At 52.9% G+C, this 57671-nt stretch carries 43 protein-coding genes, 3 tRNA genes and 1 riboswitch (2 of these 47 running past the window's edge); of the genes, 24 read left to right on the plus strand and 22 right to left on the minus strand.

The genetic code is table 11. The features are described from left to right. Positions 1–4096, plus strand: partial view of an alpha-2-macroglobulin family protein gene (locus IEV97_RS08895; RefSeq protein WP_188501170.1) — the 3' portion only. Its footprint begins 1340 nt before the window's first position; the window shows 4096 of its 5436 coding nt (coding positions 1341–5436); its start codon lies beyond the left edge, outside the window; it ends in the stop codon at positions 4094–4096. Between the two features lie 120 nt (positions 4097–4216). On the opposite strand, the gene IEV97_RS08900 is transcribed toward IEV97_RS08895, so the two are convergent. Beyond that, positions 4217–4543 (minus strand): GIY-YIG nuclease family protein, encoded by a 327-nt coding sequence (locus IEV97_RS08900; RefSeq protein ID WP_373283828.1) that lies wholly within the window; start codon positions 4541–4543, stop codon positions 4217–4219. Between the two features lie 37 nt (positions 4544–4580). On the opposite strand from IEV97_RS08900, the gene pbpC reads away from it, so the two are divergent. After that, positions 4581–6929 carry a penicillin-binding protein 1C gene (pbpC, locus tag IEV97_RS08905; protein ID WP_188501171.1) on the plus strand — a complete coding sequence of 783 codons (2349 nt, stop codon included), beginning with the start codon at positions 4581–4583 and terminating at the stop codon, positions 6927–6929. 98 nt (positions 6930–7027) lie between these two features. Here pbpC and IEV97_RS08910 read toward each other — a convergent pair whose 3' ends face one another. From IEV97_RS08910 to IEV97_RS08955, 10 genes are all read right to left on the minus strand, one after another. Further along, the gene (locus IEV97_RS08910) at positions 7028–7483 is read right to left on the minus strand and encodes a hypothetical protein (protein WP_188501172.1); all 456 of its coding nucleotides are present in this window, start codon (positions 7481–7483) and stop codon (positions 7028–7030) included. Positions 7484–7612: 129 nt separating this feature from the next. After that, the gene (uraH, locus tag IEV97_RS08915) at positions 7613–8020 is read right to left on the minus strand and encodes a hydroxyisourate hydrolase (RefSeq protein WP_188501173.1); all 408 of its coding nucleotides are present in this window, start codon (positions 8018–8020) and stop codon (positions 7613–7615) included. A 16-nt stretch (positions 8021–8036) separates the two neighbouring features. Continuing rightward, positions 8037–8582 carry a heme-binding protein gene (locus IEV97_RS08920; protein ID WP_188501174.1) on the minus strand — a complete coding sequence of 182 codons (546 nt, stop codon included), beginning with the start codon at positions 8580–8582 and terminating at the stop codon, positions 8037–8039. Between the two features lie 62 nt (positions 8583–8644). Further along, positions 8645–9214 (minus strand): Crp/Fnr family transcriptional regulator, encoded by a 570-nt coding sequence (locus IEV97_RS08925; protein WP_188501175.1) that lies wholly within the window; start codon positions 9212–9214, stop codon positions 8645–8647. Between the two features lie 55 nt (positions 9215–9269). Next, positions 9270–9878 carry an ankyrin repeat domain-containing protein gene (locus IEV97_RS08930; protein WP_229733873.1) on the minus strand — a complete coding sequence of 203 codons (609 nt, stop codon included), beginning with the start codon at positions 9876–9878 and terminating at the stop codon, positions 9270–9272. Between the two features lie 75 nt (positions 9879–9953). After that, a complete protein-coding gene (locus IEV97_RS08935) occupies positions 9954–11297 on the minus strand; it encodes an amidohydrolase (RefSeq protein ID WP_188501177.1) in 1344 nt (447 codons plus the stop codon). Between the two features lie 79 nt (positions 11298–11376). Further along, complete coding sequence (locus IEV97_RS08940; RefSeq protein WP_188501178.1) at positions 11377–12225, minus strand: helix-turn-helix domain-containing protein; 849 nt, start codon at positions 12223–12225, stop codon at positions 11377–11379. 593 nt (positions 12226–12818) lie between these two features. Further along, positions 12819–12892, minus strand: a tRNA-Arg gene (locus IEV97_RS08945). Between the two features lie 70 nt (positions 12893–12962). Then, positions 12963–13036, minus strand: a tRNA-Pro gene (locus tag IEV97_RS08950). A 114-nt stretch (positions 13037–13150) separates the two neighbouring features. After that, positions 13151–13237 (minus strand) — tRNA-Ser (locus IEV97_RS08955). 320 nt (positions 13238–13557) lie between these two features. Here IEV97_RS08955 and IEV97_RS08960 point away from each other — a divergent pair. Genes IEV97_RS08960 through IEV97_RS08975 form a run of 4 tightly spaced genes read left to right on the plus strand, consistent with a single transcriptional unit; the run spans position 13558 to position 16716 of the window. Beyond that, positions 13558–14529: a vWA domain-containing protein gene (locus tag IEV97_RS08960; protein WP_188501179.1), complete on the plus strand. Its 972-nt coding sequence runs from the start codon at positions 13558–13560 to the stop codon at positions 14527–14529. Further along, on the plus strand, positions 14526–15497 hold the full coding sequence (locus IEV97_RS08965; protein ID WP_188501180.1) for a tetratricopeptide repeat protein: 972 nt from the start codon (positions 14526–14528) through the stop codon (positions 15495–15497). Before IEV97_RS08960 ends, IEV97_RS08965 begins: the two co-directional genes overlap by 4 nt. Positions 15498–15552: 55 nt before the next feature. Beyond that, positions 15553–16158: a TetR/AcrR family transcriptional regulator gene (locus tag IEV97_RS08970; RefSeq protein WP_188501181.1), complete on the plus strand. Its 606-nt coding sequence runs from the start codon at positions 15553–15555 to the stop codon at positions 16156–16158. Positions 16159–16209: 51 nt separating this feature from the next. Continuing rightward, positions 16210–16716, plus strand: a complete 507-nt coding sequence (locus tag IEV97_RS08975; RefSeq protein WP_188501182.1) for an acyl-CoA thioesterase — start codon at positions 16210–16212, stop codon at positions 16714–16716. Positions 16717–16886: 170 nt separating this feature from the next. Here IEV97_RS08975 and IEV97_RS08980 read toward each other — a convergent pair whose 3' ends face one another. Then, entirely contained in the window at positions 16887–17276 is a 390-nt protein-coding gene (locus IEV97_RS08980; protein ID WP_188501183.1) for a VOC family protein, read from the minus strand. A gap of 48 nt (positions 17277–17324) precedes the next feature. Beyond that, positions 17325–17666, minus strand: a complete 342-nt coding sequence (locus IEV97_RS08985; protein WP_188501184.1) for a zinc ribbon domain-containing protein YjdM — start codon at positions 17664–17666, stop codon at positions 17325–17327. 207 nt (positions 17667–17873) lie between these two features. Here IEV97_RS08985 and IEV97_RS08990 point away from each other — a divergent pair, with 207 nt between their 5' ends. Beyond that, complete coding sequence (locus IEV97_RS08990) at positions 17874–18332, plus strand: PaaI family thioesterase (protein WP_188501185.1); 459 nt, start codon at positions 17874–17876, stop codon at positions 18330–18332. Between the two features lie 107 nt (positions 18333–18439). Here IEV97_RS08990 and IEV97_RS08995 read toward each other — a convergent pair whose 3' ends face one another. The 3 genes from IEV97_RS08995 to IEV97_RS09005 form a co-directional block, all read right to left on the minus strand. Beyond that, positions 18440–19771 (minus strand): TldD/PmbA family protein, encoded by a 1332-nt coding sequence (locus IEV97_RS08995; RefSeq protein ID WP_188501186.1) that lies wholly within the window; start codon positions 19769–19771, stop codon positions 18440–18442. A gap of 154 nt (positions 19772–19925) precedes the next feature. After that, positions 19926–21557: a TldD/PmbA family protein gene (locus tag IEV97_RS09000; RefSeq protein WP_188501187.1), complete on the minus strand. Its 1632-nt coding sequence runs from the start codon at positions 21555–21557 to the stop codon at positions 19926–19928. A 189-nt stretch (positions 21558–21746) separates the two neighbouring features. After that, the gene (locus tag IEV97_RS09005; protein WP_188501188.1) at positions 21747–24653 is read right to left on the minus strand and encodes an alpha/beta hydrolase family protein; all 2907 of its coding nucleotides are present in this window, start codon (positions 24651–24653) and stop codon (positions 21747–21749) included. Positions 24654–24934: 281 nt separating this feature from the next. Here IEV97_RS09005 and IEV97_RS09010 point away from each other — a divergent pair, with 281 nt between their 5' ends. The 5 genes from IEV97_RS09010 to IEV97_RS09030 all read left to right on the plus strand — a co-directional run bounded on the left by IEV97_RS09010 (position 24935) and on the right by IEV97_RS09030 (position 30444). After that, a complete protein-coding gene (locus IEV97_RS09010) occupies positions 24935–26119 on the plus strand; it encodes an acetyl-CoA C-acyltransferase (protein WP_188501189.1) in 1185 nt (394 codons plus the stop codon). Positions 26120–26242: 123 nt separating this feature from the next. Next, the gene (locus IEV97_RS09015) at positions 26243–26773 is read left to right on the plus strand and encodes a HEAT repeat domain-containing protein (RefSeq protein WP_188501190.1); all 531 of its coding nucleotides are present in this window, start codon (positions 26243–26245) and stop codon (positions 26771–26773) included. 104 nt (positions 26774–26877) lie between these two features. Further along, positions 26878–28206: a toxin-antitoxin system YwqK family antitoxin gene (locus IEV97_RS09020; RefSeq protein WP_188501191.1), complete on the plus strand. Its 1329-nt coding sequence runs from the start codon at positions 26878–26880 to the stop codon at positions 28204–28206. Next, complete coding sequence (locus IEV97_RS09025; RefSeq protein WP_188501192.1) at positions 28206–28649, plus strand: GNAT family N-acetyltransferase; 444 nt, start codon at positions 28206–28208, stop codon at positions 28647–28649. Before IEV97_RS09020 ends, IEV97_RS09025 begins: the two co-directional genes overlap by 1 nt. Before the next feature lie 127 nt (positions 28650–28776). Next, entirely contained in the window at positions 28777–30444 is a 1668-nt protein-coding gene (locus IEV97_RS09030) for an alpha-amylase family protein (RefSeq protein ID WP_188501193.1), read from the plus strand. A 47-nt stretch (positions 30445–30491) separates the two neighbouring features. Here the strand turns inward: IEV97_RS09030 and IEV97_RS09035 are convergent, their stop codons facing one another. Both IEV97_RS09035 and IEV97_RS09040 read right to left on the minus strand, forming a co-directional pair. Continuing rightward, on the minus strand, positions 30492–31634 hold the full coding sequence (locus tag IEV97_RS09035) for a DEAD/DEAH box helicase (RefSeq protein WP_188501194.1): 1143 nt from the start codon (positions 31632–31634) through the stop codon (positions 30492–30494). Between the two features lie 54 nt (positions 31635–31688). After that, positions 31689–32435, minus strand: a complete 747-nt coding sequence (locus IEV97_RS09040) for a DUF8692 domain-containing protein (protein WP_229733874.1) — start codon at positions 32433–32435, stop codon at positions 31689–31691. A gap of 313 nt (positions 32436–32748) precedes the next feature. Here IEV97_RS09040 and bioB point away from each other — a divergent pair, with 313 nt between their 5' ends. The 10 genes from bioB to lysA all read left to right on the plus strand — a co-directional run bounded on the left by bioB (position 32749) and on the right by lysA (position 50627). Beyond that, positions 32749–33747, plus strand: coding sequence for a biotin synthase BioB (gene bioB / locus IEV97_RS09045; protein ID WP_188501195.1), 999 nt, complete (start codon positions 32749–32751; stop codon positions 33745–33747). Between the two features lie 88 nt (positions 33748–33835). Further along, positions 33836–34957 (plus strand): aminotransferase class I/II-fold pyridoxal phosphate-dependent enzyme, encoded by a 1122-nt coding sequence (locus tag IEV97_RS09050; RefSeq protein WP_229733875.1) that lies wholly within the window; start codon positions 33836–33838, stop codon positions 34955–34957. Beyond that, positions 34954–35568: a dethiobiotin synthase gene (gene bioD / locus IEV97_RS09055; protein WP_188501196.1), complete on the plus strand. Its 615-nt coding sequence runs from the start codon at positions 34954–34956 to the stop codon at positions 35566–35568. Before IEV97_RS09050 ends, bioD begins: the two co-directional genes overlap by 4 nt. A gap of 165 nt (positions 35569–35733) precedes the next feature. Then, positions 35734–36306, plus strand: coding sequence for a HEAT-like fold family protein (locus IEV97_RS09060; protein WP_188501197.1), 573 nt, complete (start codon positions 35734–35736; stop codon positions 36304–36306). A 47-nt stretch (positions 36307–36353) separates the two neighbouring features. Continuing rightward, entirely contained in the window at positions 36354–37682 is a 1329-nt protein-coding gene (bioA, locus tag IEV97_RS09065; protein WP_188501198.1) for an adenosylmethionine--8-amino-7-oxononanoate transaminase, read from the plus strand. Between the two features lie 546 nt (positions 37683–38228). After that, on the plus strand, positions 38229–41990 hold the full coding sequence (locus IEV97_RS09070; RefSeq protein WP_188501199.1) for a T9SS type A sorting domain-containing protein: 3762 nt from the start codon (positions 38229–38231) through the stop codon (positions 41988–41990). Between the two features lie 101 nt (positions 41991–42091). Next, positions 42092–43267 (plus strand): beta-ketoacyl synthase N-terminal-like domain-containing protein, encoded by a 1176-nt coding sequence (locus IEV97_RS09075; protein WP_229733893.1) that lies wholly within the window; start codon positions 42092–42094, stop codon positions 43265–43267. Between the two features lie 456 nt (positions 43268–43723). After that, on the plus strand, positions 43724–47977 hold the full coding sequence (locus tag IEV97_RS20025; RefSeq protein WP_229733876.1) for a T9SS type A sorting domain-containing protein: 4254 nt from the start codon (positions 43724–43726) through the stop codon (positions 47975–47977). Positions 47978–48157: 180 nt separating this feature from the next. Next, entirely contained in the window at positions 48158–49489 is a 1332-nt protein-coding gene (locus IEV97_RS09085; RefSeq protein WP_188501201.1) for an aspartate kinase, read from the plus strand. Next, positions 49482–50627: a diaminopimelate decarboxylase gene (gene lysA, locus IEV97_RS09090; RefSeq protein ID WP_188501202.1), complete on the plus strand. Its 1146-nt coding sequence runs from the start codon at positions 49482–49484 to the stop codon at positions 50625–50627. Before IEV97_RS09085 ends, lysA begins: the two co-directional genes overlap by 8 nt. A gap of 99 nt (positions 50628–50726) precedes the next feature. On the opposite strand, the gene IEV97_RS09095 is transcribed toward lysA, so the two are convergent. The 4 genes from IEV97_RS09095 to IEV97_RS09110 all read right to left on the minus strand — a co-directional run bounded on the left by IEV97_RS09095 (position 50727) and on the right by IEV97_RS09110 (position 55318). Next, a complete protein-coding gene (locus IEV97_RS09095) occupies positions 50727–51326 on the minus strand; it encodes a hypothetical protein (RefSeq protein ID WP_188501203.1) in 600 nt (199 codons plus the stop codon). Positions 51327–51682: 356 nt separating this feature from the next. Then, entirely contained in the window at positions 51683–52945 is a 1263-nt protein-coding gene (locus tag IEV97_RS09100) for a homoserine dehydrogenase (protein WP_188501204.1), read from the minus strand. Continuing rightward, positions 52926–53984 (minus strand): homoserine O-acetyltransferase family protein, encoded by a 1059-nt coding sequence (locus tag IEV97_RS09105; protein WP_188501205.1) that lies wholly within the window; start codon positions 53982–53984, stop codon positions 52926–52928. Before IEV97_RS09105 ends, IEV97_RS09100 begins: the two co-directional genes overlap by 20 nt. Then, positions 53984–55318, minus strand: a complete 1335-nt coding sequence (locus tag IEV97_RS09110; RefSeq protein WP_188501206.1) for an O-acetylhomoserine aminocarboxypropyltransferase/cysteine synthase family protein — start codon at positions 55316–55318, stop codon at positions 53984–53986. The genes IEV97_RS09105 and IEV97_RS09110 overlap by 1 nt, the downstream gene beginning before the upstream one ends. Before the next feature lie 288 nt (positions 55319–55606). Continuing rightward, positions 55607–55709: riboswitch (SAM riboswitch) on the minus strand. Between the two features lie 257 nt (positions 55710–55966). Here IEV97_RS09110 and IEV97_RS09115 point away from each other — a divergent pair. Both IEV97_RS09115 and IEV97_RS09120 read left to right on the plus strand, forming a co-directional pair. Beyond that, positions 55967–57451, plus strand: coding sequence for an SDR family oxidoreductase (locus IEV97_RS09115; protein WP_188501207.1), 1485 nt, complete (start codon positions 55967–55969; stop codon positions 57449–57451). 176 nt (positions 57452–57627) lie between these two features. Further along, on the plus strand, positions 57628–57671 hold the beginning of the coding sequence (locus tag IEV97_RS09120; protein ID WP_188501208.1) for a phosphoribosylaminoimidazolesuccinocarboxamide synthase. It continues 904 nt past the right edge of the window; only the first 44 of its 948 coding nucleotides appear in the window; it begins with the start codon at positions 57628–57630; its stop codon lies beyond the right edge, outside the window.

Consider the following 57671-nt stretch of genomic DNA (forward strand, 5'->3'; position numbering starts at 1 on the left):
CCTGGATTTTGACAGCCAGTTCAAAGGCTTGTACGTCATCACTGTGGCCAGCACCGACAAAAACTGGCTGAAGGATTCCCGGATTGTGTCGGTTTCGGATATTGGTCTGATTGCCAAACAGGGCAAAGACGAAGTGTTGGTGTTTGCCAATTCCATCCGGGAGGCAACCACCATGGAAGGTGTGGAGATTCGCTTCATCAGCACGAACAACCAGGTGGTGCACCAGGCCACAACGGATAAGGACGGCGTAGCCCGGTTCAGCAACATGGGCAAAGCTGCGCCGGACTTCAAGATAGGTATGATTACGGCCCGCAAAGGGGATGACTTTAACTACATGCCTTACAGCCAGACGCAGGTCAATACTTCCCGCTTTGAGGTGGGTGGCAAACGCCTGAATGACCTGAACTACGACGCCTTCATCTACGGCGACCGCGACCTCTACCGCCCCGGCGACACCATTCATGTTAACACTGTGGTGCGTACGCCGGATTGGAATACGGTGGCCGGATTGCCTATTAAGGTGAAACTGCTTTTACCAAACGGAAAGGAATACCGCAGCACCAAAGGCAAATTGAACAAGCAGGGCGCCAACGAAACCAGTTTTATACTAAACACGGCTGCTGTGACAGGCACCTATACCTTGGAAGTATACTCGGGCAACGATGTGCTGCTGAGCGCCAAAAAAATTGGCGTGGAAGAGTTTATGCCCGACCGCCTGAAAGTGACGGCAGTGCTGAACAAAAACACCTACAACGCCGGCGAGAAACTGGTACTGAACCTGACCGCGCAAAACCTGTTCGGCCCGCCTGCTGCCAACCGCAACTACGAAGCCCAACTCAGCCTCAAAAAGAAAACATTCGAAGCCAAACGCTACCCCGACTATACTTTCGACATCCATACCTCCGGCTCCATCAACATCCAGACCAGCACCCGCCAGGGAGAAACCGACGCGCAGGGCAAAGGACAAGAGGTGTTTGAGCTGGAGAATTTCCAGGATATCGGTCTGCTGGACGGCTCGCTCTACACCACCGTTTTCGATGAAAGCGGTCGGCCTGTTAATCGCCTCAACAAGTTCGATGTGAGCACGCAGCAGGCCTTCTTTGGCATCAAAAATTTCGATGACTATGTGAGCACCCGCCGGGCTATGAACATTCCGCTTATCGCCCTGGACCGCAGTGGCTCGCCTGTTTCCGCCACCGCCAGAGTGAAGCTGGTGCGCTATACCTACGAGTCGGTGATAGAGCGCTACAGCGACGAGTATAACTATAAATCGCAGCGCAAAGAGAACGTTCTTATCAGCCAGAACATAGCCATACCTGCAACCGGAGCCACGTTCAATTTCACGCCTGTTTCATCGGGTGAATACGAAATCCGCGTGATGCGGCCGGGTGCTTATAACTATGTAGCGCAGGAGTTCTACGCCTACGGTTGGGGCGATACCGAAAGCACCTCCTTTGCCGTGAACACCGAAGGCGAAGTGGACATCTCGCTGGACAAGGAAAAGTATGAAATAGGCGAGCAGGCCAAAGTCCTGTTCAAATCGCCGTTTGCCGGCAAGATTCTGGTAACGGTGGAGCAGAACAACGTGCTGAGCTACTACTACCTCAAAACCGACAAGAAGGCTGCCTCACTTACCTTGCCTATCAAAGACGAGCTCCTGCCAACGGCTTACATCACGGCCATCGCGCTGCGCCAGGTGAAAGACAACCAGATGCCGCTGACGATTGCCCGTGGCTTCAAGCCTTTGACTGTTACCAAAAAAAGCACAAAACTGGACGTCGCTATACTTGCTCCAGAGGCTTCCCGATCCAACAGGGTGCAGCAGGTAAAGGTGAAAACCGCGCCTAATGCAGAAGTGACGCTGGCGGTAGTGGACGAAGGCATACTGCAGATTAAGGATTACCAGACACCCGACCCGCACGGATTCTTTTACCAGAAGCGCGCGCTGGAAGTAAACGGCTACGACCTATACCCTTTCCTTTTCCCGGAATTAGGCAGTCGCTCCAGCACCGGCGGAGACGGGTATGACCTGGCCAAACGAATCAACCCGCTCACCAACAAACGGGTAAAATTGGTGTCGCTTTGGAGCGGGCAGTTAAAGGCTAATGCCAACGGAGAGGCAACCGTGAACGTGCGTATACCTGAGTTCTCGGGGGCAGTGCGTATCATGGCGGTGGCTTACAAAGACAATTCCTTTGGCTCTTCTGAAAAGATGATGCGTGTATCGGATCCGGTGGTGATCAGCACAGCGCTGCCGCGTTTTGTTAGCCCGCGCGATACGATACTGGTGCCGGTCACGCTGAGCAATACCACCACCAACAAAGCCACAGCCGCCAGCACCATCTCCGTGACAGGTCCGCTGCGCGTGGTGGGGGAAACCAGGAAATCAGCAGGTATAAATCCGAATGCGGAGGCTCAGGTTACTTACAAACTGGTGGCTACGCCAGCCATCGGGCAGGCAACGGTGAAGGTGGCTGTGAATGCGCTGAACGAGCAATTTGTGAACAACACCGACATCACCGTTCGCCCCATCGCACCGCTGACCAAAGTAACCGAGGCCGGAAGTATAAAAGACGGCGCCACGGCCGACATCAAGCTGGCCAACGACTTTATACCTTCGTCGGTGTCGGCCAAACTGGTGGTAAGCCGCTCGCCGCTGGCGCAGTTTACTGATGACATCACGTTTCTGCTGCGCTACCCGCACGGCTGCCTGGAGCAGACCACTTCTACGGCTTTCCCGCTTTTATACTATACCGACCTGGCCCGCTCGTTGAACCAGGATAAGAAAGGCCGCACTTTCAACCCGAACTACCTGGTACAGGAGGCCATCACCAAAATTGAGCTGATGCAGCAATACGACGGCGGATTCACTTACTGGCCCGGCGCCACTTATACCGACTGGTGGAGCAGCGCTTACGCCACCCACTTTTTACTGGAGGCTAAAAAAGCAGGCTTCCCGGTTACGCAGGCGGTGCTGGACAAAGCCCTGCGCTACCTGCAGCAAAAGGTAAAAGGCAAGGCGCTGGAAGAATACCGCTACTACGATGCCAAGCGCAACGTGCAGAGCAAGTACATCGCCGCCCGCGAAACGACTTACTCGCTGTATGTGCTCAGCATCGCCGGTCAGGTCGATTGGGCTACGATGAACTACTACAAAGCCAAACCGGAATTGCTGTCGCTGGATGCGCGCTACCTGCTGGCCAGCACCTACGCCCTGAACGGCAGCCGCGAGAGCTTCAACCAGATTTTGCCCCGCTCCTTCGCCGGCGAAACTTCGGTGCGGGCACTGGGCGGCAGCTTCTACTCGCCTATCCGGGACATGGCCATCTCGCTGAACAGTTTGATGGAAGCAGACCCGGATAACCCGCAGATTGGCACCATGGCGCGGCATTTATCCGAAGAATTGCGCTCCAAACGCTGGTACAACACGCAGGAACGCGCTTTTGCGCTAATGGCTTTGGGCAAGCTGTCAAGCCGGAACCGGGGCAACCAAACGGCTCAGGTATACCAGAACGGCAAGCAAATCGGCACCTTCACTGGCAAGGACCTGACTTTGACGAGTAACCTCGGTAGTGGGCCAATCAGCATACGCAGCAAGGGCGACGGTTCTTTATTCTACTTCTGGGAGTTGGAAGGCATCAGCCAGAGCGGCGATGTAAAGCGTGAAGACAATTACCTGAAAGTGCGCAAAACCTTTTTCGATAGGAATGGAAGAGAAATCACAGGCAACACCTTCCGGCAAAACGACCTGGTGGTCGTGCGGGTAGAACTGCAGTCGCTTGACGGTAGAAGTATACCCAACGTAGCCATCACCGACATGCTGCCAGCCGGCTTCGAGATAGAAAACCCGCGCTTGATGACAGCCCGCGAGTTCAGTTGGTTGGAGGCTCAAAAACCTGCCACGCCTGACTACATCGATATCCGTGACGACCGAATCAACCTTTACGCGACAGCCAAACCGGAGCAGCAGTACTTTTTCTATCAGGTGCGTGCGGTGTCAAAGGGCGATTTTCAGTTAGGGCCGATTGGGGCAGATGCCATGTATAACGCAGAGTATAATAGTTGCTGGGGGGGAGGGGTTGTAAGAGTGAGGTAGAGAGTCCCTTTCTGTCATTTCGAACGCAGTGAGAAATCTGAATTATTTCATGACCCTAATATTTCAGATTTCTCACTGCGTTCGAAATGACAACAATGATTGAAATGGTAGAGGTGAAGCTTAACCCTCCTGAACCTCTGCATTAAGAGGTAACCAATGTGGATTCATGCTTTCTATCAATGCTTCTTTCTTATCCCGGCTCCATTTCTTCAACTCCTTTTCGCGTGCAATGGCGTGTTCAACTGAGCTGAAGCGTTCGTAATACATAAGTAGATGGCAAAAGTATTTTCCGGCGAATGTTGCAGGATTGCCTGCATTTTCAGAATGCTCTTCCAGTCGACGAGCCATATCATTGGTCACGCCGATGTATAAAGTAGTTTTCTTCGGATTAGTTAAAATGTATACAAAGTAATTGTGAAATTTCATCAGTCGTAATTCATTTTTCAAACTACAAAAAGTTGTCTGAATAAATTCACAACCCAAGATGCCAACACAAAACCCAAAGTATAACCCAGACCAGCGGCTGCTAACCTATAGCAAGCCCTGGCTGAAGTATACCATATACTTTGCGTTGCCCCTTTGCCTTGCCTTTGCTATACTTGACCACCTCTACCCACTCAGGGTAAACGTCTCCTACTCCCCCGTCATCACCGCTTCGGATGGCAGCGTTATCAATGCCTTCCTGAGCAGGGACGATAAGTGGCGGATGCAGCTGGAGCCGGATGAAATAAGCCCTGTGCTGAAAAAGGCGGTGCTGCTGAAAGAAGACAAGTACTTTTACTACCACCCGGGCATCAACCCCTTTGCCATTGCCAGGGCTTTTGCGAACAACGTCCTTCAAAACAAGAAAACCTCAGGCGCTTCTACCATTACCATGCAGGTGGCCCGGCTGCTCTACCCGCAACAGCGCACCTATGTCAATAAGCTGAGCGAGATGTTCCGGGCATTGCAGCTGGAGTGGCATTACAGCAAAGACGAAATCCTGCAGCTATACCTGAACCTGGTGCCCTTTGGCGGCAACATTGAAGGGGTGAAGGCAGCCTCTGTTCTATACTTTCAGCAGTCGCCCAGGCAGCTGAGCCTGGCCCAAGCGGTCACGCTGACGGTTATTCCGAACAAACCCTCTTCGCTGCGGATTGGCGAGCAGAACGAGCGGATTGTGGCCTTTCGAAACAAGTGGTTGCAATACTACCGGGAGCAGCAGGCGTTCCCGGCCTCAGAGATAGAAGACGCTTTGCTGGAGCCGCTGGAGGCACGCAGGCAAGAGGCGCCCAAGGTGGCGCCGCATTTTGCCTACCGCATGTACCGCAGGTATAAAAATCAGCCCATCATCAAAACCACACTGAACCGGCAGGTGCAGGAGAAGGTGGAGCAGCTGGCCTACAACTACATGCAGCGGCTGCGTTACCAGAACATTCACAACGCGGCCGTACTGGTCATCAACAACCAGACCGGGGCCGTGGAGGCTTACCTGGGTTCTGCCGATTTCAATGACTTTGCACACCACGGCCAAGTGGACGGTGTGCGAGCTGTTCGCTCGCCGGGCAGTACCTTAAAGCCATTCCTCTACGCCACGGCTTTCGACAAAGGGCTGCTCACGCCGAAAACCGTGATTACCGATGTGCCTGTGGACTATGCCGGTTATCGCCCGCAAAACTACTTCGGCAACTACAACGGCAATGTCACGATAGAACATGCCCTGGCTACTTCGCTCAACGTGCCGGCCGTAAAAGTGCTCGACCAGCTGGGCGTTTTTACTTTTGTACAAAAGCTGAAGCAGGCAGAGTTTTCGCAGATGAAGCAGATGGGCCACCAGCTCGGCCTCTCCCTGATTTTGGGGGGATGTGACGTAAAGCTGGAAGAGCTGACTTTGCTGTACGCCGCGTTCGCCAACCAGGGAAAGTATAACTCCATACGCTGGCTGCAACAGGATACGACGCAAGTGGAAACGCAGCTGCTTTCTCCTGCATCGGCATACATGGTGAGCCAGATTCTGACGCAACTCACCCGCCCCGACCTGCCGCACAATGCCCACAACAGTCCGAACCTGCCCAAAATTGCCTGGAAGACCGGCACCTCCTATGGGCGAAAGGACGCCTGGAGCATCGGCTACAACAAAAAGTATACAGTCGGCGTGTGGGTTGGCAATTTCTCCGGCGAAGGCGTTCCCGAGCTTAACGGCACCGACTCGGCCACGCCCCTGCTCTTCGACATTTTCAACAGCATTGATTATAACTCCGCTGACGGGTGGTTTCAGCAACCAAAGGGCATTGGTTTAAGAGCAGTCTGCACCGAAAGCGGCAATCCGGCCAACAGCTTTTGCAAAAACCAGGTGCTCGATACCTTTATACCTGGCATCTCCTACACGCAAAAGTGCAGTCATCTGAAAAGAATTGCCGTTTCCGCCGATAAAAAGTATAGCTATTGCACCAGTTGCCAGCCAGCTACAGGCTTTGTACAGCAACTGTACCCCAACCATGCCCCGGAGCTGCTCACCTTTTACGATGCCGAGCGGATACCCTACCAACAGATTCCGGCGCACAACCCAACGTGTAGCCGCATTTTTAAAGAGCACGCCCCGGTTATTGCATCTCCGGCTTCCGGCATGGAATATTTGCTCGAGCAGGAAGAACGCCAGCAACTGATGCTGCACAGCAACACCCACAACGAGGTTAAGCAGGTATACTGGTACATCAACGATAAATTCCTACGCGCCACCGCTTCCAACGAGAAGGTGTTTTTTGAGCCGCTGAGGGCCGGCAGTTATAAAATATCCTGCACAGATGACCAGGGGCGGAACACGGATAGCTATATCACAGTGAGGTTTTTGTGAAGTATAGAAAGTATAATCTCACCTCTGCGAAGCGTGGTGTCTGGGCCAAGTCTGTTAACACCAATTGGCTCGCTTCACAAACCGAGGCTAAGGCTCTGCTATAGCTGTCGCTCCAACACGACCACTTCCTGCTCCACAACCGTTTGGCCATCCTTCTGTTCTTCTTCCCTTTTCACCATCTCGAGGCCCGTCGCTGTAAAAGTTAGCGAGTAGGGCTCTTTGCCCTTGCGGAACTCACCCATGTAGAGCTTTCCTTCCGTCATTTGCACAGGCAGTGTTGTCTGGTGGCGTCCGAAGCCGTCTGTGATAACCAGCCTGCCATCCTTGGTAAATTCATAGGTCTTCTCGCCTGGCTGGTACACGTCGCGGTCTGTCTCTTTGACTGCGCCATTCACTTCTTCTGTGTCTGTTTTGGAGCGTACGTCCCATTTACCATTGAGCCTGTTGTCGATGGGGTTTCGGCCGTTTTCATCCTTGTCCCTGCTGTGCTGGCAGGAGGCGGAGAAGCCTGCTACAAAAAGTATAAGAATGATGAATGATTGTCTTGCTAGCATAGGTGGTCAATTAAAATTGGAAAATGGTATGTGAACTGCCAGGCGTCAGGCTCTCGGGCATGGAGGCCACGGGCGGTAGAGCATGGGATTAAAGCGGATCGGTCTTAAGGGTTTAGGGAAGCCTGTTGACTAGTTCCCTCTGTAGGTAGAGTAGCCATAGGGGGAGAGGGTGATCGGGACATGGTAATGCTCTTTATCCCTGATCTGGAACACCACTTCAACAAAGGGGTAGAAGGAAGCCGTGTGTTGCTGCTTAAAATAGTCAGCCACCAGAAAGGTGAGCCTGTAAATGCCTGCCTCTGCTTTCTTATAGTCGAGAAAATCCTTGATGCGCCCGTTTTCGTCGGTTTTCTTCTCCTCCACTGTTGTCCACTTATTGTTCTTCTCGTTCAGTTTTTCCAGCCTGACAGGCACACCGGCTGCGGGGCGGCCAGTAGAAACATCGAGGATGTGGCTGGAAAGCTGGTAGGTGGGGGTTTGCGCGTAAGCAACGGTGGTTACCAGAACGAACAATAGTATAAAAGCTAAATTTCTCATAGTGTGCGTATTTAAATTAGTGTATAAGTATGGCTGCTTCTTCTATAGTTGCAGATTTTGCGATGTTATCGTCGTTTTCCGGTCCGCCACCGCCCGCTACGCCAATGCCGCCGATTACGCGTCCGTTATGCCAGATGGGGTAGCCACCGCCCAGCAGCAACAGTTCCGGAAGGTTGGCCAGGTTCTGCGTGTCGGTATTGGCTTTGGCATTGCGGCCCAGTAGCAGGGTGGGCGTTTTGGTGGAGAGCGAGGTATAGGCTTTTCTTCTGGCGGCTTCGGTGTTGTGCGGCCCCACGCCATTGCCCCGCGTCAGCATAATAACCTGCCCCGAGGCGTCCAAAATGGCAATGCTCACGTCTTTGTTCAAGGATCTGGCAGCTACCCGGGCGCGGCTTGTCAGCTCCAAAGCTGCCTCCAGCGTGAGTTGATGCGACTCAGCCACGTACCTTGTCTGTGTCTGGAATTCGCTACCCTTTTGTTTTTTGCTTTCCTGATTACTGGTCTGAGCCAAAGAAAGCATCGGAATGAACAGGAGTATTAGCAACTGCAGTTTGTAGAACATAATTATGTTTTTACAAAGCTACCGGTACTGCTTATGAAAAACATTGACCTAGCGCAACGTTTTCAGAGTCTGGCCTTTGTGCGGCTGAGGGTGGAGGGCGAGATGCCCAGGTATGAGGCGGCCATTTTGTTGGAGACGCGCAGCAGGAAATCGGGCTGATGCCGGATGACCCACTTTACTTTCTCCAGTGCGTCGAAGCCCTGAAACCCGTAGATTCTGCTCTGGGCCATGATGAAGCCCTGTTCCAGAATCTGCCGGTAAATGAATCCGAAAGCAGGTATGGTCTCTACCAGATGAAGAAAGTCTGCCCTGTTTATTTTGAGCAGCTCGGAGCGCTCGATGGCCTGCATGTACTCCGAAGCAGGGGTCTGCTCTATAAAGCTGGGCAGCGCGGTGCCAAAGCCTCCTTCGAAGGCAAAGAACCGGCTCGTCTCCTTGCCTCCTTCATGGATGGTATAGATCCTGATGCAGCCTTTGTTCACGAAATAATAATGCTGGCAGACCTCCCCGCTCGCAAGCAGGAGTTCGTTGCGCTTTGTCCTGACAGGACTGAAGCAGGTATAGATCCGCTCTAAATCGGCTTCCGCTATACCTGCCCTGCTTCTAATATAGTCCCTTAAAAGCCCATGCATTGGTTCCTGCCCATCTTAATTTGCTGTCTTACTTTACTGCTTCAGGTGGTCGAGCTTACTTTGCAGAAGCTGCTTCCAGCACCTTTGCTATACCTGCATAACCACGGTTGCGGGCGTGCTGCAGTGCTGTAACCCCGTCGCTGTCCGGAATGTTTACGTCGCATCCGGCATTTATGAGGGTCTGCACCACTTCTACGTACGTGTCGCTGCCGTCGCCCAGTACCACGGCCTCCATCAGGGCCGTCCAGCCCAGGCGGTTCACGTGGTCAATAGGGAAGCCCTTGGTATTGGCCAGCAGCCTGACCACCTCCAGGTGCCCCTTCTCGCAGGCCGGTATCAGCGCGCTGCCGTTGTAGCGGTTGAAGACATCGAAACGCGAGCCGTTCTCCAGATACAACTTTACCAGTTCGGTCTGCCCTGTTGCGCCTGCATACAGAAAAGGGCTGTCCTTTATGACATCCTGCTGGTTCACATCTGCTCCAGACGCTACCAGCAGCTGCGCCATTTTCAAATCATTGTTCTGCGTAGCCAATAGCAGAAGGGACCTTTTCTGATGGTCTGTGGCATTCACATCGGCGCCATGCTTCAGGGCCGATGCCACCTCGTACAGCTCCCCTTTTAGAACAGCCTTAATGATTGAGTTTTGGGCAACAATTGTCTCCATAGTTGATTCTGTGTAACAAGTGGCAAGGACGATGAGAAAGTGAAACAGGAACAAGTAACGCATCTGGCATCGGATTTAGTAGACCATCTTCCCTTTGTGGATCAGGGACTTTACGGGTGAAACGCGGGAAACGGCCTCCGCCGAGCAGCTGGCTTCCACCAGCACCAGGTCAGCCGTGTCTCCAGCCTGGGGCCACTGCCGGTTGCCTTTCTCATCCAGCGGCAGGATGTTGTGCGTGGCCAGTTTCAGGCAGCGGGAAAGTTCCAGTTCGGTCGAGAAGCCGTAGAGTTGTGCCATCAGGTTGGCTTTTTGCAGCACGCTGCCTGTCCCGAAAGTGTTCCAGTGGTCCACAATAGAGTCGTTGCCGGTGCTGACGTCTACGCCATACCTGTAAAGCGTTGGGATGGGCATGATCATGCTTCCAACAGGTATAGAGGAGACGATTCCGATCCGGGCTTGCGCCAGCAGCTCGGCCATTTCCTCCTGTTTTGGTTTCCCGAGCCGGGCAAGCACAAAGGCATGGCTGATGAAGGTCTTGCCTTTCAGGACGGGGTTTTCGTTCACCCGGTCGATCAGGTAGTTTACCGTTCTGAGCCCAGGCTCACCGCCCTCGTGCAGGTGTATGTCGATGCCCTTCTGGTGGTCCAGCGCCAGCTGCACCACAAAGTCCAAGCTTTTCTCCATGTCGCCATCAATCGCATGCGGGTCCAGTCCGCCGATATAGTCGATTCCCATGTTGGCGGCCTCCCGCATCAGGTGCTGCGATTTGGAGCGCAGGATGCCGTGCTGCGGAAAAGCGACCAGCTCTGCGGCAAAGCTGTCTTTCTTGTTTTCAAGGGCACGCTGCAGGTTTTTCAGGGAGTCAAGCTTAGAGGTAGGTTCGATGTTGACGTGGCTCCTGGCAAAATTAGCCCCATGCGTCTGCAGAAGTTCGATGATTTTCTCTGCCCGCCCGGTAGAGGAACTGAGCATCTTGGGCAGGATTTGCTGCTCGTAGGCAATCATATCCTCTACGGTCCGGTTCTTCTTGCGCCGTGCCTGCCAGGGACCGCCATAAAAGGTCTTGTCCAGGTGGATGTGCATGTCCTTGAAGGCGGGAAGTAGCAGCAGGCCTTTGGCGTCGACGGCCTTGGCAGTAGGGTTGTTGGCCCGGACGGCGCTTATTTTCCCCCTGCTGATCTCGAGCAGGAACAAGTCGGTTCGAGTGGCGATCACCTCCCCCTCCTCATACTCGAAGCCTGTCTCCAGCCGCACGTTCTTCAGCGTTAGGGTATCCCCGCTGGCTGCAAACTTGTTGTTTTCGTCGCTCTCTGACTGGCTTCCGGCAAATAAGCTGCTGTAGGAGAGCATGCTGCTTCCGGCTAGCAGGATAGATGAGTTTACGATAAAGTCTTTACGTGTAATGCGTTGCGAGGCCATGCTACTTCAGTTTAGAGCAACAAAGTTAGCGCTTCTATACCTGGCACAGCTGTGTGATTTCTGCCAGAACTTGTTAATTTTATAACTGACTCCGGAATAAGCGTGGCGAGCTTCCGGTCTGGCCCTTAAAAAAGTTGGAGAAATAGGCCAGGTCGCTGAAGCCGAGTTCGAAAGCGATCTCCTTGATCGACATATCGGAGGCCCGCAGAAGGCGTTTGGCTTCCAGTGTGACGCGGTTCTGAACGAGGTACATGGCCGATACCTGTAGGTGCTTTCGGCAGAGTATGTTCAGGTAGTTGGCTGAGATATGCAGCTTCTCTGCGTAGAAAGCCACTGTTTTCTGCTCCTTGAAACAGGCATCCACCAGGTGTTGGTACTTCAGGAGCGCAGGCGCAGCCCGGTACACGGACGAAAGCTCATTTTTGCTTTCGGCCTCATGGCTGACCAGCTGCGCGACGATCTGACTCCTTAGTTTGACGATGGCCCAGTCAACGGGCTTTGAATTCAGCTCGTCGCGCACGGCGAGAAATTCGTAGCGCAGCTTACGGAAAGTGTCTGGGGCGAGGCTGATGACGGGGTGCTTCCGGTAGAGCACGAAGGACAATTCCAGCGAAGAGGAAAAGGTCTCGAAAACAGGTCGGCTGACCATGAGCTGACAGGCCCGTGTGTTTTCACCGAGGCTCCAGCGGTGCACCTGGCCAGGCAGCAGCAGGTGCAGCTGGCCGCCGTCCACGGCATACTCCTCGAAGTCGATAGTGTGCGTGCCACTTCCCTCCTCAAACAAAAGCAGCATGAAGAAATCGTGTTTGTGCGGCCTGTCGATTTGCTGCTTCCCCTGTACGTCCAGGTACTGCAGGCCATGGACCGGCTGCGGAGCCGGCTGAAATTCCTGAATGCCAAGTGTGGGAAAGTGATCGTTTGTGCTCACGACGTAATTTATAAAATCTTGAAATGATGCTCTTAAATTTTATACCCTTATGAGGTATGGCTAATGTAGAAAGGGTGAGCATAACTTGTAGAAATGGTATGCCAGTCCATTGAATTTCTATACCTGAAGCACTAAAACAGACTTCTTTCCAGAAACGCAGATACCCTAACGATAGTCAAGAGTCATGATCTCCCCGAGATCCAGGCATAGAAGGAGTGTGTTCTAGTACGAGAAGCAAGCAGGAAAGGAAGCGATATCAGGGAGGAAGCAAAAGCACAGGTGTAAAATACACCCAGTAAAAACTGCTAAGGCATGTGTCTTAAGCCCCTTTAAGCAGTATGGACGCTAAGATATACCTGAGGGAAGCAGCGTATGATTGCAAAACAACCCAGTTGGTCAGGTGATTATTAATTAAACCTGCATCCAGCTCCTCAGCCCTACTAAATCGCGTGTGTGAAGATAAGCTCCCTTTGAGGAATTAATAAAGTTAGATGGGAGCCGCGTATATAGTCCATTTTGTTCTGCATGTCACATCTTCTAAAGCAAAAAACCCTCTTAGCGATAAACTAAGAGGGTTTTCCATACTTAAACCGTGATCCCGTTTGGATTCGAACCAAAGACCTACTGCTTAGAAGGCAGTTGCTCTATCCAGCTGAGCTACGAGACCAGCGTCCTCAGGAGAGCGTTAGCTCTACCCTTAAACAAAAAATTTCGGAATTGCTTCCGAAATTTTTAAGTCGGGGTGGCAGGATTCGAACCTACGACCTCCACATCCCAAATGTGGCGCGATACCGGGCTACGCTACACCCCGAACTGTGCTTCCAACTCCGGTCAGCGATTGTGTCGCTGTTAATGTTGAACGCGGTGCAAAAGTAAGCGAAGAATTTAAATTGTCAAAACATTTTCAATTTATTTTTTCCGCTTGCGGAGGAGGGGGGATTCGAACCCCCGGTACCGTTTCCAGTACGGCAGTTTAGCAAACTGCTGGTTTAAGCCACTCACCCACCCCTCCGGGTCTCTCCCTGCTGAAGAGATTGCAAACATACTACATTAAATTTGCCCACACAATAGCACACACCAAAATTTTAGCAAACAAACCCGCCTGGCACACTCCTAAACTCCTTTTTCAAAAACTAACTACCTGATTCTATTCAGCTTTCCGCAGCGGTATTTTCTGAAAATAATTTGAACTGTCTCCTCCTTTTCACTACTCCAAACGGCATCTGCCTTACCCGCTATACCTATAACTGCTTTTGGTGCCACGCAAAAGCCCCGTACATTGGCTTTCCTTTCTTATATTTGTCATCGGGCCATTGCCCAAGCCCGTACAACATGACCTGGTACCAAACGCTCACCCTGCTCGAAATCCTGTTCGGCATCCTCTTCCTGGGGCTGTACATCGGGTATCTGTGGCGCGTGCAGAAGGTATCCGCCTTTTTCGGTCAGCGCCCCCATGGTGTCTGGGTGAAGTTCGTGCTGCGCCATGCCTATGTGGTGCTGCTCATCATCGCCATCCTCGGTCCCTCTTTCGGAGCCATGAAAAAGGAGATCAAGACCATTGGCAAGGACATCTACATCGCCGTGGACCTGTCGGCCTCCATGGATGCCCACGATGTGCAGCCCTCCCGCCTGGAACGGGCCAAACGTGACATCATCCGGCTGATCAGCCGCTTCAACTCCGACCGTATCGGCCTGATCGTGTTTGATTCGGAAGCCTACCTGCAAAGTCCGCTCACCTATGACCAACAGGCGCTCACGCTCTATACCCAAACCCTTCGCACGGGGCTGCTGCCACATGGCGGCACCAGTTTTATACCTGTGCTGGAACTGGTGTCGCAGAAATTCGGGCAGGCCGCATCACCTGAAGCGAGTGAGCAGAAGGCGCGCATCCTGGTGCTCATCAGTGACGGGGAGGATTTTGGGGGCCGAACCTCCGACTGGGCCGATAGACTGCGTGAGCAGAATATTCGTGTCTTTGCGCTTGGCGTCGGCACCACGGATGGTGCCCAGATCCCGGTTGGTACCTCTTTTAAAAAGGACCAGCAAGGCAACCCTGTGGTTACCCGTTTGCACCCCGAGGGACTCGAACAATTGGCAGAAGCGACCGAAGGCGAGTATTTTGAGGTCAATGGCCGCATCAGTGAGGTGAGCCGCCTCATCAACGCCATCAACAACATTGAAGGGGAGTTGCGTGAAAGCAAAACCATAGACGTTACCGCCAACAAGTATATCTATCCACTGGCCCTGGCCCTGCTGCTAATACTGCTGGATGTACTCATCACCGTTAAGCTGATCAGGATATGAAAGCGATCTTGGCGGCCTTACTGTTTATCGGGTTTCTGTCTGGTGGACTGCGTACCATCTCGCTGATGAACGAACATGCGGACCTGGCAGCTGTGGCTTATAAGCGAGGTGATTACATAGAGGCTGTGGCCTCGTACGAATACCTGTTAGAAGATCTCGAAGTACAGGATGACCAGGTACGGCTGAACCTGGGGCATGCCTATTTCCGATTAGGCGAAATGCAGAAAGCGCAGCAGCAGTACACCCTGCTGGCCAACCATGCCTCCCGCCATATCAAGGCTGTTTCGCTTCTACAACTCGGTGCCATCTCCTCACAAAACAGGAAATACAAACAAGCCCTTTCCTACTTCCGCCAAACGCTGATCATAGAGCCGGGAAACCAAGCCGCCAGGTATAACTACGAGCTGATCAAGAAACTACTCGAGGAACGCCCGGAACTATCCCGAACCGATGAAGAAGACGAGGCGTTACCTGCCGATCGGCAGGCAGCCCAGGACCAGCCAAAGCCACAACCGGAGCAGGAGTCAGAGGAAGAAGAACAGGTGGAACAGCCACGCAAAAACCCCGACAGCGAAGGTGACCAGGAGGCGGAAGTAGACAAACCCGAACAGGATGACCAGGGGCAGCAGCAAGAGCAGGGCGGAGCGGGTCAGGAGAACCAGGGAAAAGACAAGGGCACTCCGTCTGAGAAATCAGAGATCAGTGGCCAGGAGCCGGGCGATACCCAGGGCATGAACCCGGATAGCAACTTCGACCCGAAACGACCGGAGCGCAGTCGCAGTGCGGAGCCGCTTTCTGACGCCGAGCAGCGGGCGCAGACCAGAAACAGCCGGCTGCAGCAGCACAACATCAACCCCGAAAAGGCCCGCCTGATGCTGGAAGCCATGCGCAGCGCAGAGCAGCAGTATATCCAGCAGCTGCCCAAGAAAGCAACCCGCAAGCCCGATCCCACCAAACCAGATTGGTAAGCGCTGATTTGGAAATTAAAAACCGATTGGTTTATTTTGCGTATTCAACAGCACGATGGATACATCCTTGTCTAAAGCAGAACGCACACGCCAGCTGATCATAGAGCGCGCAGCCCCCGTCTTCAACCAGAAGGGCTATGCCGGCACGTCTATGCAGGATATCATGGCGGCTTCCGGGTTGACGAAGGGAGGAATTTACGGGCACTTTGCGAGCAAGGAAGAAATTGCCCTGGCTGCCTTCGAACATGCGGCCGGCATCGTCACACGCCAGATCGGTGAGCGGGTAGCGGTCAAGGAAAGTGCCTCGGATAAGCTAAAAGCCATTCTGCAATTTTACAAGACCTATCTTTTTTCGCCTCCTGTGCAAGGGGGCTGCCCTGTTCTGAACACGGCGGTCGAAGCGGACGATACCAATCCGCTGCTCAGGGCCAGTGTGGTGAAAGTGCTCAACCGCCTGCACAAAGCCGTCGCCAATATCGTGCTACTAGGTATAGCAAGCGGTGAGTTCAGACCGGAAGCAGACGCACAGCGGTTTTCAATTCTGTTTGTGAGCATGATTGAAGGCGGGGTGATGGTCTCAAAAGCCTACGGCGATAACAAATACCTCAACGTTGTCATTTCTCAGCTGGAGCACATGGTCGAGTCTGAACTGCAAACCTGATTTTTTTTAACCTTAAATAAACCGTTCGGTCTTTTTTAAAAATTAATTCCTATGAAAAAAGAGTTTGCCAAAGTATTGGAAAGTAAGGCGCTGGTCCGCTTTGAGGACTGCGACCCATTCGGTCACCTGAACAACGGCCGCTACATCGACTACTACCTGAATGCAAGGGAGGATCAGCTGCGCGACAACTATGACCTGGACATTTATGCCCTGGGAAAAACGACGGGGAAGGCCTGGGTGGTTGCCTCCAACCAGCTGGCTTATCTACGCGAAGTGAAGTTCATGGAAACGGTCACGATCAGGACCTGTCTGCGCTGGTATAGTAGTTCCGACCTGATGATGGAAGGCCAGATGGTTGACCCAAAAACAGGTGCGATCATTTCGGTGATCTGGACGCGTTTTACCTATGTCGACATCCGCAAAGGGCAGAAAGCGGAGCACAGCGAGGAGCTCACCAACCTGTTCAGCATCGTGGCAATATTGGGAGAAGGAAAACCTGCGGAGTACTTCGAGGACCGTGTGAAAGAACTGCGAATGGCTCCTGTCCTACAGCCGTAAAACAAGGTATGCCGGCCAGGCAAAAAAGCTCGTCAACAATAATTCAAGACCTCGTCAAAACATAGTTTTGGAATAGGAGTATAAGGAACTCATAGCACAAAATATAACTATGAAAACGGGCAGCTAGTAATAGCTGCCTTTGTTTTTTTTGGGTTGCTGACGAGCCTCCTTTAAAGCCTGGCATTGGGGGTATACGCTACCTCCAGCACGAAGCCATTCGGGTCGCGAAAATCGACGGTATAGTAACCTGTGCTGTAGTGTGGCATCTCCAGCGGACCCCGGATCATGTCAGCATTTTGCCGGCGCAACCACGCTTCCACCGCATCCACTACCTCCGGGCTAATGGCATGAAAACAGATATGCCGCACACCCAGACTGTCGTGAAAATCCACGGGCATTTCCTTGAAATAAATTTCGTGCTGACCGCAGCTAAAGGAAGTTTCGTTGAGCGCGTACCAGCCAATCAGGGGAAATAATTCGCCATAGAACCGCACCGATTCCTCCAGGTTTTTCACCCAGAACTCGATGTGGTTGATGCCGGGGACATAGGGGTTTTTCATTGTTGCAGCAGCAAAATATACCTGTCACCATCCGAGACCGGAAGCGCCTTATGCCTTTCTTACAAACTCTGATTTGAGCCCCATCGAGCCGAAGCCGTCGATCTTGCAGTCGATGTTATGATCACCATCGGTGAGGCGAATGTTCTTCACTTTTGTTCCCGCTTTCACAGGTTTTGGAGCGCCCTTCACCGGCAAATCTTTTATCACCACAACCGTATCGCCGTCCTGCAATACGTTGCCGTTCGCATCCACTACTTTCAAGCCTGCCTCTTCTTCCACTTCAGCCGGATTCCACTCGTTGCCACACTCCGGGCAAGCGTAAAGTTCTTCGCCCATCGCATAGCCGTAAGGCGAGCTACATTGCGGGCACTGTTTCAATTCATCTGACATAATAGTATTTTTTTATTCCTGTTATGCTACCGTACAGCTGATGAGGGAATGCCAGTTCCGTTTCATTGTCGCCACAATGCATTCACTCCGCTATACCTCACATAAAGCGAAGATACAAACATTCCATCACTCCTAGCCCTTTCTTTCCTCCATAAAAGAGCAATCGCCTGATTTGCATTGCGTATACTTGCGCAAAAAATACGCCCCATGTCTACCAAACCCGAAACGCATTACCGGAAACTAGAGCAGCTATACCTGAGCGCAAATGTACAGCAGCTGTTTAGTGGCAGCCATATCGAGGTGTCGCACAGCAAAGCCATGCTCTCACTGCCAGTAGACCCGAAGTACTTCCACGGGGCGCAGGCCATACACGGCGCCACCTACTTCAAGCTACTCGACGATGCCGCCTATTTTGCCGTAGCCTCACTGGTGACGGATGCGTTCATCGTCACTTCTTCATTTCAGATCAACTTGCTGCGTCCGGTAAATTCAGGGACCCTGAAAGCCGTGGGCACGGTGCGCTCTGTGGGCAAAAGCCTGTTTGTGGCAGAGGCGACTTTGTACAATGAAAAGGGTAAGGAAGTCGCTTTCGGGACAGGGCAGTTTATGCGAACCGCTCAGCCCTGGGAAAGTCTGGAAGGGTACTCTGCTGAGTTAGAAAGTTAAAGAGTTAGAAAATTAAAGAGTTAAAAGAGATAACCCCAAAAGTCGCTAGGTATGTCTGGGCGGCTTTTGGGTTTAGCATCGAACGGGCGAGTGAAAAATAGCTTGCCCTAAACGGCGTCTGACAAACTGCTGAATGTAAAGTCGCGGACTTTTAATGGCGGCAGAATGTAGTTCACATTCGACTCGCCGCTTATCACGCGTTCCGGTCGGCCCATTTCCTCCAGGTTGTTCAGCATGATGATGGGGCTCTCGTTGAAACGGAAGTTTTTGACAGGATGCTTTATTTTTCCATTTTCGATCAGGAAAGTACCGTCACGCGTGAGGCCCGTCAGCAACAGCGTCTGCGGGTCTACAGAGCGGATGTACCACAGGCGCGTGACAAGTATACCCCGCTCCGTGTTTTTGATCATCTCCTCCAGCGAGGCTTTGCCACCTTCCATGATCGCATTGTTCGGCATCGGAATCGATTTGGCTCCTTTGTTCTCGGCCCAGTAGCGGGAGGCGTACAGGTTCTTCACCACGCCATTCTCAATCCAGTTCACACGCTCCACCGGCCTGCCATCGCCGCTCCAGGTGGCCGTGGGCAGTTCGGGGTGTATCGGGTCTGAGTAAATGTTCACCTTCGCATCGACCAGCTTCTCTCCTATCTTTGTTTTGCCGCCCTGCTTGCTCATAAAACTGCGGCCTTCGTCGGCACTGCGGGCATCCATGTTGAAGAACATGTTCTCGAGTAGCACCGCAACCGCCGCCGGTTCCAATATCACCGTGTACTTGCCCGGTTCTATGGCCACAGCTTTGGCCGAGCCCTCTGCTTTGTCCATCGCAATTTTGGAGGCCTGGGCGGTGTTCAGTTTGCTGATGTCGTTATACCCGCGGGAGGCGTAGCCCGATCCGGTGCCCGCCTCGTTACGCACCGTTACCGAGAATTCTACATCTGTGCTCGGGTGGTAGGCAAACAAGCCCTTGGAATTGAGCATGGCCTGGAAACCGGCATTATGCTGCAGGTAACCGGCTGCTTTCAGTTTTCGCTCCCGGGCAGGCAATATACTGGCTGCCGCCGCTTCGGCGCGCTGCTGCGGCGAGAAGTCGGCTGTGCTTTTGAAGTAGGCATTGGATTTCGCATACTTTTGTGGCCCCATGATTGGCATGTACTCCGGGTTTTCGGGAGCCAGCTGCGCCAGTTCCTCGGAGCGGCGCACTGCTTTCTCGAGCGAGGCGTCGTCAAATTCGTTGATGGTGGCTATACCTGTTTTCTTGCCGAAAGCCGAGGTCACCACCAGGCTGGTCGTGCTGTTCTCGCCGCTCGTCGACACGGCATTGTTGGCGTAACGGATGTTGCCACTGGTGCCGCCCATCAGGTTCACTACGCACTCATCGGCTTTAGAGTACTGCAGCGCCTTCTGCATGATCTCCCGCGCCTGTTGTTCTGTATAAATCATGTTTTTTGAGTTAGAGAGTTGGGGAGTTTAGGAGTTAGAGAGTTCTCTAGTTAGAAAGTTAAAAGGTTTGAAAGTTGAAAGAATATTCGCATTACATCGCTAGTATCGCTACTCTTCCTTCTCTAACTCCAAAACTCTCTAACTCCTAAACTTATCAGATTTTCCTTGCTGTATTGATCACATTGACTCCGTTGAATCTCGTGGTAGCGCTGCCGTGCGACACGGCGCTCGACTGCATGGGCTGGCCCTTGCCGTCGAAGAATGAGCCGCCCAGGCGGTAGTCACGCTCGTCGCAGATGGCGGCGCAGGAATTCCAGAACTCCTGGGTGTTGCTTTGGTAGGCCACATCGCGCAGCTGACCGGCAATCTGCCCGTCTTTGATCTCATAGAAAAGCTGACCGCCAAACTGGAAATTGTAGCGCTGCTGGTCGATGGAGAAGGAGCCGTCGCCGATGATGTAGATTCCCTTTTTCACATCCTTGATCATGTCCTGCACGCTGAGCGGTGTCTTGCCCGCCGCCAGCGACACGTTCGGCATGCGCTGGAACTGCACCGAGCTCCAGCTGTCGGCATAGCAGCAGCCATGCGATTCCTTTTCACCGATGATGTGCGCCTGGTCGCGGGTGGCCTGGTAGTTCACCAAGGTGCCGTCCTTCACCAGATCCCATTGCTTGGTTTTCACACCCTCGTCGTCATACCCGACAGCGCCGAGCGAGCCGGGCTGCGTCTTGTCCGCAAAGAGGTTCACGATTTTGCTGCCGTAGTTAAAGTTCTTCGATTTCCACTTGTCCAGCGTGGCGAACGAGGTACCGGCGAAGTTGGCTTCGTAGCCCAGCACGCGGTCGAGCTCTAGCGGGTGCCCCACCGATTCGTGTATGGTTAGCCAGAGGTGTGACGGATCGAGCACGAGGTCGTATTTGCCGGCTTCCACCGATTTGGCTTTCAGCTTCTCCACGGCCTGCTTGCCCGCTGCGGCGGCGTCTTCCAGCATGTCGTAGTGCTTGCCATAGAGGGTGGTCACGCTGGCGGTCTTGCTTCCTTTACGGCCGTCCAGGTACTCGTAACCCATGCCCATCGGGGCGCTGAGCGACTGCCGTGTCTCGAACTTGCCGGAGGCCGGATCGATGGCGGTGGCGGTGAAAACCGGCCAGATGCGGTGCACGTCCTGGTCGATGTAGGAGCCGTCGGTAGAGGCAAAGTATTTCTGCTCATTCACCAGAAACAGCAGTGAGTTCATGTAGTTGGCACCGTTCTTCATGGCGGCATCGTTGGCGGCAAGCAGCAGGTCGGCTTTCTCCTTGACAGGTATAGCTAGGGCATTTTTCTCGATCGGAGTCTTCCAGCTTACTTCGCCATATCCTTTTTGCGGTGCCAGCACGACAGGTTGCTCCAGCAGTTTGGAGTTGGCTTTGGCAATGGCCACGGCCTTTTTGGCCATGCTGGCAATGTTGTCTTTGGTAATGTTGTCTGCCGCTACAAAACCCCAGGCACCATCTGCAATTACCCGTATACCTGCGCCATAGGACTCCGTGTTGACGGTGTTCTCCACTTTATTATCGCGGGTGATCACGAACTGGTTGAGGTAGCGGCCGATGCGGACATCGGCGTAGGTGGCACCACTGGATCGGGCTGCATTCAGGGCCACATCCGCCAGCTCTTTTTTCAGTGCCACATCCATTTGCCCCAACAGGGCCTCTGGTGGCACATGATTTCCCATTACAGGTATAGGCAGCATCAGCGCACCAGCGCCCATACCTGCCAGGTACATAAAATCACGACGTTTCAAAGTAGTTCAGTTAGGTGAAAAGCGTTCTGAAGCTAACAAACGTCTTTTGCAAATACAAGTTTTTATCGGTTTTTAACTAATAGACGAAACGCTATTTTTCCGCTACAAATCTGGAGTTTTTATAAAAAAACAGCGGCCGCCCCTTTTCGGAGACGACCGCTGTCCTTCAGCTATAAACAGGTATAGAAACTACTCTTTCGGTGCAGAAGAAACCTGCGGCTCGGTCAGTTCAAAGCCGTAGTCTTTGCCTTTGAGCAAGGTCGGCACGCCCTGGTCCATCCACTTCGGAGCCGGAGCACCTTTGAGGTAGTGGTCGAAGAACTGCGACATGCGCACTGACAAGTCTTTGCGGTTTTTGCGCTGCACCAGGTTGTGGTCTTCGCCATTGTACACGAGCATCCACACCGGCTTCTCAAGACGACGTAGCGCCATGAAGAACTCGATGCCCTGGTACCAAGGCACAGCACCGTCCTGGTCGTTGTGCATGATCAGCAGTGGCGTCTTCACGCGGTCAGCGAAGAAGAGCGGCGAGTTCTCAATAAACTGCATCGGCTTCTCCCACAGCGTGCCGCCAATGCGGCTCTGGGTGCGCTCGTACTGGAACTGGCGGCTCAGGCCCGTGCCCCAGCGGATACCGCCATAGGCACTCGTCATGTTCGACACCGGCGCACCGGCCATCGCAGCCTTGAACATGTTCGTGCGCGTCACCATGTAGGCGATCTGGTAGCCGCCCCAGCTCTGGCCTTGCAAAGCCATGTTCTTATCGTCTACAAATCCCTGGGCTGCGAGCATCTGCACACCTGGTATGATGCAGTCCATGGCGCTCTCGCCCGGATAGCCTTCGGTATACACAATATCGGGCACGAACACGAGGTAGTCGTTGCTCACAAAGTACGGGATGTTGATGGTGGAGGCACTCGGGGCAGGTATACGGTGGTTGTGTATACCGTCAGAGGAGCGCTCGTAGAAGTACACCATCATCGGGTATTTCTTTTTCGGGTCGAAGTTCTCCGGCTTGTAAAGGAGTCCTTCCAAAGGTATACCGTCTGTTGACTTCCAGCTTACCAGTTCTACATTGCCCCACAGGTAGTCCTTCATCTGCGGATTGGCATCGCTCAGTTTCTCCACATTGGCAAAGCTCAAATCGGAGGTATAGAGGTCGTTGTACTCCCGGAAAGAACCGCGGCGGAACGTGATACGGTCGCTGTTTTTGGCTTTTTTGAATGAGGTATAGCCGTGCGGCGTCATCACCAGTTTTTCGGGCTGTGCTGTTTTGCTCACATAATCGCGGAAGAAACCACTTGACTTGTCAACGTTGTTGAAGGCGCTCAGGTATAGGGTCGCATCGGCAGGTATAAATTTCTCCTCGCTGTCGAGTTGCTCGTAACGCAGGCGCAGTTTGTTGGTGCGGCCATACCTGTCTGTCAGGTTCTCCGGGGCTTTTTTGCCACTTGGGTCCAGTTTCCAGATGTCGAAACGGTCATACACCAGAAGGGCATTGTCCTTTTCTACCCAACCCGCTGCACCGTAAGAGCCAGGCAAGGCAGGCACGTCGTTGTCCTCTTCATAAAAAGGAAGACCGATGCGCTTGGTCAGGTTAAGGTTGGCGCCGCCTTTGGTCGCCATGGCATGCCAGCTGCTGTCGGTTGGCTCGTACCAGTACACGTATTGTCCTTGTGGCGACAGGCGCGGCATCCCTCTTGTTTCTTTAAGTATCTGCTTGGCTGTTCCCTTTTTCAGGTCGATCAGGTAGGCGTCTTTGCGGGTCGGGGTGTCGTAGCCGATGGTCACTTTGTACTTCTCGTCGCTCACGCCTAATGCTACGTCCGCCTGACCGTGGGCGTCCAGGTATACGTCAGGCATTTCGAGGGTGGCGAGCTGCTGCATTTTCTTGCCGCGCAGATCGTACATGGCCAGGAAAGAGCGCTTCTGATCACGGCTCAATTGCTTGAGCTGCATCGGCTGAATCAGCGGATCTTTATAACCCCAGATGTCGAGGCTCACCTTTTCCTCTTCGAGCTTGGTGGTGTCTTTTTCGAAGCGTGTCGGGCGCGGGAAGGTACCGAAGAACAAACGGCGGCCGTCTTCAGAGAAGCGCAGGTTGCCGTGCTCACTCACCATCCAGGCCTTCGGCATCCCTTTGGTTACCGTGTCAGCCAGCGTGACCGCTTTGTTGTCTTTTTTATTCCAGTGGTAGAGGTTGAAGTAACGGATCTCGGCCCCAACGGTATCTTTGGTCGCGACGTAAGCCAGTTGCTCGCCCAACTTGTCGGTACTGATGCCCGTGTAGGTCACCTTGCCCGTATCGATCGGCACTACCTTAAGATCGGCTGTGCTGAAGGCGTATACCCCGGCTGTGTGCAGCGAGTCGAGTTCGTCTTTCACGAAGTAGAGCATGTTGCCCTTTTCGGAGAACACGTAATCCACCACGCGGTTGAAGCGATGTTCCTGGCCGTTTTGCAGGTTACGCAGCACCAGATCCGTGCCTTCCGATTTCTTCTGCTTCGGCTTGGCTGCTGGTTTAGCGGCAGCTGTCTTGGCAGGCTCAGTCTTCGGAGCTTCAGTTATAGCAGGCTCTGTTTTCGGTTCTCCTTTTTTAGCTGCTTCCTTTTTGGCAGGAAGCGGTTTTTCCAATTGGTAGGCTACCCAGTTGCTTCCTTCTTTGGGCAGCTTGAAGGATTTCACGCGCGGCACCTTCACCACGTTCATGTTCTCCAACGCCACAATCGCCAGCGAGTCTTTCGGCAGGTCATCGCCTTTTTTCTTTTTCAGCTTCAGCGCACGTACGGTGTTATACTCCGGCTTGATCTGGAAAATGGCGTAACGGCTGTCGTTGGTGAATTCCGCTTTGGTGCCACGGGCAAACTCCCGCATGGCCTTGCTGGCGTAGTTGCGGATGTAGAGGGCGCCATCGCCTTCCTGCGGATCGACGTTAAAAAGCACGTACTGGCCGTTGTTGGAGAGTTTGTCTCCGGCTACGCCTTTCCAACTGTCGTATACGTCGTGGGTGAGTGGTTTTTTGCTGGCTTGCTGTTGTGCCTGCGCCTGACTAAGGCCGGCTCCGAACAACGCCATCAACAATAAGAATTTCTTCATTGTAAAAGGTTTGGCTATCGGTTAGCGGTTTTGATTGGTTCTCTAAATGTACAAATTATTTTGCGGCAGCCCGCGTTATACGCTTAGAGACAACTTTATAAGGAAGGTTTAAAGGCAGTTGGTTCCGCAGCAACAATTACATGCTGTGAATCCACTTTCCAAGGATCAACAATTTAACAATGAAGCCATTAAACCATTCATAGGTCATTTACCTAACGATTGTTTGGTTTTCCGCTTGAATCCTGATAATTTCACACTATAAAACTATTAGACACAATCTTATGCAAACGAAAGAAGTTTATATAATCTCGGCTGTGCGTACCCCGATCGGAAGCTTTGGCGGCGCGCTGGCCAGCCTTTCTGCCACGGAACTGGGTGCAGCCGCTATCAAAGGTGCGGTGGAAAAAGCCGGTATTGACAAGAGCTTAGTACAGGAAGTGATCATGGGCAACGTGCTGTCAGCCAACGTGGGGCAGGCTCCTGCCCGTCAGGCGGCTGTTAAAGCTGGCCTTGGCTATAACGTAGAGTGTACCACCATCAACAAGGTGTGTGCCTCCGGTACAAAAGCGATTATGTATGCAGCGCAGGCCATCATGCTGGGTCACAAAGATGTGATCGTGGCGGGTGGCATGGAGAGTATGTCGAACGTGCCTTATTACCTGGAAAAAGCCCGTTTCGGCGCAAAGCTGGGTCATGGTCAGATGACGGATGGCCTGTTGAGAGACGGTTTGTGGGATGTGTACAATGACTTCCACATGGGCAATGCCGCAGAGAACACGGCCCGTGAGATGAAGATCACCCGCGAAATGCAGGACGAGTACGCGATCAGCTCTTACAAGAAATCAGCCGCGGCCGCAGAGGCAGGGATGATGAAGGACGAGATCGTGCCGGTGGAAATTCCGCAGCGTGGCAAAGACCCGATCGTGGTGTCAGAAGATGAGGAATACAAGAAAGTGAGCTTCGACAAAATCCCCGGCCTGCGCCCTGTGTTCGACAAGGAAGGCACAGTTACGGCTGCCAACGCCTCTACCCTGAACGACGGTGCCGCGGCGCTGGTGCTGATGAGCAAGGAGAAGGCAGAAGAACTGGGCGTGAAGCCAATCGCCAAGATCCTTGGCTTTGCGGACGCTGAGCAGGATCCGATCTGGTTCACCACCACCCCTTCATTGGCTATACCGAAGGCGCTGAAAAACGCCGGCGTATCGCCTGAGGAGGTAGATTTCTACGAGATCAACGAAGCCTTCTCGGTGGTATCGATCGCTAACAACCAGAAACTTGGTCTGGAAGGCGGCAACGTGAACGTGTTCGGCGGCGCCGTATCGTTGGGTCACCCACTTGGCGCTTCCGGTGCCCGTATCGTGACGACGCTTTGCAACGTGCTCGACAAAAAAGGCGGTAAGATCGGCGTGACCGGTATCTGCAACGGCGGTGGCGGTGCCTCTGCCCTGGTGATCGAGAAAATGTAATCTCCGCTTTGCGGTATATTTTTTGCAGGAAGCCCTACGTTATTCGTGGGGCTTCTTTTTTGTACCTTGCCTGAATATTAAACTGTTTCCCATACTTTTGGTGTTTATCCATTTGCAAGTAATATGTCACTAGAAAACGAACTGGCCAACTTCTGGGAGTGGGCCAACATGACGCCCGACACTTACAACGAACAAAGGGGCCTGGGCGAGTGGGAGGCTGAGTATCCGGGCTGGGAGGCGCTGCACAAAGCGGCTGATGAGGCGTTGGAGCAACTCAACAAAGCGTTTAACCACGACCTGGCACAACAGCTGGTGTATGCACTGGCCATCGACAATGAAGCGGGCGTAGTGCTGAAAAGTGTAGAGGAGAAATTAGAAGACCCGCTGCGTTTCGTGCGGAAAGCCATTTTCTCGGACCAGCCGCAGGCCAAATGGCAAATGGCCGAATTGCTTGGTCATGTGGAGGTCGAAGGCCGCGAGAAAATGCTGCTGCAATTGATTGACGGCGAAGACAAATATGTAGTCCGCCGTGCATTGCTGAGCCTGAATAAGGTGAACCGTGCCAAAGCGGTGGAACTGGCGCAGCAGTATGTGCGAGATGCCGACCCGTTTTTGAAGTTAGTTGCAAAAGAGATCATCAAAAAGAAGGTATAGCCTTTGAGATAGGACAAAGGACTTTTTTGACAATAGACAAAAGACTTGCGCTGATCCGGCCTTTTATGCTTATAAAAATTAACAGAAAGATATACCTGGTACCCATGTCTAAATTGCTTTCGCTCTTACCGGCTGTTTTGCTCTTCAGCACGGTGGTTTTCGGACAATCTCCCCGCAAAGTAGTCACCTACCACGACGAGTCCATGACGACGGTGAAGGAGGTCTACTACATGACGCCTGACTCAGCTATTGTGGGCTATTACAACCGCTATTACCCATCCGGTGAGCGGGAGGCTTTTGCCAAATTTGTTGAGGGTAAAAAGGACAGCGTGTTCACCGAGTATTACCAAAACGGACAGCCCCGTATGCAGGTAACGTATGTGCAGGATCAGAAGCAGGGACCGTTCAAGGCCTTCCACCCGGATGGGCGCTTGCTGCAGGAAGGCAGCTACGATAAAGATCAGCAGAGCGATGTGTTCAAGACATTTTACGCCGATGGCAAAGTGCGCAAGGAGACAAACTTTGTCAATGGTTTTCCGGAGGGACTGGTGCGTGAATTTTACCCGAACGGCAAGCTGAAATCGGAGATCACGTACAGGAACAGCCAGCAGAACGGTCCGGCCAAAACCTACTTCGAAAATGGCGGCCTGGAGACCGAGGCCACTTACCGCAACGGCATGCTGGAAGGTTCTTACAAAACCTACTTCGACAACGGACAGCTCGAGACAGAGGTGATCAATGTGGCGGGTCAGCGGAACGGCTCCTTCAAAAGCTATTACCGCAGCGGCAAACTGAGCACCGAGGGCAGCTTTGCCTCAGGCAAAATGCACGGCCCATCCAAAGCCTATTTCGAGAACGGCAACCTGCGCAGCATGATCAACTACCGCAACGGGCAGGTGCAGGGCCTCTCGCAGGTATACTTCGAAAACGGCAAGCTGAAAGAGGAAGGCCAGTACAGCAACAACGGCGACGACCGCAAGATCACGACCTACTACCCTTCTGGCAACATCAAAGCCGAGGAGCAATACAAAAACAAGCTGCGCACCGGCAGCTGGAAAACCTACTACGACGCTCCGGGCAAAAAAGTGGAAGTGGCGGAGACCTACAATGCCGGCAAACTGGTAGGCGAGCGCCTGGTGTACTTTGAGAACGGACAGGTAAAGGACAGGTATACCTACGACAAGGCCAATGGCAAAATCGTGAGCAGTCAGGAGTTCTATGAAAGCGGTAAGATCAAGTCCGAGACGAGCTACAAAGACGGTCTGCGCTTCGGCCCTTACAAACAGTACTTCGAAGACGGTAAAGTGGAAGTAATTGGCCAGCATCGCAACAACAGAGCCACCGGCACCTGGAAGTACCACAACGACGAAGGCAAGGTATACAAGACCAGGCTTTACCGCAACGGTGAGGTGGTGGAGGAGAAGGAGAAGTAATGCTATTCCGCGAAGCCACAACCGCCGACATTCCCCAACTCCAGATCATCCGCCATTCGGTAAAGGAGAACATCCTCTCCGACCCCGCAAAGGTTACAGACGAACTTTGTGCGCTATACCTGACGGAGCGCGGCAAAGGCTGGGTATGCGAGGTAGACGGCCAGGTGGTTGGCTTTTCGATTGTTGACCTGCAAGACCGCAACGTATGGGCCTTGTTCCTGCTGCCGGAGTTTGAAGGACAAGGTATAGGCAAACAACTCCACGGCATCCTACTCGACTGGTACTTCCGGCAGACAAAAGAACCGATCTGGCTTGGCACAGACCCCGGCACCAGGGCCGAGCAATTTTACCGCCGTCAGGGTTGGAAAGCGATCGGTATACACGGACGCAGCGAGGTAAAATTTGAGATGCGCCCCGAAGACTGGAAAGCTGCAAAAAAATAATCCAGCACACGAAGGCTATACCTGCATTAGCCACTGCTACTAAGACCTGCCAGCACCTTCGTCCCGACTTTTGCCCCGCTTCTCCCGTATAGACGAATCATTTTTAACCAACCAAAACCGATTCGCTATGCTGGAAGAGCTGTGGTACAAAAATGCAATCATCTATAGCCTGGACCTCGAAACCTTTATGGACCTGAACGGCGATGGGGTGGGCGATTTCGAAGGGCTTGCACGCCGCCTCGACTACCTCAACGCCATGGGCATCGACTGTGTTTGGCTGGCCCCTTTCCAGCCCTCTCCCAACAAAGACAACGGCTACGACATCTCCGACTATTATGGCGTCGACCCCAGGCACGGCTCCAGCGGTGAATTTGTGGAGTTCATGCACCAGGCCAAAAAGCGCGGCATCAAAGTGATCATCGACCTGGTGGTGAACCATACCTCCGACCAGCACCCCTGGTTTCAGGATGCCCGCAGCAGCGAAGACGCCCCGCATCGCGACTGGTATGTCTGGAATAAAAAGAAACCGTCCGACTGGAACGAAGGCATGGTCTTTCCCGGCGTGCAGGACTCCACCTGGTCCTACGACAAAAAGGCCAAATCCTGGTACTACCACCGCTTTCACGATTTCCAGCCCGACCTGAACTGGGACAATCCGGATGTGCGCGCTGAGATCAAACGCATCATTGGCTTTTGGCTCGAGTTGGGTGTGGCGGGTTTCCGGGTGGATGCCGTGCCCTTCATGATCGAATCGCCGGAGCCGAACACCAGCAAGCACGAGCTCAACTTCGATTACCTCCGCGAAATCCGTCGCTTTGTACAGTGGCGCCGGGGAGACGCCATCTTGCTGGGCGAGGCCAACGTGCTGCCCGAGGAAAACAAAAAGTATTTCGGCAAAGAGGGGAATGGCATTCACATGATGTTCAATTTCTATGTGAACCAGCACATGTTCTACGCACTGGCCACCACTGACATTGATCCGCTGATCGAGGCACTGGAGGCCACCCGCACCCACTTCCCGACCGTGCAGTGGGCGCATTTTCTGCGCAACCACGACGAACTGGACCTGGGCCGCCTCACAGACGAGCAACGCGAGAAAGTGTTTGCCCGTTTCGCGCCGGATGAAGATATGCTGCTCTACGAACGGGGTATACGCCGCCGCCTCTCCACCATGCTGGGCAACAGACAGCAAAGCGAGCTGGCCTATAGCCTGATGTTCTCGCTACCGGGCACCCCCGTTATCCGCTATGGCGATGAGATCGGCATGGGCGACGACCAGAGCCTGAAGGAGCGCGATGCCGTGCGCACCCCCATGCAATGGACGGACGATCATCAGGCAGGTTTCTCGAAAGCCGACAAGCTGGTGCACCCTGTCATCGACAAAGGCCCTTACTCCTATCACCATGTCAATGTGGAGAACCAGCGCCGCGACCCGAACTCGCTTCTGAACTGGATGACTGCCCTGATCCGGCTGCGGCAAGAGTGTACGGAAATTGGCTGGGGCGGATGGCAGATACTCAAGACAAACAAGCCGAAGGTGCTCTGCATGCATTACAGCTGGCAAGGCAGCTCACTGATCATTATGCACAACTTCGACGAGATGGCCCACGAGGTCGTACTCGACCTGAAACAGGAGCGAAAAGACAACCAGGAAAAAGAGCACAAACTGATTGACCTGATGGTAAAATACGAAAGCAAAGCTGATGCGAAAGGCCGGCACTACATCACCCTGGATGCCTACGGCTACCGCTGGTTCCGGGCCGGCGACCTGAGTCATTTGCTGAAGAAGGGGTGATCGGCACGGGATGAGCACCCAGGCTCATCCCAGCGATTTTCCTATACCTATTGCCCCTGCAGGTCGATGTCGTCGGTAGGCAGAATCTCCACTCTTACGCCCATTTTCTTCTGGATGATCTTGAAGTGGTGTGCGTCTTCCGTCGTGATCAGTGAAATAGCTTCGCCGGAGGCTTCTGCGCGGCCGGTGCGCCCGATGCGGTGCACGTAATCTTTGGGAGAGCGGGGCAGCTCGTAATTGATGACGAAAGGCAGAAACTTGATGTCTATACCTCGTGAGGCGAGGTCTGTAGCGACTAGTACACGGAGTTTTCCGGCTTTAAACTGCCGGAGCGCTTCCGTTCTGCCGCCCTGGCTTCTGTCGCCGTGGAAAGCGGCAGCCTCAATTCCGTGCTTCTTCAGTTTACCCACCACATTGTCGGCGGTGCGGATAGACGACGCGAACACCAGCACCTGTTGCATGTCGTGTTGGCGGATCAGGTAGCGCAGCAAAGGCCCCTTCTTTTCAGATAAAACCTGATAGGCCACCTGCTTGATCAGCTCCGGCACGGTGGCTTCTTCCTGTACCGTCACCCGTACAGGGTCCGTCAATAGTTTCGCCATCAGGTCTTCCACATCCTGGCTCAGTGTGGCTGAGAACAAGAGGTTCTGCCGGCGGACGGGCAACATGGCGAGTATTTTGTTCACCTCTTCCTGAAATCCCAGGTTCAGCATTTTATCGGCTTCATCGAGCACCAGTGTTTCGACTTCCGAGACGTGCACCGCTTTGTGCTCGATCAAATCAAGCAGGCGGCCGGGCGTGGCGACAAGCACATCCGTGCCGCTCATCTTCATCATCTGCGGATTGATGGAGACGCCACCATACACCGCGAGTGTCTTTACTGGTCTGTCCAACTCCCTACCAAAAGCCCGGAACACCTCTTCGATCTGCACCGCCAGTTCACGGGTCGGCACCAGCACCAGTGTGCGCACGTAGCGGTTGCGGCCGGCTTGCTTCTGCTGGTATAGCTCCAGAATAGGCAGCGCAAAACTGGCCGTCTTGCCGGAACCTGTCTGCGCTATACCGAGCAGGTCCTTCCCTTTCAGAATGGCAGGTATAGCCTGTGACTGTATCGGATAGGGCGCGGTATAGCCCTGGGCTTGGATGGAACGAAGAAGTGGCGCCGAAAGGCCCAGTGCGGAAAATGACATAAATACAGGTATGAGTCGCGGGCAATTGCCCATATACCTGCAAAGGTACGAATATTATGCTTCGCTGTCCTCGGGAGCCAGCACGATCTGGGTGCCATACCTTGCCAGGTGACCGAGTAAGGTATAGATGAACAGCGCCACCCCGGACATTTCCAGCAATTCTTCCAGGCAGTAGAGGATGCGGTTGTACAGGTGATCAATGCCGTAGCGCTTGTAGAGATAGCCCTCAAAAAACTCCAGCCCCAGTGCGCCGGTCACAAACAGCGCACCTGACACCAGGATCAGGTTGCGGGTATAGGTAGGCAGCCGGAGCACGAAGCGCAGAAAATAGGCCACCACAGCCAGCGTGAGCACACTGTAGGGCACCACCCAGGCCCAGTGCAGCATACCTGACAGGTCAGTTGCCAGGCGGGGCCGCACAAAATCGGCCACCCGCTCGTGTACCTGCGTGTTCTCATCGATGGCCATGAACAAGAAGATGCACCCCAGTATAAACCAATGGCGGGTGTAGCTGTCCGGAGCGGAGCGTTTGTATTGAAGGTGAATCAGAAAGAGGAGTCCGCTGGCCGCCAACAACATCACCGAAGAGAAAAAAGCAGGAATGTTACTCTCTCCGTTGAAGGTAAAGTAATACATCAATATCCGCGTCAATCTCGATTCGTAGCGCAATACACCATCCAGTACAATCCCGGCAACGTCAGCGAGCAGCAGTACGACAATAATTAATGCAAGGCTCCGGAGCACCTTTTCAGGCGAAAGCAGCAAAGTCGTGGTAGCCTGAGTAGTAGAAGTCAAATGCATAGATTAACAAGACAGAGGATTACGGTACAATTTACAGATTCAGGTATACCGTAAAACCTCTTCTTCTGTTGTCCTATCCCTATCAGTTGCTGCAACACCGTCAATCAACAACCTCAATCGATTTCTTTGCCATACCTGTGTTGCAACCCTAACCCGACAAATTCAGCTTCCCAACAAATTAACAAACCATTTTATCCACAGAAATAATACTGCAGCTTAAATAGTTAACAAGTTATCCACCAAACATACCCCCAGCCTTGATTTTTTATTCCTAAATCTTCAATTTATCTTCGTCATCCAAACCCGAGCCACCATGATACAAGACGGACTAAACGCAGCCATTCGAAACGACTGGACCCTGGAAGAGATCAAGGCGATCTACTACAAACCGGTACTGGAACTGATCGTAGAAGCAGCCCAAGTGCACAAGCAATACCAGGCGACTGGCGAAGTGCAGGTATGTACCTTATTATCAGTGAAAACCGGTGGCTGTCCGGAAGACTGTGCCTATTGTCCGCAGGCAGCCCGCTTCCATACCGACGTGGAAGTGTACAAGCTGCTGAGCCAGGAGCAGGTGCTCACAGCGGCGCAGCGTGCCAAGGATGGCGGATCCACCCGCTTCTGCATGGGCGCGGCCTGGCGCGAGGTGCGCGACAACCGCGACTTCGACAAGGTGCTCGACATGGTAAAGGGCGTGAACGAGATGGGGCTGGAAGTGTGCTGTACCCTGGGTATGGTGAACGAGTACCAGGCCGAAAAGCTGAAAGAGGCCGGCCTGTACGCCTACAACCATAACCTCGACACGTCAGAGGAGAACTACTCCAACATCATCACCACCCGCACTTACGACGACCGCCTCGACACGATCGAGAACGTGCGTAAGGCAGGTATATCGGTTTGCTCAGGCGGCATCATCGGATTGGGCGAGACGGACGAAGACCGCATCGGCATGCTCCATACCTTGTCTACCTTGGTGCAGCACCCCGAGTCAGTGCCCGTGAATGCGCTGGTGCCGGTAAAAGGCACGCCGCTGGAGAACCAGCCACTGGTTACCGTATGGGAAATGGTGCGCATGATCGCCACAGCCCGTATCCTGATGCCGAAGACCATGGTGCGTCTGTCAGCAGGCCGTGAGCGGATGAGCGTAACCGACCAGGCCCTTTGCTTCCTAGCCGGCGCCAACTCCATCTTCACAGGCGAGAAACTACTGACAACTCCAAACCCTGACTTCGACGCCGACAAAGCCATGTTCGATTTGCTGGGCCTCAAACCTAGAAAATCCTTTAAGGATGAAACACAAGCAGTTTGCTAATTAGACAAAAGACTGTTTGACATAAGACAAAAGACTTTATACTTTACAGTATTACTACTAACTCCTTTGTCCTTTGTCAAAATTTCCTTTGTCACAAAAACTACAGCAGAAGCTGGCGGAGCGGGCGGCGCAGGATAGGTTGCGCACACTCAAAACCACTGCCGGGCTCATTGACTTCTGCTCCAACGACTACCTCGGCCTTGCTCGCAGCGAGAAACTGCGGGCGCTTATCCACAAGGAAGAGGAGCACTATAGACATTTACCTTTGGGGGCGACGGGCTCCCGACTGCTATCGGGCAACCACGGCCTTTTCGAAGAGCTGGAAGGTATGATCGCGTCCTACCACAAGGGAGAGGCGGCGCTGCTGTTCAACTCGGGGTATACGGCCAACGTGGGCCTGTTATCTGCCCTGCCGCAGCGTGGCGATACCGTGTTTTATGATGAGGCAAGCCACGCCTCCATGAAAGACGGGCTGCGTCTGAGCTTTGCCAAGACCTATGCCTTCCGCCACAACAGCGTGGAGGATTTGCGGCAAAAGCTGAAACACGCAACCGGACAGGTATACGTGGTGGCGGAGTCGGTCTACTCGATGGATGGTGACAAGGCTCCGCTTAAAGAGCTGGCTCAGGTATGCAGCGAGCTCGGAGCAGCTTTCATTGTGGACGAGGCCCATGCCGTAGGCCTTTACGGCGAAAAGGGCGAAGGACTAACTGGGGCTTTAGGGCTTCAGGAGCAGGTATTTGCGCAGGTGATCACCTACGGCAAAGCCATGGGCTGCCACGGAGCCGCCGTGGTCGGGCCACAGGTGCTGCGCGACTATTTGATTAACTATAGCAGAGCATTTATTTATACCACAGGATTGCCGACGCATGCGTTGGTGGCCCTGAAGTGTGCCTATACCCTGCTTCCCGAACTCTCGACAGAGCGTGAGCGCGTGCAGCAACTCGCTACCCGACTGTACCAAAGACTGAACAAACTTAGCGGCATACGCTGCACCCCGGAAGACAGTGTGATCCTATCTGTTTTCCCGCATCAGTCCCGGCAACTCAAGGCGCTGGCGGCTGCACTGCAACAAGCTGGATTTGATGTACGCCCCGTGCTGCCCCCTACTGTGCCCGCCGGCACAGAGCGGCTCCGCGTGATCGTGCATGCCTATAATAGTGAAGAAGAAATTGACGGCCTCGTGCAGGCCATAGCGAAAGGTACATGAAAAGATATTTTGTAACAGGCATCGGAACGGACGTTGGCAAAACAGTTGCCGCAGCCATTCTCACCGAAGCCCTGCAGGCCGACTACTGGAAACCCGTGCAGGCGGGCGGCCTGGACTTCACCGACACAGACATGGTCAAGAGTCTAGTTTCGAATGAAAGATCCGTGTTCCACCCGGAGGCCTACCGGCTAAAGATGGCTGCATCGCCGCACAAGGCAGCGGCAGCCGAAGGCGTTGAGATTGATGTGCACGGCCTGAAGCTGCCGGAGACAGCGAATAACCTGATCGTGGAAGGCGCGGGCGGTTTGATGGTGCCCCTGAACAAGCGCTACCTCGTGCTGGACCTGGTGCAGCAATTGGGTCTGGAGGTAATCCTAGTTTCGAGGAATTACCTGGGCTCGATCAACCATACCCTGCTCACGGCAGAGGTGCTGCGCTACCGCAAAGTGCCGGTGGCGGGCATTATCTTCAACGGCGAGGAAAACCAGACATCCGAGGACTTCATTGTGAAGTATACCGGCCTGCGACGCTTGCCCTCCATCCGGCAGGAAGCTGACTTTTGCCAGGAGGCTGTGGCAGAGTACGCTAAGGCTTTCGTACCCTATCTTTAAGCTTACATAACAAAGGATAAACCGCACCATTGCCTATTGAGTAAACTCTACAAAACCACGACACTTACCGTACTTTAAAACGCATTCAGGATCAGCTGCCGAAAAGGCGGCTGATCCTGGGTAAAATCTGAGCAGGTGTTATACCTGCGCCCTTATACATGGCCTATGAACGAAGAGGAACTGCTGCAAGCGTTGAGTCAGCCGTTAGGCAAACGTCAGATACAGGAGCTCGCTGCGAAAACGAACTCGGGCAAGCTCTCGGTGCAACAGCTGTTGGCGTTTTGTTCCTCTAAGCAGGATCGGTCAGTGGCCTTCCGCGCCGCCTGGGTGCTGGAGTGCGTGGCCTATTCCTTTCCCAAGCAATTTCTGCCATACCTGCCCGTTTTCACTGACACACTGCCGGCGCAGCATAACCAGAGCTGCCAGCGGCATTTTTCAAAAATACTGATGTGCTGCGCCAACCCGGAAGACAATCCGCTTTACAAAGCGGCATGGCGGGCGCTGCCTAACCGTGAACCCGTGGTAGAAACCATGTTCGAGTGGCTGATCAACCCACGTACACCCGTCGCTGTAAAAGTCAACTGCCTGGACGTGCTCGTATACCTGCAGCCTGAATTTCCCTGGGTGAAAGACGAATTACTTGCCCAGATCGAGTTTCTGATGAAAGACGGCTCACCCGCCATGCTCAGCCGCGGCAAACGAATACTCAAGCGCTTTTTCCCCGGCAAGGGTAGGTAAATCCCCTCCCCTTGCCTACTTTCGCAGCACAGCGAATACATCTTACCATGTCCACCACCACAACTCTTGCTACCCGCGATCAACAGGTCATCTGGCACCCCTATACGCAAATGAAGACTGCCGCCCTTCCTATACCTATCGTAAAGGGTGAGGGCGCGCTGCTCTACGCTGAGGATGGGAAGACCTATGTGGATGCCGTTGCTTCGTGGTGGGTGAATCTGCATGGGCACGCGCACCCCTACATTGCCCAGAAGGTGGCCGAGCAGTTACAGACGCTGGAGCATGTGATCTTTGCCGGATTTACACACCCGGCCGCCATTACCTTAGCCGAACGACTCATCCAGCTTTTACCACAGGGCCAGAGCCGTATTTTCTACTCCGACAACGGCTCTACTGCCGTGGAGGTAGCGCTCAAAATGGCGATCCAGTATTGGCAGAACAAAGGTATAGCCCGGCGCAAGATCATCGCTTTCCGCAATAGCTACCACGGCGACACCTTCGGAGCAATGGCTGTTAGTGCCCGTAGTGCCTTTACGGCTCCTTTCTGGTCTTACCTGTTTGAGGTGTGTTTTATCGATGTGCCGATACCTGGCAACGAGGATCAAACCTTAAAACAGCTGGAAGCCTATGCACACGAGGGCGATGTGGCCGCTTTTATTTATGAACCACTGGTGCTGGGCACGGCAGGTATGGTGATGTATAACCCGGAAGTTTTGGACCAGCTTCTCGCCATTTGCCAGCAGCATGACATCCTGACCATCGCCGATGAAGTGATGACGGGCTTCGGTCGCACGGGCCGCACCTTCGCCAGCGACTACCTGCAGCTTCAGCCCGACATGGTCACTTTATCGAAGGGGCTGACGGGCGGCACGATGGCACTAGGGGCTACCTCCTGCAACGAGAAAATCTACGAGGCCTTCCTAAGCGATGATAAGCGCAAAACCCTGTTCCATGGCCATAGCTATACCGGCAACCCGGTAGCCTGCGCCGCCGGCCTGGCCAGCCTGGATTTGCTGCTGCTGGAAGAAACAAAGCAGCAGATCGATCACATCCGTCAGCGCCATGCTGCTTTCAGTAAAAAATTCCGGTACCAACCTAAGGTGCTGGAAGTGCGCCAGAGAGGCACGATCCTGGCGGTCGAATTTGAAGCGGAAGGCACTTCGTACTTCAATAAATTAGGCGATACGATCTATAGCTTTGCGTTGGAGCAAGGAGTCATTCTGCGTCCGCTTGGAAACATCATCTATGTGATTCCCCCCTACTGCATCACCGACCCGCAACTCGACCAGGTATACCTTACGCTACAAGGCATGCAGCAACTGATTACGGGGGAGCGCTACTTCGAACCTCCTACCCAAACCACACTGCATGATTAACAGGCAGCTAATAGATTCATTTTGGGAAATACGAGCTAAACAAAGCCCAGAATTCTGGCGAATGTGTAAGCACAAAGCTGAATGCACTGCGATCATGGCAAAACTATCTTAACACCCAAAAGCCTGACAACTAGCCAATTGATATTTAATACCATAATAAACACGTAGCAGCATTCGGCTTTTTTCTTACAATATTTCACATTCCGACCTTAACCATAACCCAATATTTTATATCCAAATCATTCAAAAATTTCCACTGTTAGGATAATAATTCCAGCTTTTGGAAAATTGCACTTCCCTTCCCAACCTGATTGCACTCCAAAGCAGCATAAAGCCAGGCCCGCTAAAAAATATTTACCTTTGATTATCAATGGCTTGCATTTCATTTCACGCTATTTATTGCTGCGTGAAAAGCACTGTACAAAATGGCATTTAATTTTCTTCCAAATCTACAATTAACCAGCTAGGCTTAGCTAAAGTAGGATTCACCATCTCTATATTATCTATCGGAGGGTTAAGTTTCACACCATTATTTACTTAACCCATATGAATCAAATTTTACCCTTCTTCAAGGCTGTCTTGTTGAGCCTGGTGCTTGTATTATTTGTAACCCCTGCCTTGCGCGCGCAAACCAAGGGTATGATCGTGAAGCCTGCCATAGGAGCGGGCAGGGCCGTGCTCGACCCGAACGGCGATGGCTATGTTTCCAGTCCTGCCACTCCTCCGGGCTTCCGATTCAATGATGTGCAGGAAAGCGAGATTCCGTACAGAGCCTTGCCACTTCCGGCAGGTGAGGTAATGGGCGACCTGCTGCGCGGACCTTCTGATGGTTTTTCTGATTTCTCATACCTGTTCGGTAACGTAGACCCGGTGTATACCTACTTGTCTGGAGGCAACCTCATGTTCCGTTTCCGTCTGGGAGGTATAGCACCTAACTCGAAAGGTTACAGCATCCTGATCGACACAGATAACAAATTCGGCAACACGGGTCCGGATGCTGACCCGGACTATACACCTGCCAACCCGGGCTTTGAAGTAGAGATCTTGCTGGCGACCGGCTTTGGCGTGCGGCTCTACAATGTCAATGGCGTGTCGTCTCCAGCTGTCGGAAGCCAGTTGGTTAACCTGCCTTACGAGCAGTATGCCCAGAAAGCGATTGCCTACACCACAAACGGTGGCAGCCCGGACTATTTTTACGATTTCTACATGCCGTTCTCCGAGATAACTAAACACATTCCGTCCTTCACAGCCAGCACTCCGGTGCGCATGGTGGCCAACACGGTGATGAGCGCACAGCACAGTGCACTGGCCGGGCCTATCTCTGATGTGGGCGGCATAGATGACAAGGTATACGGCGGCAATTATGCGGCCGCGTTCACCAACATTATCAAAAGTATCATCCCGACTTCCCTGAACGTAACGCCTACTTCTGATTTTCCGTCGCTACGCAGCGCTGCCCCGGTAATGACGGGAACTTACACGGCAGGCACTTCCACAACCGCAAATCCTTTGCAGGTGAACGGCACATCCATTGAAGCCGCTGGCACTGTGGTAACCGTATACCTGAATGGCGCACCACTAGGCACTACGACAGTGGGCGCAGGTGGCACCTGGACCTATACCTTGCCTGCTAACACTGCACTTGCCGCAAGCGACAAACTCACTGCCACAACCACTGCTACAGGTAAGTCTGTCTCCAATCTCTCGAACGAGGTTGTGGTGATATCACCAGCTTTTATCTGTCCGGCGAGTGCGACCCCTACCATCCTGTGCGCATCAGACAAAGGATTCACCGGAACGGTGCCGGCTGGGGTAGCCGCAGGCAGCATCATCAGGATCTATAAATTCGGAGAGCCCGACAGACCGGTCTTAGGTATACCTGACATCCCGGTAAGGGCTAATGGCACCTGGGGCTGGACATGCCGCGACGGTGTGAATGCAACCGACTGTAGCCCGGGACAGGGATGCGTGGCTGGAACTGTTACTTTGGGTAACGGCAGCTATTACGCGATACTGGAAGAAGGAAACGGCAAATGCTCCTCTGCCAGATCAAACGAGGTATGCGTGGGCAAGGGCAACCTGGCCACCACCGCTACCCCTACCATCACTACAAACCCTATCCTGCAAAGCACCACGGCCATCTCGGGCACCGCTGTTGCCAACGCTTCCGTTATTGTGTTGATCAACGGAAAGTTGTTTGGCAACACCACGGCGACAAGCACAGGCGCATGGACGATGTCGGGTATGGTGCTGAAGGCAGGCCAGGTGGTTTCGGCTCGTGCGTTGTCGCCGAACATCTGCGTGTCGAACGAGACCTTTGCCACTGTGATGGCAGAAGCCTCTGTAGCCCCGGTCTTGAACGGCCCTATCCGGGCAGGTGCCACCTCGGTGTCGGGTACGTCCACAGAGCCGGCTGGCACCGTGATCACCGTTTACCGTAACGCTCAGGCCATCTGCTCTACAAACTGTCCGGTGGTGGATGCCTATGGCAACTGGACCCTAGGCGGCCTTGCCGCTTCAGCGCTCACAAGCGGCAACACCATTACAGCAACTGCCACCGCACCAGGCAAAGGCGCCAGTGCTTTATCAAATACCGTAACCGTTCTGGCCGCTGCTTCAGCAACACCTGCTATACCTGCCATCACGGGTTCTTATGTGGAGGGGGCCACTGCGGTTTCAGGCACCGGTCCTGTCAATACCACGATCAACCTGTACATTGATGGCTATCTTTTAGGCACGGTTACCTCTTCTGCAACGGGTAACTGGACCGTGATCGGCCTGAGCAGCAGTAACATTGAAAAACTATTGTATGCCGGTGGGGTGCTCACGGCTACCTCCGGTACGATCGGCATAAACGAAAGCAGGCATTCAGCAGGTACGACAGTGTTGTGCTCTAATACCATACCTGACAGAAACAAAGCAGTAACAGCCATTGCCTCCGCGATCTGCCAGAACAGCAGCGCCACGATCAGGATCAGCAACTCTGAGCCGGGCATCAGTTACGTACTCCGTAACGAGGCCAACACAGCCGACCTGAGCTCATCTGTGTTAGGCAACGGCAGTGACATTGTGCTTACTTCTTACCCACTTAGCACCAGCCAGAGAATCAAAGTGGCCGCCGTACGCGGCGAAAGCCCGGGTTGCGGCGCGGCTACGCTGAATAATACAGCTGATATTACGGTTAACCCGAATCCGACCGCTTTTATGGTAACGGTTCAGAATACACAAATTTGTATCGGAGCTAAAGCCATGCTAACCGTTACAAGCTCTCAGTTGAACGTGAACTACCAGATCAGGCTTAAGGCGGACAACAGCGCTGTCGGTGCGCCAGTAGCTGGCACGGGTGGTCAAATCACGCTCGAAACCCCGGTTCTGAATACAACGGGCAGCTTCAACTTTTATGTACAGGCCACTTCGGGTATAGCACCGACCTACTGCGGCACCCAGATGAGCAATGAAGTGACCATCACGGTATATGCCCTGCCCTCTAGGACGCTTGAGTTCATAGAAGGCGCCTTTAATGCTGATGGCACCATGAACCTGATCATTAAGAATTCGGAGGTGAATGTGCTCTACCAGCTCCGTCTGAATGGCACGGATTTCAGAACGCCGGTAGCCGGCAATGGGGCTGATATAGTGCTTGTTTCGGATGTGGTAAGCTCTGAGAAGAAAACCTATACCGCTGTAGCCCGCCACATCAGTTCCGGCTGTCCGGTTGAGCTCGAGCAAAAGATCGAACTCCAGAGCATCACGGCGCTTCCGGTCGAATTGGTTTCATTTAAAGCGGTGGCCCAGCAAAACCAGGTATTATTGCAATGGACAACTGCCTCCGAACGCGACAACGACCTTTTTGAGGTGGAGCGCAGCCAGGACGGACGCAAGTTTACCCTCATTGGCCAGGTGAAAGGCAAAGGCACCAGTACTCTTACAAACTCTTATAGCTTCACTGACAAGAACCCGGGTACAGGAGTGAACTACTACCGCCTGCGCCAGGTGGATTATGATGGCACGTTTGAATACAGCAAAACCTTGGCAGCACACCTGAAGGAAGCAAGCACTTCGGTTAAAGCCTACCCGAACCCATTCTCTCACAGCGTGCTGGTAGGTATAGCAACTGAAACGGCTGGTCCGATACAGGTGACTGTGGTTGATGCACAGGGCCGCGTGGTGATCGAGCAAAAGATAAATTCTGAAGGCAGGTATAGCACGCTTGAGCTTTCAACTCAACAACTGGCGACAGGCGTGTACTTCCTTCGTGTGACTGGCGGCGGCGTTAATTCCACCATGAAACTGATCAAATCGCACTAGTTTTCCTGGTACACAAAACAAAGATCGGGGTGACACACGTTTGTTGCCCCGATCTTTGTTTTTACCTTTGCCCCGCATTGGAAAGCGCAAAAGAACATATCGTGATCAGGGGCTGTGGTGTTATCTCACCTCTGGGTACGGATGAGCAGTCCGCAGCGCAGGCGTATTTGTCAGGCAGACCATCATTTTCTATTTGGCAACACCAGGGACAAGCTACTCCTGTAGCCGCTCTATCCGCAGCAGGCGAAGCGGCATTGCAAAAACTCCAGGCAGAGAACCCCAGCTATCGCCAGCTCGACCGTTCCGTGCTGATGGCCATCTACGCTGCCCGCCAGGCAGCTGAACAGGCTGGCTGGTTTAACGCGCCCTCAGTACTACAGCCAGATCTGGCTGTGAATATCGGTTCCTCCAGAGGGGCCACCGGGCTGTTTGAGCAGCACTTTGAGGCCTTCCAGCAACAGCGGCTCTCTGCTTCTTCCTCCCCCACGACTACCTTGGGAAATTTATCAAGCTGGGTAGGCCATGCCGTGAATGCAGGCGGTGCGCAAATCAGCCACTCTATTACCTGCAGCACGGCGCTCATGGCCGTAGCAAACGGCGTTGCCTGGTTGCGGGCAGGTATGGCCAACCGCTTTCTGGCTGGCGGCACCGAAGCGCCACTCACCGATTTCACGATTGCCCAGATGAAAGCGATCGGAATCTACTCTTCAATGCACGACCAACCTTTTCCCTGCCAACCTTATGGAACTTCTGGTGAGAATACCTTTGCGTTAGGCGAAGGCGCAGCCGTACTGGCACTCGAGAAAGCAGCTGCCTCTCAGCTTATCCAGGGCGATGTGGTGATCGAAGCAGTTGGTTTCGGTTTTGAGCCAATCAAAAGCAAAACAGGTATATCCGCTGAAGGACTCAATTTTCAACAATCCATGCAGCATGCCCTGGCACAGCTCCCCCGCCATCAGCAAACGATTGATGCCATCATCACCCATTCACCTGGCACCAGAGCGGGCGACATGGCTGAATTAAGTGCAATTAAAGCAACCTTCAGAAGTAAGCTACCCGCTATCACCACGAATAAACACCTGCTTGGTCATACGCTAGGCGCCTCCGGTGCCCTTAATTTACAGTATGCCTTGTATTTACTTGATCAACAACAAATTACCCCGCCTAACTATCCTTTATTGCTCCCAACTTCGTCCCTCACAGGCATGCAACGCCTTATGATAAACGCAGCAGGTTTTGGTGGAAATGCCGCTAGTATCATCCTTCGTTTAGTTTAGAAATATAATTAAAAATTACAATTAATACACCCGTCTTAATCCAATTCATAGACATCTTCTATATAGTACAATTATTGTACATTTCCATTATACATTCCCCTAAGCTCCTTTTCCAATATTGCACAGATTTAGAAGCTTTATTTAGTCACTGTTTGATTGTGGTTGACTTTCCTCTTTTCCCACTCTGTGAAATCGAACATAACATAGGAAACTGGCCAATTTTCACCTCCAGCTTAATTAATGTATAGGAATATAAGAACTTATTAATACAATTTACCGCCGCCTATCTTTCCAATTCCTGTCCAATTGCACACTAAAGTTTTATAGCACAGGCACGTATAACTCAATACAATCTAAAAGTGAGAACAGAGCACGACCTGCCTGATTCACACTACTTTTTATTGTATTAATTACCCTTTAACCAAATACTTGCTATAACAAACTTTTACCCAGACTATGAAAAAATTTATACAAGTCTCGTTTCTACGAAGCAGCCTCTGGGTTGCTATTTTACTCGTAGTCACGATCGCAGGCGCTTTTGCGCAAACATCTGGCATGATTGTACAGCCAGCCAGAAACGGTGGAGAGGTTATATTAGACCCAAATGGCGACGGTTATATATCGACAACAGCCACCGGATTCTCAGGCGCCAATGACATTGGAGAAGGCATCAGTGAAATCCCCTATCGAGCATTACCCACGCTGGCATCAGAGCCTTTGGGGGATGTTAAAAACGGAACAGCCGGAAGCCACACGGATTTTGCGCCTCCCTCTCCGCTACAGGTATATTTTGATGGCAGAAACCTCATGTTCAGACTGCGGGTGGGTGGTATCTCATCTGCTGCGCGGGGCTACAGTGTCCTCATCGACTCAGACAATACTTTTGCAGGCACTGGCGCAAATCCGGGTTTTGAGTTTGAGGTGGTCCTCTTCTCAAACTCTGAGGTGAGGCTCATCGGTCACACTGGCACATCATCACAAACACTCTTTAGTGGCGCCGTTACGCAGTTCTCTCAGCGGGCACAGGCAGCCTCAACCGGCGGCGGCGACCCGGATTACTTCTATGATTTTTATGTTCCACTTACCGCTTTTAACAACCAGATCACATCCACCACGCCTTTGCGTATGGTGGCCAGCACCCTCAACCTTGGACGCAGTGCGCTGTCAGATCTAAGTTTAGTGACTGACGTAGCGGGGGTTGATTTCAGAACTTACAATCAGGATGCGCTTGCAGCCTGGCGTGATATCATTGGTGTAACGCCTCCAGTTACGCTCAATAACCTGGTAGCAAACGAAATTTCTCAGATCAGGACTTTTGCGCCAGTGATTAGCTCCCCTATTACTACAGCTGCTACATCTATCTCAGGCACCTCCCGGGAGCCAGTTGGAACGATCATTCAAATCTTGCGAAATGGCACTGCTCTTGGTACTGCAACCGTAACAGCTACAGGTACTTGGACATTTACATTACCAAGCGGTGTAACACTAGCAGAAGGTAACCGGATCACGGCTACAGCCACTGCTCCAAACCGTCCGGTTTCAGAGGCATCCAATGCTGTGATTGTTACAGGTACTGTGTGTGCTACTCCGCCGCCAGCAATTGTTGGAGCAGACGGTCCTAGAAGGATACTCAATGGTACTTCAGCGCCGAACGCTATCATCAGAATCTATCGAAATGGCATACTATTATCGAACTCCACTGGCGCTACTTTTGTAACAGCCAGTACTACAGGCGCGTGGACTTTTACAGTATGTGCACCTGGCGGTGGTAGCGGAAATAATAATTGTATTGGCAATGGCGTGTTCACAGCAACACAGCAGCTAGGCACAGGCTGCCAGTCAAATCCATCAGCCCCATTTGTTAACCTACCTACTACAGCAACCAGCCCTGCAACTACTATCACCTCACCAGTTTGCGTCAGTTCGTCTACAGTTTCCGGAACAGCCGCGCCAGATGCTTTCGTGACGGTATTCCTCAACGACCGCCCGATATACCTGGTAACAACAACAGATAATGCCTATACGGCACAAGCAGATGCTGCTGGCAACTGGAGTTTTACAGGTAATTTAGGTTTCACTGCCGGAAACACTTTATTCGCCAGAGCCAGAACGGCAACTACTTATTATGGACAGTCATCAAACGTAACCGTAACCAGCTGCCCGACTACAGCACCCGTTATCACCGGAGATTACTGTGGTGTGACAACGACTGTAACCGGTACATCAACAGAACCAGCCGGCACCTCAATTCAGGTATATGCGGGTGGCACTGCAGTTGGCTCGCCCACCACCGTTAATCAGAACGGTTTCTGGACAGTGACCGGACTCTCCATTCCGCAGGGCACGGCCTTCACGGCACGGGCCACAGCGCCGGGTGGCACACAAAGCCCGGACTCTGAACCGGTAACCGCTACTGCTCAGACATCGGCAGAAGGCCTCACCATCAACAGCCCCATCCTGGAAGCCGCTACCACGATCTCAGGAACAGGCCCTGGCGGCACACAACTAACACTCTATATCGACGGCACGCCCTTCACACCCATCTCTATACCTGAAAATGGCAGCTGGAGCATCACTGGCTTTTCACGCTCAGAGATATTCCCGGGTGCTGAGATAAGCGCTACTGTGACAGCAACCGGACAGTGCGAGAGTGAATTAGCCGAAAGCGTGATAGTGGAATGCGAGCCACTGACCACTACCTTCACGGTCTCTTCCAGCACACCGGCCACCATCTGTGGAGGGAGTACACCTGTGGTCGTAAACCTGGCCGCGTCTCAGTTAGGAGTAATCTATACCTTACTGGCTGATGGAGAAGTATCCGGCGCTTCTGTAATGGGTACGGGTGATGCGATTACAATCACTTCAGGACCTATCAGCAACACTACAAACGCTAACAGGGATGTGGTGCTATCGGTGAGAGCACGCAGGGTCACCGGCGCTACAGGAGAGAGCCTGCCTGCAAGCTGTGAAGCCATCCTGACCGAAACAATCACCAGATCCGTGCTGCCACAAGCGCCAACCAATTACACCGTTACGCCGCTGACAAGCAATGTTTGCGCAGGCTCTGCTGTCACATTGCAGCTCAGCACCTCTGCATCAGGCTATACCTATCAGTTGCTGAACGAGGCAACTGGTGAGCTGGTGGGAACCCCGATTGCCGGAACTGGATCAGCGATCAACCTATCAACAGGTCCGGTTAACTTCAACGCTTCATACAGCGTTGTCATTACTAATAATGCCAATCAATGTGTGCTGACAGATGCAGGGCGTTACACGGCTAACATCTCCGGGCCAGCCATCGACAGGCCGGTATTTGCCACCAATGACAGGGTATGTATCGGAGGTCCGGCAGTCATAAATGTATCTACCCAAGCCAATACCAGTTACCTGTATGATGTATTTCAGGTTGCCCCCGGCGGTTCTGCAACACAAATAGCAAATGACCTACAGGGCACGGGCAACATAATTGCCGTACCTTCAGCAGCGTTGAATACACCGGGCACCTATTCCTTCTATGTGGAAGTGTCGAGTCCTTCCTGTCCTGCTCGCAGAGTACTGCAGACTGCTACAGTGGAAGTGACAAACAACCCAGGTATAGCCAATGCCGGAGAGGATGCAACTGTCTGTGGAACCGAAGCTGTGCTCGCAGCTCAGTCAGCCGCGCCGGGTGTTGGTACCTGGTCTATTGTGACTAAACCAGCGGGAAGTACAGATCCGACTTTCGCCAACGTAAACAACCCCAACTCCACGGTCAGCGGCCTTGTTTCAGGTATCTATGAATTCCGTTGGTCAGTCGTGACCACTTGCGGCGGCACCCCAACTCCGGCAGTAGAAGACATTGTCAGAATCACGGTTAACTGTGAAGCTTCCTATGTGGTGTTGCCCCCTAAATACAGGGATGAATACATGAGTGGTGACACACTGGCTTACACGGTAGACACAGATGGCGGCATAACGGCAGCTACACTACTGAGCGGCTCGCTGCCTCCGGGTTTTATACTTTCACCAACTAACGGCAACATTACCGTAGGAAACCCGGATTTGCTTGTAACAGGCATTTATCAACTAAGCATTAGACTAGTGGACTCCTTGGGAGACGTAACTGATGTCGTGTTGACCATCGTCATCGATGAGGACTCTCCTATCATCATACCGCTCCCTGTCGAGCTGGTATACTTCACGGCTACTGTCCGTAACAACCAGGCGCACCTGGAGTGGCTCACCGCTTCGGAACTGGACAACGACCGCTTTGAGATAGAGCGCAGCCTCGATGCAAGGAGCTTTGAGAAAGTAGGCACCGTGAAAGGCAAAGGCACGGCCAGCCTGGAAACCAAGTACCAGTTTACAGACCGCACACCGGTGCAGGGCACTGTCTACTACCGACTCAAGCAGGTAGACATCGACGGACAGTTTGCTTACAGCAACGTGATTGCAGTCAATGCCATGGGTTTGGCGCGTGAACTGGCTACGCAGGCCTATCCGAACCCATTCCAGGATGTGATCAAAGTGACGCTTATGGCACCAGAGTCGCAGGTAACTGTAATGACCATTTACGACATGAACGGACGCCGTGTGTTGAACAAGGAACTGCCATTGGATGCCGGCCTGAACAGACTGGAGCTTAACCTGGAGCAGCTACAGTCAGGTATGTACATCCTGAAAGTTGTGGGCGCGGGCATGGAGTCCACCACCCGAATCATGAAAAACTAAACGACAGGTATAACATCCACGGAAAAGGCAGCCGCAAATTGGCTGCCTTTTCTTTTTACTGCTTATGACACTTCTGCACTGAATTTGTTAAATTTGCAGCCGGATTTTGCTCATCTTATACCTTGCAAAAGGTTATACCTGACCATCTTCTGGTTATACCCTTTATTTCAAACTGATTACATGAAAGTTTTAAAGTTCGGCGGCACCTCTGTAGGGTCGGCTGAAAGAATGAAAATGGTGGCGGACCTCATCAACGACGGGTCGCCAAAAATTGTGGTGCTCTCGGCCATGTCGGGTACCACCAACCAGCTGGTACAGATTGCCGAAACGCTCTACCAGAATGCCAACCAGGAAGCCAATGCGCTCATCGACGCGCTACACGATAAATATAAACAGGTAGTAGAAGCGCTCTACCAGACTGACGAAAAGAAAAAACAGGCGCTCGAACTGATCTCCCTTCATTTTGATCACATCCGCTCGTTCACACTCGACCTCTTCACGATATATGAAGAGCGTGCCGTGCTGGCGCAGGGCGAACTGCTGTCAACGGCTTTGTTTCAGTTCTTCCTCGAAGAGCAGGGTATAGCATCGGTTCTCTTGCCAGCTCTCAACTTCATGAAGATCGACGAGAACGAGGAGCCGGATACCGCCTATATCAGCAAGAACCTGAAACTCGAACTGGAGAAATACCCTGAAACCAACTTGTTCATCACGCAGGGCTACATTTGCCGCAATGCCTTTGGCGAAGTAGACAACCTGAAGCGGGGTGGTTCGGATTACTCGGCTTCGCTGATCGGTGCTGCCGCAGACGCCAGTGAGATTCAGATCTGGACCGATATTGACGGCATGCACAACAACGACCCGCGTGTTGTCAAAGACACCTTCCCGATCGCGGAGCTGTCGTTTGACGAGGCGGCGGAGCTTGCCTACTTTGGGGCCAAGATCCTGCACCCCTCGAGTGTACAGCCGGCCAAGCAGAAGAATATTCCGGTGCGCCTGCTCAACACCATGCAGCCACAGGCGCACGGCACTACCATCTCAGCCCAGACGGGAAAAGGCGGCATCAAGGCGGTAGCGGCGAAAGACGGCATCACGGCCATCAAGATCAAGTCGGGACGCATGTTGCTGGCCTATGGTTTTCTGCGCAGTGTGTTCGAGGTGTTCGAAAGGTATAAGACCCCGATCGACATGATCACGACTTCTGAGGTGGCTGTGTCGCTGACTATTGATAACCCGAAGTTTTTGACCGAAATTACCCGCGAATTGCAGGAGTACGGGCAGGTGGAAGTCGACCAGAACCAGAGCATCATTTGCATCGTGGGGGATTTTATCGCCGAACGCAGCGGCTCGGGACTGAAAATATTTGAGGCGCTTAAAGACATTCCGCTTCGCATGATCTCGTATGGCGGAAGCAAGAACAACATCAGCTTATTGATCAACACAACCGATAAAGAAAGATCCCTGATCCTGTTGAACGAGGGCATCTTTGAAAGGAACCAGAAAAATGCTTAATCTCTCTGTGCAGGAGTTGCAGCAGCACGCCACTCCCTTTTATGTGTACGACCTCAACCTGTTGCGCCAAACCCTGCAGCGGGTCAGCCAGGAGGCTGCCAGGTATAACTTTCAGGTTCACTATGCCCTAAAGGCCAACACAAACGGCCCGATCCTGGACGAAATGCGCGCTGCGGGCTTCGGGGCTGACTGCGTGAGTGGAAACGAGGTGAAGTGCGCCATCGAAAACGGATTCCCGGCGCACCACGTGGTGTTTGCGGGCGTAGGCAAGTCGGATGCTGAGATCAACTATGCGCTGGATCAGGATATTTTCTGCTTCAACTGCGAGTCGAGCCACGAGCTGATCGTGCTGAACGAACTGGCGGAAGCCAAGGGCAAGACGGCCCGCATCGCGCTGCGCATCAACCCGAACGTGAACGCCAACACGCACAAGTACATCACGACAGGGCTCGAGGAAAACAAGTTCGGCATCAACGCCTGGGAATTGCCTGACGTGCTGGCGCTGCTCAAAACGCTGCCCAACCTGTCGCTGATTGGCCTGCATTTTCACATTGGTTCGCAAATTACGGACCTGTCGGCATTCCGCAACCTGTGCACGCGCGTAAACGAATTTCAGGAATGGTTTGAATCGCAGCAGGTGCAGCTGGAGCACATCAACGTGGGCGGCGGACTTGGGGTGGATTACTACAGCCCGGACGAGCAGCCTATACCTGATTTTGAGGCGTACTTCTCTTTGTTCAACCAGTTTCTGGAACTTCGCCCGAACCAGCAGGTGCATTTTGAATTGGGACGCGCCCTGGTTGCCCAGAGCGGAACGCTTATCTCGAAGGTCCTCTACATCAAAAAAGGCGTGTCGACGAACTTTGCCATCCTGGATGCCGGCATGACCGAGCTGATTCGGCCGGCACTGTACCAGTCGTATCACAAAATAGAAAACCTGACCAGCAAGGGCCCTGAAGAGCGCTACGATGTGGTGGGTCCCATCTGCGAGTCCTCCGACTGTTTCGGCAAAGCGGTGGTGCTGCCTGAGACAAACCGCGGTGACCTGATCGCGATCCGCACAGCAGGCGCTTATGGTGAAGTGATGTCTTCCTCCTATAATCTGAGAGAAAAAGCCGCTGCCGTATACCTTGGGTAGCTCTTGTACTTACCCCATTTACAAAATGAAAGCCCCGCTTCCAATTTAAGGAGGCGGGGCTTTCTCACTCTTAACCCAAAACCATCACAATCAGGTATCTTACATGGCCAGCGAAACCACAAAATCTGGCTCAGCGTGTTTTATCAGCGGATGCTTGTTGAAAAAGTTAGCCATTTCGAGGGCATTGCCCTGTGAATTTTTGTCGGCGCGAAACACAAAGGTGCCTTCGCTCAAGGTGCTCACTAGCTCGGTTCCGGTTGCCTCCGTCAGTCGCTTTAGCACCTTCGCAGCTTCCTGTCGGCCCTCTTCCACCTCCACTATAAATTCGTTCGATATACCCAACAACTGTCCGCCTGCTGATTCAAAATAAGGAGCGGCGTAGTCCACAGCCGGGTCTTTTGAAATTTCAGAAAGCGCCACTTCTACCTGCCGGCAGTTGAGCCCCGCGGCCAGTTTGGCCGGATACAGCCGGGCAGAGTTTGTCTGGATCGGCTGTCCGAGTTCCGCTATAAACCCATGACGGGCCGCTGCGGCCGTGGCCTGCTCCTGATTCAATCCGTCGGTGAAAGACAAAAGTATCATGCCGCTGTAAACCGTGCCCAGCGATTTTTCCGCACCATTATAATAATAGGTATGAGCGGTGCAGGGTATCCCACCAGCCGCCTGCAGCGGATTTAACAGACCGGGGTCAAAACGCACGTTCCGGATAGGCGAAACGTTGTCATTTCTACATGATGAAAATATAATTATCAGAAGTAGAGAGCTTAGCCAGGGTATATAGATTTTCATTGCTGTCGGGTATTATGAATCGTCCATAAATATTCTTTGTACGATAGTAAAACCACAAACAGATGAAAATGACAGGGTTATTTAATTAAATATTTTAAAATGCTTTGCTCAAGACTTTAATCCTATTTATTATAACATACCTATACAAATAATATACAATTTAAAATTACAATTATATAAAAAATTAAATTGAATTATTTTTATACATTCACCAATTACAAAATCGTTCTTCCGGATGTCTCCACTTAATTGAACATAAACTAAACTTATAAGCTTCCTACAGGTATAGCTTCCTTGCTGTTGAGGACTTCTGGTACTATATCAAGCGCAACTTTTGCAGGTATAGCCGCCACAAAAATGCCCTGCTTCTTTAGGTAGGTTTGGTGCACCTTAAGTTCATGCGGCGTCAGCGACAGGATAACCTGGCTATGATCCGAAGCCTGGTGCCGGATGGCAGGCTGCAACAGTTGCAGAATTTCCGCTATACGATCGGGCTCTCCCTGCAGCAAAATAGTGGTCTGCTCATCTCCCGATGTGGCCCTCGCCTGGCTGGTGCAAAGCTTGGGGTAAGTATAGCGGTAACCCCGCACTACAGCCGAAATATCGGCCCACACAGCAGAGCCGGTGGGGTGACTGCCGGCACCGCGCCCTTTCAGGAACTGCTTCCCGGCGAACTGCCCCTCTATCTCCAGCCCATTGAATTCCGCTTCCACATCAAACAAAGTATCCGTTTCAGGTATAAGTGTAGGCAACACCTGTAGTGCCACTTGCCCATCGCGAGCAGCTTTTAGAGAACCAACCAGCTTGATGCGGCAACCCAGTGCATCGGCCAGCTCAACGGCTTCAGAGGTAATATGCTGGATGCCAAAGTGCAGCACGTCATCCGGGTGCACCAGCAAACCATAGGCATGCGCCGCCAGGATGCAAAGTTTGTGTAGGGCATCTGTCCCTTCCACGTCCAGCGACGGGTCAGCCTCCGCAAAGCCCAGTTCCTGCGCCTGCGCCAGGGCAGACTGGAAACTACCATGCTCTGCGTGCAGCTTACTCAATATATAATTAGAGGATCCGTTCAGAATCCCGCGCACCTCCACCAGTGGCTCCGAGCCATAGTAGGCTTCGAGTGTGCGCAGCACCGGTATGCTGCCGCACACAGAGGCTTCGTACAACAATACTCCTCCGTGCCGCTGCTGCAGTTGGATCAGCTCCGGCAGGTTTTCGGCGATCACTTTTTTGTTGGCCGACACCACGGTTTTACCCTGCTGCAAGGCTTGCCGGAGTATGGCGAGTGCCTCCTTTGGTTCGCTGATCAGTTCTGCAATGATGTCAATGCTAGAGTCCTGCAGCACTTCCTGCACATCGTAGGTGAAGGCAGATGCTGGCAGCGAGCGCGGCTTCTCTTTATCTTTCACGCAGATGCTGCCGATCTCCCAGCCCAGGTGCCGGTTGGCCTCTACCACATCGTACAGCCCCTGCCCTACACAGCCGAAGCCGATCAGCCCAATGCGTTTCTTAAACTTCTGTATTTTCATAGTGAATGTGCTTAACTGTTTCTGTTTCATAAAATTCCCGGATGGCCTGCGTGAGCTGTGCCGTTTCCACTAAAAAACCGTCGTGCCCATAGCCGGAGTGCAGCAGCGCGAAGCGGGAGCCTGCCACCAGCCGGTGCAGGTGCTCCTGCTCCTCCACCGGGAAAAGCAGGTCGGTGTCCACCCCAACAAAGAGGCTTTTCGCTTTGAGCCGCTCCAGGGCTTTGGCTATACCTCCCCGGTCGCGGCCAACGTTGTGCGAGTCCATGGCTTTGGAAAGCAGCCAGTAGGTATAGGCGTTGAAGCGACTGGCCAGTTTTTCGCCCTGGTATACCTGGTAAGAGGCCGCCCGAAAATCGTCGGTGATGCTGTTGCCCGGCTCCTGCTGACTCTCCTCGTAGCAGGTATAGTGCCTGTAAGAAAGCATGGCGATGGCACGGGCTGTTTTAAGACCCGCTATACCTGCCTCAGCAGTATTGCCCTGCCAGGTCAGGTCTTGCCGGATGGCCATGCGCTGGCTTTCGTTGAAGGCGATGCCCCAGGCCGAATGCCGCGCATTGGAGGCCACCTGGATCAGATTTTCAAACACCTCCGGCTGCAGGATGGCCCACTCCAGCGCCTGCTGCCCGCCCAGCGATCCGCCGAGCAAGGTATGCACCTGCGCTATACCTAAGTCCTGCCGCAGCAGATCGAAGGCGCGCACGATGTCGCGGTTGGTCAGTTGCGGGAAGCTGTGGTAGTAGGGTTGTAGCGTTTCCGGATTAACTGTAAGTGGTCCCGTGGATCCATAGCAGCCACCCAGGGTGTTCGCACAAACCACAAACCAGTCCGACGGGGCGTATAATTTCCCCTCCCCGAATAATTCGCCCCACCAGTCGGTGAAGTCCGAGCTGCCCGTGAGGGCGTGGCATACCCACACCACATTGCTTTGGTCTTGGTTGAGTTGTCCATAGGTTGTATAGGCCAGCTGGAAGCCGGGAAGCGAGGCTCCCGACTCCAATTGGAATTGTTTCTGGTAATGAAAAACTAATTGTTCAGGCATTATGCTTCGTTCAATACAGGTTGTTCTTGGTGCTGCCGTACTTTGGCAAAGGCCTGTTCCAGATCAGCTTTGATATCGTCAAGGTGCTCTATACCTGCGGAAAGGCGCAGCAAGGTAGGCGTCACACCCGCGCTCTGCTGCTCCTGCTCCGAAAGCTGCTGGTGGGTGGTGGAGGCCGGGTGTATGATCAGGGTTTTGGCATCGCCCAGGTTGGCCAGGTGGCTGATCAGCTGCAGGCTGTTCACGAAAACCTCTGTTTGCTTTTTGTCACCTTTCAGGTTAAAAGACAGCACGCCGCCATACCCGCGTTTCAGGTATTTCTTGGCCAGGCCGTGGTATTTGCTGGATGCAAGGCCCGGGTAGTTCACGCTTTCCACCAGCTCGTGCTGCTCCAGCCACTCGGCCAGCGCCTGCGCATTCTGCACTGTGCGGTCCACCCGCAGCGAGAGTGTCTCCAAGCCCTGTAGCAGCAAAAAGGAATTAAACGGACTAAGCGCCGGACCGAAGTCACGCAGGCCCTCTACCCTGGCTCTGGTGGCAAAGGCGATGTTGCCGAAAGGTCCGTCAGATCCGAATACCTCCCAGAAGTTGAGTCCGTGGTAGCCTTCGGACGGCTCCGAGAACTGCGGAAACTTGCCGTTGCCCCAGTTAAAGTTGCCGCCGTCCACGATCACACCGCCAATGCTGGTGCCGTGGCCGCCGATCCACTTGGTTGCCGATTCCACTACCACACTGGCGCCATGCTCCAGCGGCCTGAACAGGTATCCGCCCGCTCCAAACGTATTGTCCACCACCAGCGGAATGTCGTGCGCTTTGGCCACCGCGGCAATCGCTTCGAAGTCAGGAATGTTGAAGCGCGGGTTACCGATCGTTTCCACGTAGATCGCTTTCGTGTTTTCGTTGATCAGTTGGGCAAAGCTTTCCGGCTCGTCGTTTTCGGCAAAGCGCACCTCTATACCCAGTCGCTTGAAGGATACTTTGAATTGGTTGTAAGTGCCGCCGTAGAGAAAACTGGAGGACACGAAATTGTCGCCGGCCTGCAGGATATTGTTGAGGGCGATGAATTGCGCCGCCTGTCCGGAAGCCACGGCCACTGCCGCCACACCACCTTCCAAAGCGGCGATGCGCTTTTCAAACACATCGGTGGTGGGGTTCATGATGCGGGTATAGATGTTCCCGAACTCCTTCAGGGCAAACAGGTTAGCACCGTGCTCGGCGTCTTTGAAAACATAGGAGGAAGTCTGGTAAATGGGCACGGCGCGGGAACGGGTGGTTGGGTCGATTTCCTGGCCGGCGTGTAATTGAAGCGTTTCGAAATGATGTGTATGAGACATAGTCGTGCTGATTAAAATTTTGAAAAATATAGAATAGATTAGCTTGTTTTAAGACAAGAGAATAGAATTGGCTACAGGCGTTCGTTCACAGGATCTACCTGTGGCTCGGCGGAATTGCAGCAAAAAGTTGGGGGATTGGTCGCGCTAGCAACAGCAGCAACACATGCACATTCGGCTACAGCAGGTAGTAGCGCAGGTATAGGCATGCGAAATAACAGGCAGCTGGGCTGCCGGTGTAAAAAATAAAAGAAGTTGTGTTGGCTTGGTTCCCTTTTCCATAACGTTATCAATTTATATACATCCGGACTTCCGGAATCAGGAATTAGCACCTTGCCCGAGGCTGGTTGCTAGCGCTTCACAGAGCCTGTCTCTCCGCGCTTCTTTATAAATCGATACCCACAAAGGGATATCAGACTTGATGATGCAAAGCTAGAGCAGCATTTTAAATAATCCAAATAATTATTTCAAATAATTTCAAATTCATCTAAAAAATCAATTTCATACACCTGCCTATCAGCAACTTACACACATTATAAGAACCGCCCGCTATACCTGTTGATTTACTGTCTTCGAATAAGTATAATTGCCTGCCCATAACAATCTTAAGCTATACCTGTTGTGCAGGTATAAACTACCTGACAGAACCCGATGAAAATACTCCTGACCGGCGCAAACGGCTACATTGGCAAGCGAGTCCTGCCTGTGCTGGTAGAGGCACAACACGAGGTGGTTTGCCTTGTCCGGGACCCGCGCCGCTTCGAGCTACTGGAAAGTCTGCAGGACAAAGTACAGGTAGTAAAAGGCGATCTGCTCAGGCCGGAAAGTCTGCAGGATATACCCCGCGATATTGAGGCGGCCTACTACCTGGTGCATTCCATGGGTTCGGGTACCGCAGACTTCGAGGAGGCCGAAAAAGCATCGGCCTCGAACTTCGTCAACTACCTCGATACGACCAGTGCCAGGCAGGTCGTATACCTGAGCGGAATCGCCAACGACGTGCATTTGTCGAAGCACCTTTCGTCGCGCCGGCAGGTGGAGGACGTGCTTGCCCAGGGCAAAGCGAAGCTCACCGTGCTTCGGGCAGCCATCATCATCGGTTCGGGCAGTGCTTCTTTTGAGATCATCCGCGACCTGGTGGAGAAGCTACCCGTAATGGTGACACCCCGCTGGCTCAACTCCCGCTGCCAGCCCATCGCCATCCGCGACGTCATGTTTTACCTGACCGCTGTGCTCGGCCGTGCAGACTGTTACGACAAGCGCTTCGAGATCGGAGGGCCGGATGTGCTCACCTACAAGCAAATGCTGCTGCAACTGGCCAAAGTCCGAAACCTGAAGCGGCGCATCTATACCTTGCCGGTACTCACGCCCAAGCTTTCCTCCTACTGGCTGTACTTTGTCACGAGCACCAACTTTGCACTTGCCCGCAGTCTGGTGGAGAGCCTGCGCAACGATGCGGTGGTGAAAGACAGCAGTATACAGCAGTTGATCCCGCGCAAGTGCCTGAGTTACGAGAGTGCTCTGAATCTGGCTTTTACCAAGATGGAGCAGAACATGGTGGTCTCGAGCTGGAAGGATGCGCTGGTGAGTGGCAACATCCAGCTCGACTTCATGGATTTTGTACAAATACCAGAACACGGCGTGCTTACCGACCGGCAGCGCATGCGCTTTGACCGAGCTCCGGAAGAGGTGATGGAGAACGTCCTGCGCATCGGTGGCGCGCGGGGCTGGTACAAGACTGACTTCCTGTGGGAGATCCGCGGCCTGCTCGACAAAATGGTGGGTGGCGTTGGGCTGCAGCGCGGGCGAAGGCACCCAATTGACTTAAAAGCCGGCGATTCGATCGATTTCTGGCGCGTGCTGGCCGTTGACCACAAGGCCGGCCGTCTGTTACTTTATGCCGAAATGAAACTTCCCGGTGAGGCCTGGTTGCAGTTCAAAATATGCCGCGAGGCTGATGGCAAATACCTTGAACAACTGGCCGCTTTCCGTCCTGATGGGCTGGCAGGCAGGCTGTACTGGTACGCCATGTTGCCTTTTCATTTTATAATTTTTAAAGGAATGGCGCACAACATCATTCACTACCGGGAGCAGCTGACTGATAAAATATTACCACCTGCTCAACATTCTGGATAATGTACAAACAATAGATTTCATAATATAAAACTATCACTATACTTAAGAGTATATAGCAGTGTCTTTACTCAGATGCTTATCCCTTCTGCGCAGGCATTTTACATTTATACCGATACCTTATCACGCTCACCCACAAAAATATTTTAACTTTGCCTTTCTCTAACCTAACAGACCTAATGGAGGCCATAAAAGAAACGAATTTCTCCTTCGCCGGGCAGAC

The organism is Pontibacter amylolyticus (assembly GCF_014638845.1).
Lineage (GTDB): Bacteria > Bacteroidota > Bacteroidia > Cytophagales > Hymenobacteraceae > Pontibacter > Pontibacter amylolyticus.

Coding starts and splice junctions, on each gene's coding strand:
- IEV97_RS09030 (WP_188501193.1), top strand. CDS start 28,777: ATGCTGGAAGAGCTGTGGTACAAAAATGCAATCATCTATAGCCTGGAC.
- IEV97_RS09020 (WP_188501191.1), top strand. CDS start 26,878: ATGTCTAAATTGCTTTCGCTCTTACCGGCTGTTTTGCTCTTCAGCACG.
- IEV97_RS09100 (WP_188501204.1), bottom strand. CDS start 52,945: ATGAAAATACAGAAGTTTAAGAAACGCATTGGGCTGATCGGCTTCGGC.
- uraH (WP_188501173.1), bottom strand. CDS start 8,020: ATGAGAAATTTAGCTTTTATACTATTGTTCGTTCTGGTAACCACCGTT.
- IEV97_RS09085 (WP_188501201.1), top strand. CDS start 48,158: ATGAAAGTTTTAAAGTTCGGCGGCACCTCTGTAGGGTCGGCTGAAAGA.
- IEV97_RS08970 (WP_188501181.1), top strand. CDS start 15,553: ATGGATACATCCTTGTCTAAAGCAGAACGCACACGCCAGCTGATCATA.
- IEV97_RS09015 (WP_188501190.1), top strand. CDS start 26,243: ATGTCACTAGAAAACGAACTGGCCAACTTCTGGGAGTGGGCCAACATG.
- IEV97_RS09110 (WP_188501206.1), bottom strand. CDS start 55,318: ATGTCTCATACACATCATTTCGAAACGCTTCAATTACACGCCGGCCAG.
- pbpC (WP_188501171.1), top strand. CDS start 4,581: ATGCCAACACAAAACCCAAAGTATAACCCAGACCAGCGGCTGCTAACC.
- bioB (WP_188501195.1), top strand. CDS start 32,749: ATGATACAAGACGGACTAAACGCAGCCATTCGAAACGACTGGACCCTG.
- IEV97_RS08935 (WP_188501177.1), bottom strand. CDS start 11,297: ATGGCCTCGCAACGCATTACACGTAAAGACTTTATCGTAAACTCATCT.
- IEV97_RS08930 (WP_229733873.1), bottom strand. CDS start 9,878: ATGGAGACAATTGTTGCCCAAAACTCAATCATTAAGGCTGTTCTAAAA.
- IEV97_RS09070 (WP_188501199.1), top strand. CDS start 38,229: ATGAATCAAATTTTACCCTTCTTCAAGGCTGTCTTGTTGAGCCTGGTG.
- IEV97_RS08920 (WP_188501174.1), bottom strand. CDS start 8,582: ATGTTCTACAAACTGCAGTTGCTAATACTCCTGTTCATTCCGATGCTT.
- IEV97_RS08985 (WP_188501184.1), bottom strand. CDS start 17,666: ATGTCAGATGAATTGAAACAGTGCCCGCAATGTAGCTCGCCTTACGGC.
- IEV97_RS08925 (WP_188501175.1), bottom strand. CDS start 9,214: ATGCATGGGCTTTTAAGGGACTATATTAGAAGCAGGGCAGGTATAGCG.
- IEV97_RS08975 (WP_188501182.1), top strand. CDS start 16,210: ATGAAAAAAGAGTTTGCCAAAGTATTGGAAAGTAAGGCGCTGGTCCGC.
- IEV97_RS09035 (WP_188501194.1), bottom strand. CDS start 31,634: ATGTCATTTTCCGCACTGGGCCTTTCGGCGCCACTTCTTCGTTCCATC.
- IEV97_RS09115 (WP_188501207.1), top strand. CDS start 55,967: ATGAAAATACTCCTGACCGGCGCAAACGGCTACATTGGCAAGCGAGTC.
- IEV97_RS20025 (WP_229733876.1), top strand. CDS start 43,724: ATGAAAAAATTTATACAAGTCTCGTTTCTACGAAGCAGCCTCTGGGTT.
- bioD (WP_188501196.1), top strand. CDS start 34,954: ATGAAAAGATATTTTGTAACAGGCATCGGAACGGACGTTGGCAAAACA.
- bioA (WP_188501198.1), top strand. CDS start 36,354: ATGTCCACCACCACAACTCTTGCTACCCGCGATCAACAGGTCATCTGG.
- IEV97_RS09005 (WP_188501188.1), bottom strand. CDS start 24,653: ATGAAGAAATTCTTATTGTTGATGGCGTTGTTCGGAGCCGGCCTTAGT.
- IEV97_RS08995 (WP_188501186.1), bottom strand. CDS start 19,771: ATGATTTATACAGAACAACAGGCGCGGGAGATCATGCAGAAGGCGCTG.
- IEV97_RS08960 (WP_188501179.1), top strand. CDS start 13,558: ATGACCTGGTACCAAACGCTCACCCTGCTCGAAATCCTGTTCGGCATC.
- IEV97_RS09060 (WP_188501197.1), top strand. CDS start 35,734: ATGAACGAAGAGGAACTGCTGCAAGCGTTGAGTCAGCCGTTAGGCAAA.
- IEV97_RS09105 (WP_188501205.1), bottom strand. CDS start 53,984: ATGCCTGAACAATTAGTTTTTCATTACCAGAAACAATTCCAATTGGAG.
- IEV97_RS08910 (WP_188501172.1), bottom strand. CDS start 7,483: ATGCTAGCAAGACAATCATTCATCATTCTTATACTTTTTGTAGCAGGC.
- IEV97_RS08980 (WP_188501183.1), bottom strand. CDS start 17,276: ATGAAAAACCCCTATGTCCCCGGCATCAACCACATCGAGTTCTGGGTG.
- IEV97_RS09010 (WP_188501189.1), top strand. CDS start 24,935: ATGCAAACGAAAGAAGTTTATATAATCTCGGCTGTGCGTACCCCGATC.
- IEV97_RS08990 (WP_188501185.1), top strand. CDS start 17,874: ATGTCTACCAAACCCGAAACGCATTACCGGAAACTAGAGCAGCTATAC.
- IEV97_RS09025 (WP_188501192.1), top strand. CDS start 28,206: ATGCTATTCCGCGAAGCCACAACCGCCGACATTCCCCAACTCCAGATC.
- lysA (WP_188501202.1), top strand. CDS start 49,482: ATGCTTAATCTCTCTGTGCAGGAGTTGCAGCAGCACGCCACTCCCTTT.
- IEV97_RS08965 (WP_188501180.1), top strand. CDS start 14,526: ATGAAAGCGATCTTGGCGGCCTTACTGTTTATCGGGTTTCTGTCTGGT.
- IEV97_RS09040 (WP_229733874.1), bottom strand. CDS start 32,435: ATGCATTTGACTTCTACTACTCAGGCTACCACGACTTTGCTGCTTTCG.